The organism is Streptomyces sp. R-07 (genome assembly GCF_049913175.1).
Classification (GTDB): Bacteria; Actinomycetota; Actinomycetes; order Streptomycetales; family Streptomycetaceae; genus Streptomyces.
The window spans coordinates 8590856-8646465 of the sequence record NZ_CP183978.1 but is presented as its reverse complement, the minus strand read 5'-3'; the positions used below and the strand labels follow the sequence as shown (position 1 = coordinate 8646465).

Here is a 55610-nt window from a genome sequence, read left to right as displayed (position 1 = left end):
CCCTGGTAGGCGGGCTCGCCGGTGCCGTCGAGGAGCGTTGCCTCGGCCTCCACGCCGTACGTGCCGTTCGGCGCATCGACGCCCGCGATGACGCCGTCCCAGTCGAAGGAGAACAGCGTGCCGCTCGCGGGTGCGGCCAGGCGCTTCTTGAACTCCTTGCCGGTGGCGGTGTGCGTGAGCGTGACGTCCAGGTAGGCGTCGGCGCGCGACAGCGTCCAGCCCAGGGTCGCCTTGCCGCCGGTCTGGTCGAGGTTCACCGCGTCGGGGACGTGGACCTGCTCGATCTCCAGCGGGGGCATCACCTGGCCCGTCTCCGCCACCTTGGTGACCATCGGGGTGCCGTCCGCACCGGCCCCGACGCGGAACAGCCCGTCGCCGTCGGCGTCACGGCTGCCACGCAGCACCGCGCTGCCGTCGGCCGAGGGCGCCGACTCCGACGCCGTGACGTCGAGGACGCGAGTCTCGCCGCTGGTCAGGGAGACGGCCTTGGCCGGTGCCCAGTAGGCGCCGTACACCAACCAGTCGCCCACCAGCTCGTAGTACCACTCGTGGAAGCTGTCGCCCAGGACGGTCTTCTTCTCCTCGCCCGTCTTGCGGTCGACGGACGTGACGTACGCCTCGGTGTCGTCCTGGTCGAGCCAGGCCACGTGCGAAGCGGAGAACGTCAGGTGGCCGGAGTCGTTGTTGTATCCGGCCTTGGCGGAGGAGTAGGTCTCGGTCATCGTCCCGGCCGCCACGTCGACCAGGGCCCGGTGGCCGGTGCGCGCGTCCGGCGGGCCCGCCGCGTACCTCACGAGAACGGAGCTTCCGAGGACCGTCGAGCCGCTGATCTCGGTGGCGTCCGCCGGCAGGCCCGTGATCTTTCGGGTGGTCGTGGTGGCGCCGTCCTTGGTGACGACGCGCAGTTCGCTCGTGTCGTCCGCCTTCCGGATGTCCGCGAGGACGCTCGTCGGGCTCAGCACGGCCACGTAGGTGCCGTTCAGCGCGCCGAGGTCGATGTCCACGCCCGGGGCCGCCGGGTCGGCCATGTTCCACAAGGTGATCGACTGCATGGCATCGGGCCAGCTGTCGTCGCCGACGACGGCCACGTCGTTGCCCGCCAGGGCGTAGCCGCCGTCCTTGGGATGCCGGAGCCGCTTCGAGGCTCCTCCGTGGTAGGGCGTCCAGACCAGGTCCGTGATGCTGTCGGCGTCGACGTAGTCGTATGTGAAGAACCCGCTGGTGCCCGCGCCCGCGAGGGAGGAGCCCTCGGGGTAGACGGGAAGCGTGGTGTCGGCCTGCCCGGACGAGGCCGATGTCGTCGCGAGCGCGGCCGGGGCGGTCGCCAGCGTGCCGGCGCCGAGGGCGGTGACCGCGAGGACGGCCGTGACGGCGGTGGCGAGACGGCTGCCGGTGGAACGGAACTGCAAGGTGAAGCCCCCACAAGTCTGAGTCGGACACGGAAATGCCGTGTCCGACTCAGACTCGCGAACAGCTCGAATAGTTGCACGGAAAGCCCGGGGGTTTCGGGTCCCTACCCAGCCGGACAGTCCTCATCAGTCCTCAGCGTGTTATCGAGGCACCCCTCCTCGCGCGGCTGGGGCAGGGAGGGGCACCGTGCGCTAGTCGGGTCCCCGCGGAAAATGCTCGGACTGCCAGCGTGAGGGTCAAACACTCAGGCGGGCCACGGCGTCCTTCAGGACCGTGGCGTTGACGCTGGTGTCGTGGTTCATGACGAGGCCCTGCCGGGGCAGTTCCGCCAGGCGGGCGCGCAGGGCGGTGTGGTCGGCGGCCGGGGGCAGGAGCCCGAACGCGTCGGGGTAGCGGTCCTCGGTGGTCTCGTCGAAGAAGTCGCCGTCCTGCACGCCGCGCGAGATCTCGATCAGCCGCGGGGCGGCATCGTGGGTGATCTGCGGGAAGAGAATTCCGGCCGCGTGGCCCTGGGTGGCGAGCTGGATGGACAGCCAGCTCACGAGCTGGTCAGGCCAGAACTGCGGCTTCAGCTCCTTGCCGGACGACTTCCACAACGGCTCGCGGCCCCCGGCGAGGAGGGCGTCGGTCACCTTCTGGTGCTGGGTGGGGTGCATCTGCTCGCCGGAGGCGAGGCGTTCGCGGGTGGTCTCGACGAGGTCGAGCGCGTCGAGGAGTCCGAAGCCGATCGCGGCGGCGGACGGCCACGGCAGCACCCGCACCGTTCCGGAGTCGTCGACGCGGGCGAAGACGCGGTCGTTGGCGAGCATGGCCGATCCGGCGCGGGCGAGAGTGAAAGCGGTGGTGGTCTTGCCCGCGCCCTTGTCGCCAAGGGTGAGGATCGTGGCTCCGTCCTGGCCGGTGACGGCGGAGGCGTGCAGGACCGCCCAGCCGTCGGCGAGGAGCTGGGCCCGGACGACCTCGCGGGCCAGTCGGGCGGCGGCGGTGGCGACGGCGGTCTCGTCGGTGCCGACGATCCGCAGCAGCTTCCATTCCGCGTCCCACCGGTAGGCGAGACCCTCCGTCGGCTGGACGGCCGTGACCATGGTGTCCTCGCGGACATAGAGCATCTCGGCGCCGGCGTACTCGATCCGCTCGGGCAAGGAGCCGTCGACCACGGCCGTCAGGGCGCGCAGCTCCTCCTCGTCGACGTCGCCGGAGACCACGGGCCCGGCGATGTCCGTGACCGGCGTCGCGGTCCACCAGGCGCCGAAGTAGCGGGCGGCCCAGTCCGGGACGGCGTCACCGACGCTGGTCACGGTGACGGCGTGGCCGTCGGCGGTGGCGATACGTACAGCACTCACGGGTCAGATCTCCTTGTCGAGCTGGGTGTAGGCGGTGTGGAGCTTGTCCGCGGACGCCGCGAGCTGGGCGGCCTCGGAGGAGTCGAGTGGCGGCGGGCACGGGGTCGGCCGCCCGCGGGTGTACTGCACCGGCATGCCGAGCCAGACGCCGCCGTCCTGGCGGGTCGACACCTCGGTGACGCCGTCGTCGAGGCCGAGGGCGTGGGTGAGGGCGGTCAGGACGGCGCCGGCCGGGCCGGAGCGAGTGCGGCCGATCCCGGCGCTGATCCGGCGGGGCCGGGCGGCGAGCTCGTCGCGCACCCGCTGGACCGGAACGGGCGCGGGGCGGCCGTGGACGGTGGTGGTGGAGGCGCAGATGACGGCGGCGTCGCCGTGCTCGCCGATCACGTGCCCGCGTACGGCATCGGGGGGCACGTGCAACAGGCGGGCCAGGGTGAGGCGGTAGCGGGCGGTGTCCGTAGCGGCCCCGACGCCCAGCACCCGCGGGCAGCCGGACACCTCGGCGAACAGGCGCGTCAGGATGTCGACGGGGTTGGTGACCATCACTGCCACGCCCGGGTAGCCGGTGAGCTGCCGGGCGAGAGCCTTGATGAGCGGCGCGTTCGCCGTAAGTCCGGCCATGCGCACATCGGTGGTGGCGGTGTTGGTGAACGTGGCGCGCGGGGAGACCACGACCGCGTCGCAGTCGCAGTCGCAGTCGCAGTCGCAGTCGCCCATGGTGTCCGGGGAGGCGACGGCCACCCGGACCGGTGAGCGGGTGACCTGGGTCAGGTCCTCCAGATCGGTGACGAGTCCGCGGGCGCTGACCTCGGAGCCGGAGGCGACGAGGACCTCGTCGCACCATCCGGAGCGGACGATACGGCTGCGGAGTGGCGCCGAGAAGTTCAGCTCATCCTTCGCGCTTTCTATTAGCCGTGATCACTCACCGTGTCGGCACCACGGAACCTGAGCCAGACCGAAACCGGTGAGCAAGGCCAGCCGGGGCACTTCACCTCGACCGGCCCTGTGGGGTCCCGTCCTGGGACCCGACAAGGGTGGTTCGCGGCTGCTCAGTCCTGGCGGGTGTCCTGGGTGATCCGGCAGGCAATGGCTGCGGCCTGCTCTGGGTGTCTCTCCAGCCATGTGCCGAGGTATTCCCGTACGGCCTGGGAGACGCTGGCGCGCACTGCGGCGCCGCCCAGCATGCCGCGTGTTGAGCCCGAGAACTCCGGCCGGTCCAGCTTCACCGACACGACCGCCGTAAGGCCGTCGCCGATCCGGTCGACGCTGAGATCGGGGGCTGCTTCCGTCAGGAGCCGCCGCTCCCGCAGGTGCGCGTTGACCGCGGCCGCCACGCCGTCGCGGAATCCTGCCATGTGCGTGCCGCCGTTGGGTGTGGGCTCGCTGTTGGCGTAGCTGTGGAGTTGCTCCTCGTGGGAGCCACGCCACCGCAGGGCCACCTCGATCGTCCCGGCGATCCGGGGGTCCTCGCGCTCGAAGCCGATGACGTCTGGGTGAACGGACGCTCCCGCCTGCGCGCCGAGGAAGTCGACGAAGTCACGAGCACCGCCCGGGAAAGAGCACCGCACCGATCGGGACCTGCCCGGGGGGCGTTCGTCGGTCAGCGAGATGTCCAGGCCCCGGTTGAGGAAGGCCAGTTCCCTGAAACGCTCCGCCAGCACCGCGAACGAGCACTGCGCCGTCTCGAAGATGTCGGTGTCGGGCCAGAAGGCGATGGTGGTCCCACTTGCCGTCGTCGGTCCTGCGCTGGTGGGTGCGGTGAGCGCGACGCCGCGGGCGTACTCCTGAACCCAGTGGACGCCCTCGCGTCTCACCTCGGCTGTCAGGCGGCTCGACAAGGCGTTGATGACGCAGGGCCCGACGCCGAAGAGACTCATGGCCACAGCATGGCGGCCGCCTGGCTCCGCCCCCGGGTGCATGTGAGTCAGCAGGGCCTCGAGGCCGGGACGGCCATTGTCCCCGGCGGCCTCGACCGGGACACCTGGTCCGTCGTCGGCGACACGTACACCGCCGTCGGACGTGAGGGTGACATCGACGGCGCTGGCACGCCCGGCCAGGACTTCGTTCACCGCCCGGCAGGCGATTTCGAACACCATCCGGTGCACGCCGCGTTGGCTGGTCGAGCCAACGTACATCCCGGGCCGCATCCGCACGGCTTCCCACCCCTGCAGCACCTGAATGTGGCTGGCGTCGTACGGATTTTCGGCGTCACTCATTAGGCCCCCCAATGGTGTCTCCAGCGGAGCCTCCAGCCTAGGCGGATCTAGGGAAGATGCCAGGTCAGGCCTTATTCGTCGAGGGCGTAGGCGGGCGGGTGGGCGCCTGTTCGGAGGAGGTCTGCCCAGGGATCGCGCGCCGCTGTCGGAGGGCAGCCGGGGGCTTGTGGAGACCGCGCCAGACCCCAATTCCGGCGACCCCGAGGCCCCCGATTCCGATGCGTCACACACCTGCCCGGAACACAGTGGCCGGTCGCTTCATCGCTGGACTCCTCTCGGAGCACGTACATGGCCGGGCGGGCCAACTTGGGGATTGCAGCGGGGCAGTTCGTGGAGACTGGGATGGGTCGCTTGGGAGGCCGGTGTTCAAGCGGCCGATGTTCATGCGGGGGTCGCGGGCCAGGAACTCGCCGGCCCGCTCGGGCCCTCCGTAGGGGGAGAGGTCGGTGGTGACCATGCGCAGCAGGTCCTCGTCGTCTGCGGGCAGGCCGAGCCAGGCCAGGCCGCGGGCGGCGAGGACGGGGTCGGCGGTGCGGGCGAGGAAGCGGTGGGCGAGCAGGCCCTGGGTGGTGGAGGTGCCGAGTTCGAGGACGTCGTGGCAGCCGAGTCCGACGCCGGCGCCGTGCTTGCGGCCGTCGTAGACGATCTCGTCGATCAACGCCTGGCCCTCGGTGGAGGAGGTGAGCCAGTACGCCTCGTCCAGGGGCAGGAGCGTGAAGCGGGGGTCGGTGAACACGGTCTCGCGGGCGATCGCGGCGATCAGGTAGAGCACGGCGCGGCCGATCAGTGCCTCCAGCGGCTGGGAGCGCAGCCGTTCGGGGTTGGTCGCGGCCTCGCGGGGCGGGAGGGTCAGGCCGGTGGTGGTGATGACGACGAAGTCGGAGGCGAGGCCTGCGGCCAGGTCGAGCGGCGGCAGGGTGTGGTCGAAGACAGCTGCCGCGAGCGGCTCGTCGGCCGCGACCCGGAGCCATTCGACGAGCGCAGCCGCGCGCCGGCCGCGGGCGCTGTCTTCCAGGACATCTCCTGAAGGGCGTCCAGGACGAGGGACATCGACGGATAGGGGGCGGCGGCGGCCTGCTTGACCGCGGTTTTCAGCAGGGCGCCGTGCTCGGTCATCGCTCCGACGCCGAGCTGCACGGTCAGATAGGACAGGGCGTAGCGGGCGCCGACGGCCGGGTCGGTGAACACGCGCAGGGGATCGATGGACATGTCGGCGGTGGCGGCGTCGACGACCTGGCAGCGGCCCGGCGCGGCGGAGCGGGCGAAGCGGGCCCACTCGCGGGACTTGGTGCGGTCGATCGCGATCGCCCGGCCGCCGCGGTCGACGACCGATCCCGTGATCAGCTTGAGCAGGGTCGACTTGCCGCCGCCGAGGTCACCGGCGAGCGCGAAGCTGGCGCCGGCGTTGTGGACGGGGGCGTCGGCGATGTTCAGCAGGACCGGGGAGATCGTGCCGATGTCCTGCGAGTAGCCGACCATCGCGCCCGTCGGGTCACCGAAGGCCTGCCCGTGCAGGGCGCCGTGCATCGCCCAGTCCTCCCCCAGTTCGTGCTGGACATACTGGCGGACCGCCGCCGGTGTCACCGCGGCCGGCAGGCCGAGGGTGAAGAGTTCCTCCTGGCCGCCGACCGGGCGCACGAGCCGGTAGTTCGCGCCCTTGAGGCGGGCCTGCAGGGCGGCAGCCCGCTGGTCGCACTCGGCCGGCGTGGTGCCCCAGACGCTCAAGGCGGTCACGGACTGCACCTCGACCTCGACACTGGACCGCGACGCGCGGGCCCCCAGGTCGCCCAGGTCGTCGGCGGCATCGTGCAGAGCATCCGGCAGACCGGTCGCACGGCGGGCGGCGTACTGGTCGGCCTGGTCGACCAGGTCCCGCTTCTTCTTCGTGACCGCGGCGACGACCTTCTCGGAAGCGACGGTCGACAGATCGACGACCCAGTCGACCGCGAACGGCAGCCGGTCCAGCTCCGCGAAGAACTCCGCCCCGGCCGCAGTGAACCGCCGGGGCATCTCCGCCAGCGCCAGGTGCGCCTGGTAGGAGGTGCCGGCCTCGGACTCGACCTGCAGCCAGCGCCGGCCGGCCAGACTCCCGGCCGCCCCGCCACCTCCCCCCGGCCGCCCCGCCACTCCCCCGCCCTCCCACCCGCCCCCCGTCTCGGCTGCGGTGTGCCGGCGTGCTGGCCGCCTTCGAGGAGGCAGGCGTGGCCGAGGTCGGCGTGGGACGGGGAGCGCAGGATCCCGCCCGTCATACGGCTCCCCCACAACGTGGAGCGTTCAGCCTCGCCGAGGAGTTCGGCCTCCAGGCCGCGGCCGACGGCATGCTGGTGCATCCACACGATCTCCGCCGGCGTCGCCCGCCGCAGCTGGATCCCGCCGGTGAGCTGGGCCTCCACCTGCTCGGCCCGCTCCCGGTACTCATCGACCTCGCGGGCCCTCACCGGCGCCGGCGGCAGCCCCAGCAGCCCCGCGAGCTCCGACCACGCCGTCCCGGCCGTCGCCTGCCACTGCCCCCTGCCACCGAGCGCGGGAAGCGGGACGGCCAGCCACACAGTGCGCCGGTGCATGTCCACCGGCTCGTGAAGGTCCTCGCCCGCCAGCAGCCGCAGCTGCGCCTTCGGCGACCTCCGCCCACGCCTCGTGCCGCCGGTAGTCGACGCCGTCCAGAGTTCCGGCGACGACCTCGCCCGCGTCAATCCGGGCACACAGCCCGAGCATCCGGGCACTGCCGGGCAGGGACCGCACCAGAGCGGTGACCTGGGCGGTGATCTGCTCGCGGGTGCGGTCAGGCATGTAGCGGGAGCCGGCCGGAGTGAGGGACCACACGGCCCACACGGTGCCGCTGGTCGACCAGACGAGGTGATCGACGATGTGCCGCAAGGGAAGCTTCATCGGGCTGCTCCCTTCGCCTTCGATCGGTCATGAAGCATCTGCTGCAAGGGAGTGCGAACCGGACCCCCGCCTCCGCCCGCCCGGACCGGGACCGGGACCGGGACCGGGACCGGGACCGGGGCCAGGGCCAGGGCGGCCGGATCGGTGGCGGCCGGACGCCACCGGCGGGCGGGCCGGACAGCCAGGCGGGGACCGGGCCGGCCCTCCGCCCCCGCCGGCTCGACCGGCTCGGTGGGCTCGACCGGCTCGGTGGGCTCGAGCGGCCCGACCGGTTCGGTGGGATCGGTGGTGTGCTCGATCAGGACGGTGCCGGTCAGGTGGTGTGTCCTCGGCGGGCGGGCGGCCCGGCCGCCGATCCGGCCCGCCTTGGGCTGGAGCGCCCGCCGGGCCAGTCCGTAGAGCACCCACACCGGAGCGCGGCCGCCGATCCGCTGGGCACGGGACGCCCACACCAACACGCCGAGGGCGAGGACCGGAACGGGTCCGAGGCCGGACCACCACGAGAACGTCTTGATCAGGACCAGGACGCCGACGGCCGCGATGACGAGCTGGCCGGCGTTGTAGGGGCCGAACCACAGGACGAAGTCGCCCAGCTTGCCCAGGACCCAGGGGTGGGTGCGGGCCTTGGTGTAGTTGCGGCCGACCCGGGGCGCGGGCCCGCCGGGAGTCGCGCTCATGATTGCGCGCCGTCACTTGCCCGCCGGCGCCGTCGGCGTTGAGGCGCCGATGTTGGTGATCTCTTCCTTGAACGCCTGGGACAGCTCGTCGCGGGACTGGTAGAGACCGGCACAGATGACCAGGCCGATCAGGGCGCCGATCCCCGCCTTGACGCTCATCTTGCTGGCCACGGCAATGACGACGGAAATGAGGATGACGACCATCAGGGCCTTCTCACCCCACTCGCCGCCCAGGCTGAGCAGGTGGTCGCCGATCTCCTTGATCGGGGCGGCAAGGACAACAGAAGCGGTGCTCATGGCGGACTCCTTCACAAGAACAGGGGTGAACGGTGGTGAGGGGTCAGGAACGAGGAGCGGCCGAGGCCGCCAGGCCGGTGGCGAGGGAGGCGATCTCCCAGCGGCCGTCGCGTGCGGTGAGCGTGAGCACGTACGCCATCGGCCACGTGCGGCCGGCCACGTCGGTGGCGGTCACCGCCGCGTGGACGCGGGCGGTCGCACCGTCCTGTCCGGCGCCGGCAGGCCGGCCCTGGGAGAGAACCTGGAGGGTCTCCACCTGCGCGAACCGGGCCTCGGGGCGAGCCAGAACCGTCCCCGGCGCGAGGTAGCGCTCGACCGCGCCGCCGGCACCGAGGAACGCGGACAGGAACCCGACCACCGTGTCGGCGAGCGCGGAGTCCTCGATGCGGGCGGTGTAGGGCGAGGCGGGCTCCCGCCCGGCCTGCGGCCCGGCCGCTTCCATCGGCGCCCCAGCCGCGTACGCCCGGCCGTCACCGCTGCCGGTCTCGGTGACGGGAACGGTGAAGAACCGCAGCCCCCGCACCGACTCATCACCCGGTACACCCACGGCGGCGTCCGCGAGGCGGGCGGCTACCGTCACCGCCCACACGCCACTCCCCTGCCGCTCGGTCCGGAGGGCAGCGACCTGTAGGACTGCGACGGGTCGGCGTCCCCACTTCGGGGCCTGAACGCCCGGTGCCAGCAGCCGCAGCTGAGCCATCTCAACGGACGGCTCGGTGGCCGTACCCGACTCCAGCCACACCCCCACCACCATCTCCGCGAACCCGGCGGCCCCGCCACCCTCACCGGCGCCGTCGACAGTCGGCTGCAGGGCAGCGGGACGGGCGACAGCGGCCGGCTTCACCGGCACGGCGGCGGGACGGTCTACCGCGACCAAGAGGGCAGCGGGGCCCGCGGCGAGAGCCGCCCACACCCCGACCCGAATGAGGAACGCCCGCCGTCCGCGTAGAGAGGTGACGCGGGAGCGCGTTGTTGTCGGGCGGGCACCGCGACGGGGTCTCAGCAGAGCGGGCGGAGGCATCCAGGGCTCCTTGAAGAGGTCGGCAACGGCTGATGCCTCACCCTTCGACGGCCCCCTCACCACGGAGCTGACCACCACAAGCCCCAGCCGTCACAAGGCCATAACTCCCCATGGCGAGTCCGGCGGTCAGCAGCCTGTGACCTGCGTGGTATGCGGCCTGCGACCCGCGTGGTAAGCCCGGTGGTGAGTCAGCCCGCAGACCCCGCTCCCCCCTCACCACGGCACGTCACAACCACCCTGTGGCCAGGCGAACGCTCCCCTGCGGGACACACCACACCGCCCACGCAGGCCGACCACCCACACCCCAACCCGGCCCTCCACGGGCTGACCCGCCCAAGGGGGCGGACGCCTCGCACCGGTGCGGGCCGTGCCAAGCCACCGCCAGTGCCAGCGCCACCGCCACCGCCACCGCCAGAGAAGCCGCCTAGCATCGCCGCATGGCGACCTTCGTGCACCTGACACCCGCCGCGCACGCGGAACGGATCCGGCGGAGCGGGATCAAGGCGAACAGTGGGCGGACCGGGGTCTTCCTGTTCCCCGTACTGCCCTCATACACGCTGACCCATCAGTGGCTGCGGGAGCTGGCCCGGCGGCCCGGGCCGCGCGGGATGGCCGCCGTGCATGTGCGGCTGCCGGACGGCGAGCCGGTGACCGTCGGGCGGTACGGGCGGGTCCACGAGGCGGTGACGGCGGCCGATGCGGTGCGCCGGATACGGGAGTTGGGCGACGGGGCGCTGGGGTGGGAGGTGATCCTGCCCCGGGCGGTCGCGCGGAGCGAGGTCCGACAGGTAAGGGCTGTCCGGCAGGTCAGCGGGTGGCGGTACTTCCCCGGGGCCCACGGGACCACGCCCTGCGTCTGCTGTGTCGTACGCGGCGAGTACGGGTCCCGGCGGCTGCGGGAGCGGCGGCCGGACCCCCAGGACGGGCCCGCGCCCGCCTCCCGGGTGCTCCTGGACCGCCTGGAGCGGGCCGAGGCGCGGGCGGACACGGCCGCGCTGTGCGACACGCTCCGGTGGTACGGGCTCCGACGGCGCGGCCCGGTAGCGCGGCTCGCGCCGCTCGCGGGGCACCCGGACGCCGGCGTCAGACAGGCGCTCGCCCGGGCCGTGGCCGGCTGGTCGACGCCTGGTACGGACGGGCTGCTGCGGGAGCTTGCGGGCGACGCGCCGGCCGACGTACGGCAGACCGTGGCCGAGGTTGTCGCCTACCGGCGTACCGAAGCCACCGCCGCCCTCCTCACGGCCCTCGCCCACGACCCCGCCCCCGCCGTACGGGAAGCCTCCGTCGAAGGACTCGTCGCACGCGAGACACCCGAGGCCGATGCCGTCCTGGCGCTCCTCGCGCACGACCCGGACGGGTCCGTACGCGAGGCTGTGGACCTGCTCACGACGCAGTGAGCAGGACCGGATCAGCAGCTGCGGCCAGGGGCCAGCCGTTGACCGTGCCGGCGCGCTCCAGGGCGCCCACCGAGACGGTTCGGGCGGGTTCAGAGAAGAGGGCGACGACGGTCTCGGGGTGATGGGACGTCGCCGCGCCGCTTGCAGGTGGAGTAGGTCTAGGTGACGGACCAGAATCCGGTACACGGTCGAGGCGGAAAGGCCCAGGATCGGGCCGATCCATGCCGGGCCGAGCTTGCGTTCGCAACGCAGCCGGAAGACGCGGGTCTCGACCGCCGGAAGTATGCGGTGCGGAGTCGTCCGCAGTCGGCTGGAACGGTCGAGTCAGGGAAATACCCAGGGCATCACACAGTCGCCGCGTACGGGCGAGGGCACCGAGTGAGGCGGATGACGGAGCAGCGGTTGGCAACGGCAACTCGACATGCCTGAGCCGGTACGCGTACAGGAGCGCCTCCGCCTGCAACGTAGCCGCGGCTCGGGCAGAGACGTCGAGATCACACATCGGCACCAGACGCAGTACACCGTCGTCGAGGTCATGACTGATGAGCATGACAATCCCCGTTCGCGGCTCGGTAGGCGCCCCTGCTCCCCTGTCCCGGGGACGCTCAGGTGCCAGCGGGACAGAGGACGCCTCATCCCATATCGGTGCGTACCGCATGGTTCCACAGAGCCGCGATCACGCCTCAGGGACGTCACGAATGGTGAAAACCTTCCGGCTCTTGGTGAGAGATTCTGGACGCCACGTACGAGCTGGTCGCCGCAGGCGGATGGGACCGGCTCCGGATGACGCACATCGCCACCACGGCCGGAGTGAGCAGGCAGACCGTCTACACCGAGTACGGCACCAAGACCGCGATCGGCGAGGCCCTCGTCATGCGCGAGGTCGAGCGATTCCTGCTCGGCATCCAGGAACAACTGCTCGCCCACCCCGACGACCTGACAGCGGCCATCACGGCCGGCACCGAGTACACGCTGCGAACCGCCGCCGACAACCCACTCCTGAAGGCCATCTCACGAGTTCCCGAGGAGGCGACGAAGACCTGCTCGCCCTGCTGACCACCCGGTCCGAGCCGGTCATCGACACGGCCACCACCATGCTGGACAGCCACATCACGGAGGCTTGGCCGGAGATCGACCCCGAATCACGGGCGCTGGCCATCGAGACGCTGGTCCGGCTGACCGTCAGCCACCTGGTCCAGCCAATCGCGCCTCCCGACCGGACCGCCGAACGGATCGCTGAAGTCTTCGCGCGGGTGGTGCGCCCCTGAGCAGTCCTTCCGGACCGAACCCGTCCTCATTCACCGGCTGCTCGCGCCCAACGGCACCGCAGCGGGCGCAATTCGACGCGAGGAAGCCACTGGCCCCGGCGATAGCCTCCGCCGCGGGCAGCGGGCGCTCTCGGGTCACGCCGGGACTTGGCCACCAGCATCCGCGCTCGAGTTGGCCCTGATTCAGCTGTTGCACGTGGCGACGTCGGTGAAGACGGACGGTGAGTTGTTCACCGTGTCGCAGATGCCGTCCCGCGATGAAGCGACGCCCACGATTCGCCCGTTGACAACCAGCGGCCCGCCGCCGTCACCCTCGCAGATGGTCGCCGTGCCGGCGTCGGCGGCGCCGGCGCACAGCATGCCGTCGAGGTCGACCCCCGGATAGGCGCTCTGGCAGGCGGCGCGGCTCATGACGGGCAGCTGTGCGGTCTGCAACTGCTCCGGCAGCGACGGCTCCAGGCCCTTCGCGGAACCTCCAGCCAACACGCCGAGCAACCGGCCCACGACCTGCGCCGGCGCCTCGCTGCGACCAGGCTGCTCACGCCTCGGACCCGTGGCCTGACGGCGGGTCCAGGCAGCCGCCCGGCGTGTTCGGTCGACACGAGTTCAGGGGCGCGGGCCCAACCCATGCCCACGTGACATCGCGCAGCCTCTGATGCCGCCACTACTTCAGAAAGTCGGGGCGGTCACCATCGTGGGTCCGGGGCCAGACCAGGCAGGCGTTGGCCCTTCTGATGCCGAGTGCAGGTGCTCCACGGGATACGCCCCCAGTCAACGTACCGACTCGTTCGCCAAACGCACAGTCGGTAAAGGAAGTTGACGCACATGCTCCAATCGCGGGGGGCGCCGCGCACCAGGTCTCCGGTGGCCGGGCCGCGTATTGTCGGCGCACCACCTGAGCCGGGCCGGAGGGCGGGACGGCTGCTTATGCGGATCGTCGTTCAGAACATGCCGACATAGTCGGCGGAAGTCTCCGGAACGTCCTGGATGACGTCCCAGTGCTCGACGATCCTGCCGTTCTCCAGGCGGAAGATGTCGGCCAGGGCGCGGCCGGGCTTGCCGGGTTCGAGGATGAGGTGGGAGTGGGTGACGACCAGGTCCCCCTCGGCGATGACGCGCTTGATGTCCAGGCGGATCTCCGGGTAGGCGCTACGCATCTGCCTGTTGAACTCGATGAACCCCTCGTCGCCGAACTGCATGTCAGGGTTGTGCTGGACGTATCCCGGGCCGAGGTAGTCAGCGATCGCCTTCTCGATCCCCCCGGCGACCACCATCTGGAAGTAGTCGACGACGACCTTCTTGTTCTGCTCAAGATTGGACATGTTGATCCCTTTTCGCGGCGATGTTGATTGGACTGGCCCAGAGGGCCGGTGGGGCGATCGGCGGGGGCGACGCCCCACGACAGAAGTAAAGCGATCGCCTTACTTCGACGAAGCTAGCATGCCCCTGCCACGAAGTAAAGCGATCGGTGCACTTTTGGCATGGAGACGCAGAAGCCCAGCCCGTCCACCCCGCAGCACCGCGGCGGCCGCGGTGCGCGCGAGCGCATCCTGCGGGCCGCGGCCGAGCTGTTCTACGAGGATGGCATCCACGCCACCGGCGTTGCGGCCCTGGCCGAGCGGGCTCAGGTCTCGTCGCGGACCTTCTACCAGCACTTCCCGACGAAGAACGCCCTGGCGGCGGAGTACCTGCGGACCTTCGACGAGCAGGTGTCGCGCGGCTTCGACGAAGAACTGCAGCGCGAGGGGACGACGCCGAAGCAGCAGCTTCTGGCGGTGTTCACCAAGGTCGCCGAGGACCCCACGACACCGTCGGTGGCCTCCGTGATGCGTGGCTGTCCGTCCACAACGCCGCGGTGGAAGCCGCCGGGACCATGCCGGGGGTGACCGGCGTCGTCTGTCCAGCGGTACAAGCAGGGCTTCGCCGAACGATTGACCGCCATGGCGACAGCCGCGGGTGCGCGCGACCCGCAGCGGCTGGGGCGCCGGCTGACCGTGCTGGTCGAGGGCGCCACCGCCCTGTTGACCTCCCTCAACAGCGACCAGCCGGCCCACGACGCCGTCGGGGCCGCCCGGGTACTGATCGACAACGCCGTTCCCGACGAGACTGCGCCGCAGCGCGCGCTGACCGCGAGCAGTGCCAGGTGTCGGGCGTGAGCGCATCGGGCACACCGGCCTTCGAATACACCCTCACTCCGCTCGGTGAGGCGGTCGACGCGCGCGGCCTGGCCTTGATCGCTCTGGGCAACAGCCGGACGCCGGAGGCGCTCGGAGCGCTACGACGGGGTCGGCGACACACAGACGAGCCCCTGACGGCGATGTCAGCCGGCGGGATGCAGCTCCCGCCGCGCGATCACCGTGCGCGGTGGCGGAGCCAGCTACTTGCATCGCGCCACCTCTCCCGCTGTGGAGGGCAGGAGAGGGCACGACTCCTCATGTGGATCAGAACATGCCGACGTAGTCGGCGGAAGTCTCCGGAACGTCCTGGATGACGTCCCAGTGCTCGACGATCCTGCCGTTCTCCAGGCGGAAGAAGTCGGCCAGGGCTTGGCCGGGCTTGCCGGGTTCGAGGATGAGGTGGGAGTGGGTGACGACCATGTCGCCTTCGGCGATGACGCGCTTGATGTCCAGGCGGATCTCCGGGTAGGCGCTAAGCATCTGCCTGTTGAACTCGATGAACCCCTCGTCGCCGAACTGCATGCCAGGGTTGTGCTGGACGTACCCCGGGCCGAGGTAGTCAGCGATCGCCCTCTCAATCCCCCCACCGACCACCATCTGGTAGTAGTCGACGACAACCTTCTTGTTCTGCTCAAGATCCGACACAGCTGCTGCTCCGTTCCAGAACTCCGGCTCTGCCTCCGGCCGGACACACCGGTACCCTGTCGTCAGAGGGACCTCTTCAGGGTTGGTGACGGAAGGGCCCCGCGCCATTCGTGGGCGGCCTGGCGGGTGACAGGCACGCAGCACCGGTTCGCTGCCGTGGGTTAACTCGTCGATGACTCGCCCTCGGGCGGGACGAGTGATCGCTTCACACCTGCGCGGACTGTCCGAGCACTGGGTGGGGTTACGGCTGGGCGAGTGGCGGCACGCTGAAGTCGACGACCTGGGTGATGGCGTTGTACGAGATATCAGCGACGAGGACGGACTGCCCCGCCGGGATCGTGGTGGTCGTGGTGCCCACCGTGTCCGTGATCGGCTCGACGGTGAGGTTGGTGATGCGCTCGCTCACCACATTGGGGCAGATCGGGTCGGTGACCGAGTACGGGGCGAGCGGGTTCAGGTCCAAGAGGTCTTGAGTGCACACGGTGTTGCCCGCCGCGTCGTACTGCTGGATTAGGACGTTGCCGACGTTGGCCTGTGCGGTACCGGCCGAGAGGCCGGTCAGCAGGAGGGCCGCGGCAGCGCAGCCGACGGCGGTACGGGTGAAGGGCATGGAGATCTCTTCCGTGAGGGGGGATCGTGGTCTGCGACATCCCCTCCCGATCACGCGGGCTTCAATCGTGGCCGCCCTGATAGAAGTGCGACCGGTGACCATAGAACGATCCGCCCAGGTCGGCAGGGAGTTGATCGCCGGAAGCCCCCCCGTGACCCACGAGTCGGGGTGACGTGCGGCGCCCATTGCCCGGCAGCCACCTGACGGCTTCCGCAATCAGGCCCTCCGATCCCGTCAGGGGTGATCCTCTGCCCTGCACATCCCTCCCCGCGCGGGTCCCGGCTACCCCTCGCTGGACAGCACTCCACCCCAGCACGGGCTCTTAGAGGCCCGCGCCGGGGTGGCCGCTGGCGGGTCAGTCTCCGGTGGAGGCGAGATGGGTGCGAAAGAATTCGGTGGCCGCCTCGCTGGCGCGGGTGAACTGCCGGACGTAGGGGTCGAAGTGCCCGCCGGGGACCAGTACGAGCTGCTTCGGCTCCAGGGCCCGGTTGTAGGCGGCCAGTTCGGTGTCGGCGAGGGTGGTCGTGTCGTTCTGGGCGACGACCATGAGCAAGGGCGTGGGGGAGATCCGGTCGATGAAGGCGCCGGGCTCGTACATCCGCGACTTGCGGGTGGAGCGGACGGTGACGAAGTTGTCCCAGTCGGTGCCCTCGGCGAGGGCTTGGAGGTAGAAGTCGATTGCGTCCTGGGTGCGGTATGCGGCGGGGACGGACGGGTCGGCGCTGACCAGGGCCATGGTGCGAGGCGGCTCGCCGTGCAGCTGGGCCTGTTCGTCGTCGTCGAGCATGGCTTCCAGCGCGGAGGTGTTCTCCGGGGCGACGCGGCGCCTGGCCTGTTCGGGGCCGCTGACGATGGGCACCTGGGCGACCACGGCCTTCAGGCGGCGGTCGGTGGCACCGAGTACGAGGGCGTGGCCGCCGGCGTAGCTGGTGCCCCACAGGCCGATCCGGTCGGCGTCGATCTCGGGGCGCGAGCGCAGGAAGGTGACGGCGCGGCGCCAGTCCTCGATCTGCTGCCAGGGGTCGATGTCGTGGCGGGGTGTGCCGTCGCTGCTGCCGAATCCGCGGTGGTCGTGGATCAGGACGGCGAATCCGGCCCGGGTGAACGCTTCGGCGAACGGCACCAGGCCGTGCTCTCCCGCCGCGCCGTATCCGTGGGCCATCGTGATGGCCGGGTGGGGAGCCGCCCCCTCGGGCAGGTGGAGGCTTCCGCGCAGCGTGACGCCGTCCGGGGCGGGGAATGCCACGGGCAGGGGGGTGGTGGGTGAGGGGCGCATGTCCGCGTCCTTTCGTGAGGTGGTGCAAAACGCGGAGTGAGCGCCCCGGTCCCTGGGATGGGGCGTCGAAGTGGTCGGGGGCACGGTGCCGCCGAGCGCGTTGCCGACAGGGTGTGCAGGCCACCCAGAGGGCGGCGGTGAACGGCGATGTGGGCCATCAGGCCGTCGGCATTCGCGGTCCGCATGGTGACTCCCGCGAGCGTTTCCCGCGAAGCAGGTCCGGCTTCCCATTCACGGTGTGTCGCGTGGGTCCTGGACGGCCGGCTGGGTGAAGACCAGCGAGCGGTGGACGCCGCTGGCCATCCCCATCACCCACGTGACCTTCTCCCGGCCGCGACAGCGCGCTGGCTTCCAGGACCACGCCTTCGGCCAGGACTGTGACAGCGCCGCCGGCGCCCTTGGCGGTGGCGGCCTGGTCCACGGCCGGTTCTCGGCGGTGCCTGAAGTGTTGTCGGCGGGTCGGTGGTTCATGCCGCACCGACCCACCGGCCGAGCCTGCACGAAGCGCCGGGCCGCCAACGCTATTTCGTCAGAGACTCTTGGCCCTCTTCGCTCCGCCCCACAGTGAGCCCGGGTTGGCACGGTTCGGGTACAGCGCGAGCATCGCCTCAAACAGTTCGGCCGCGGTCTCAGTCTCGGCGTCGAGCCGGTTGAAGTCCGCCAGGTACTTCTTGGTCTCGGCCAGGATCTTCGGGTCGTCGGGCAGGTCGGGCTTCTTGTGTCCGGCGACGACGTAGGCGGGGTCGAGCGCGGCGAGCGTGTCGGTGGCGCGCATCCACTCCTCGCGGGACGCGGTGGTGGTCTCCCCCAGGTACTGGTCGATGCCGTTGTAGGCGACATCGCCGGCCACGACGAGCCGCAGGTCCGGCACCCACAGCGCGGTGCTGCCCTCGCAGTCGGTGAAACCGGTCTCGACCACCTGCAGCGTGTGCCCTTCGAGGGTGAACGTGTCGCCGTCCAGGACCTCGGGGAAGACCTGCGGCGCCGGGACCTCTCCCGGGAAGCGCGAGGTCCAGAAGGTGTCGAAGTACGGCGGGCTGCCTTCGGCGGTCGCCTTGGCCACGACCGGGGCGGTGGAGACCGCCTTGGCCTGGGGGAACGCCTCCAGGAGCTGCTTGACGCCGAAGGCGTGGTCGCCATGCCCGTGCGTGATGTAGATGTATGTCAGGTTGCGGTTGTGGGCTTTCACCCAGTCGACGAGTTGCTGGTTCTGTTCGATGGTGAGAAACGTGTCGACCACTACCGCGTCGCGCTCGCCGTAGATCAGCGTGGCGGTGTTGGAGACCCACTGGAGGTCCTCGCGGGTGCCGGGCGGCAAGTCGCGGGTAAGGCCCGGCCGACGAAGGCACAGGGTGTCGTACTGCAGTGTTGATGCGGGCGCCGTCATGATGTGTTCCCTTCCAGGGCTGTGACGACTGGCGAAGACGCTTTTGCGCTCTCCCATCCGGTGACGGCGGAGGCGCTCGTGGATGACCCGGCCGTACACGGCCGCTTGTCAATGTATGTTTCGAATTGTGATGGTGCATGCCGGGTCGCATCCTTGCGCTTCAGCTTCCGCGTGACGTGGTTCTGAGGCGTCGCCAGCAGATGATCACGCAGCCGAGGGTGAGGAAGGCCTGGTGGATGCAGGCGCGGGTCTCCCACCGGATGCGTAGCCGGCGAACCAGAGCAGGAGGGCAAGCCCAGTTCCGGGAGATCCTTGCTCAGGTGCTCGCCTATGGGAGGGCGGATGCCTTACCTACCCGGGTAGCGGTCTGATCCGAGGAGTGGGGCCAAACCGCGCTTGACAGTCGGCATTGGGAAGTTGCCTCATCTGTGTCGGGCTGAGATGCGAGCTCGTGGGGACCGGGGCCGGGAGAGGCTGGTCGCGCGGGCGACACAGCCGTCCCTCGCGGGCTTCCGGCCGGGTTCCGGGCGGTATCCGCCCGGGGCGTCGTGGGGGTAGGGCTCCGTTTGCGTCGGTCAGCTCTTGCCGAGGGCGCGGGAGATCTGCGCGGTGTCGGCGGTCTGCTGCAGGCGGGTGATCTTGCTGTCGCGCAGGGTGTAGATGTGGACGAAGCGCGTGGTGAATCGATTGCCGGTGGCCTTCGCCTTGCCCTGGTAGCGGCCCAGAGCGATCACCTTGTCGTCGACCTCCCAGTACTCGTCACCCTCGGCCCAGAACTCGTCGAACTCTCCGAAGAAGGGGAAGAAGTCGTTGATGATCGAGTCGAAGCCGTTGTAGACGCCCCCGTTGGGGAAGCCTTCGGCGACGTCCCACTGGGCGTCCTGCGAAATGACGGAGCTGATGACGTTCATGTCGCCCTTGGCGGCGTACATGCGCTTGATGATGTCGGCGTTGGACATGGTGTGTCTTTCTCCTTGTCGAGCTGATCACCGCACCGGGTGGCGGGCGATCGTTCGGGGGTATCCGGCCGGGGTGCGGGCCGAGGTGTGCCCATCCGTCGGGATGGAGGGGCGGGGGTTTCAGCGCCCCTGTCCGGCGAGCCGCTCGCGGGTGGTCTCGCGGGCCTGTTCGGCGTCGCCGGTGACGATGGTGAGGACGTCCTCCAGGCCGATCAGCCGGCCGCCCCAGCCCCAGCGGCGCTCGGGTATCTCCAGCGGGAAGACGAACACCCGCGAAGGATCCCGGGGGCGGTCGGGGCCCTCGGCGTCGAGCACGGCCTCGGTGATGTCCGCGACCAGGCGCTCCCTCACCTCCGGATCGCTGATCAGGCCCTGCGGCGCAAAGGCGTCGACCCGGTAGCGGGGCTCGGCGGCCGGTGCGCCGCCGGCGTAGACCTGCGCGTGGTGGACCAGGGCCCACGAGCCGGCGAGCACATCCTCATCGGCAGGCCAGGCGCCTTCGGCCTTGAGCATCAGCGTGGTGATCCTTTCGGCCAGGTCACGTTCCGCTTCCGGGCTCAGGGCTCCCTCGGGAACGTACAGGTCGATCATGGGCATGATGGCTACTCTCCGTAATGGGGCCTTCGGCCTGGTTGCACCCGGGCTTCGAGCGGGGCGACCGGCGACGCTGTGGCGGTGGAGCCGTTGGCCCGGCCGTCTTCACGGGCTTCGATGTAAAGCGATCGCCTTACATTTACGAAGCTAACACGACAGAGCCGTCAAAGTACAGCGATCGCCTTACTTTGTTTCCCGGAGGGAGCGTCCGGGGTTCCGGCTGTGAGCGGAGGGATGTCGTGGGTCTGCCGTCGGGCGGCTCGGGCTGATACGCCACACGGCACGAGAGGACAGCGGGCGACCCCGGACCCAAGGCGCCGGCGAGTGGCGTGGCCTATGGATCCGGGGCCGGGTGTCGGTGCTGTGCGCCGGCGACGACCGGGTGGAGGGTGTCAGCCCTGACGGGCCTTGAAGCGCGGATCGCGCTTGTTGATCACGAACGTCCTACCGCGGCGACGGACGATCTGCGCCCCCGGCTTGTTCTTCAGTGAGCGGAGCGAGTTGCGTACCTGCATCTCCTGCCGTCCTTCCCTCGGGTGACGCGTGTTCGGCGCCTGTCTGATCGGGTCATGCCAAACACGGTTACCGGGGTCCGTATTCCAGGGGCCGGTCGCGGTCCCGTGCGCCGGTCGCGGACTACAGTCCGGCGGTGAAGGCATGGATGTCCTTCAGGGCTGCGGCGTGCAGGTCCGGAAGGGCGGTGGCGAAGATGAGTTCGCCGTCGTGGCAGACGCCGTTGACCGTGCGGCTGATGACGTCGACGCCGGCGCGGGCGAGCCTGCGGGCGTAGGCCAGGCCCTCGTCGCGTACGGGGTCGATCTCGTTGGTCGAGATGACATGGGGCGGCAGTCCGGTGAGGTCCTCCTCGGTCGCGAAGTAGGGCCAGGCCAGAGGGTTTCGGGCGTTCAGCCCTTCGGGGTCGTACAGGCTCACGAGGACGCTGGTGACGGCGGAGCTGATGAAGTGGTCGTCGTTCTCGACGAGGGACGGGAGCTCGCGCGCCTTGTCCTGCACGCTCCAGCCGTAGGCGCCGGAGATGTACGGGGCGAGCGCGTACGTTCCGTCGACGAGGTCCAGCCGTCCCTCTCGCTTGGCCTTGATCGTGACGGCCAGGGCGAGGTTCGCGCCGCCGGAGTCGCCTGCGACGGCGACCTTGGTGACGCCGAGGTCCTCGCGGTGGGCGCCGACCCATTCCAGGGCGCTGAAGCAGTCGTCGAGGCCGGCGGGGAACGGGTGGGGGCCGAGCTTGCCGGCGGCGTTGCGGAACTCGACGCCGACGACGATCAAGCCTGTCGCGGCCAGCTCGTCGTACCAGCGCAGGTAGAGCGGACCGGCGGCGCTCAGCAGGGCCATGCCGCCGCCGTGCAGGAAGACGATAGCGGGCAGGGGCCCGCTCACGTCGCTGGGGCGGTGGATGTGCAGCGTGATGGGGTTGCCGTCGGCCCCGATGGCCGTCTCGGTGGTCCGGCGCACTCCGGCGATCTCGGGCAGGCCCTCGACGAGGGCCGCGAAGAGCCCTTCGAAGCCGGTCTCCGCCTCGACGGCGAATGCCAGGCGGTCTTCCAGTGCGTCGTCGGGCCCGGTCGGCGGTGCGGGGACGTGCCGGTCCAGGCCGAAGGGGGTGAGTCCTTGGAGCATGCGCGGATCGGTGCGCCGGTCGCTGCGGAAGTCCGACGCGGGGTCGCCCAGGCGTCCAGGCAGGGAAATCGGGACCTCCGGGAGGCCCTGAGGAGTCGTCATTGCTGATTGCCTCGTCTGTCTCGTGAAGGGGCGAGAGCGCCGGCCCGCGAAGAAGTCGGGGCTCGCGACGCGGGGGGATGGGCCCGAGTCGCCGCTCGGCCGGAGCCGGCCGGACCTGGGGCGTCTGCGCCCGCGGGGCCGCTCCACACCCCACAGTAAAATGATCGATGTACTTAATGAGGGAAGCTAACACGCCCGCGCCACCAAGTAAAGTAAACGCTATACTTCTGGTATGGAGAAGCAGACCACCGGCGCGGCCGGCACGCGGCGCCGCGGAGGCCGAGGGGCCCGTGAGCGCATCCTGAAAGCAGCTGCGGAACTCTTCTACGAAGAGGGCATCCACGCCACCGGCGTCGCCCGTCTCGCCGAGAAGGCCGAGGTTTCCTCGCGCACCTTCTACCAGCACTTCCCCAGCAAGAACGCCCTGGTGGAGGAGTATCTGAAGACCTTCGACGAGCAGATCTCGCGCAGTTTCGACGAGCAGCTGAACGGCAGCGGCCTCTCCCCCCAGGAGCAGCTGCTCAGCGTCTTCACCAAGGTGGCCGAGGACCCCATGACGCCATCGGTGGCCTCCGTGATGCGCGGCTGCCCCTTCCATAACGCGGCCGTCGAAGCCGCCGGCTCGATGCCGGACGTCACGGGCGTGGTACAGCGCTACAAGCAGCGGTTCGTCGAACGCCTGGCCGGCCTGGCGGCCGAGGCGGGCGCACGGGACCCACAGCATCTGGGCTGGCAGCTCGCCGTGCTCGTCGAGGGCGCCACGGCCCTGTCGACCTCCCTCGACAGCGACCGGCCCGGCCACGCCGCTGTCGAAGCCGCCCGGGTCCTGATCCACAACGCCCTGCCCGACACCCCGACACCCCGGTGACCACCAGTACGTTCGATGTCTTCGACCGAACGTGCCGCTCCCGAAGCACGCTGGAGAACATCACCGGCAGGTGGGGGGCCCTGACGTTGGGCGCGCTGGGCGACGGCCCTCTGCGCTTCAACCGACTACGGCGCCGGGTCGTGGGCATCAGCGAGAAGATGCTGACCCAGACGCTCCGGAACCTGCAGCGCGACGGGATGGTCTACCGCCGGGCTTCGCCCGCGAACCCACCGACCGTGACATACGGACTGACCCCACTCGGCGCCGAGATCACCACCCAGGTGACCGCCGTCTTCGACGTCATCGCGCGCCTGACCCCGGACGTGCTCGATGCCCGGCACCACTACGACACGAGGAATTGTGCCCGGCCCGGGCCGGCCTGACGGAGCCGGATCACGCAGGCAGGCCCCGGGCCGCGCCGGCGGGACGCTCTTCGAAGAGAAACGTCAGTGCCAACAGGCCGACCAGAGTTCCCAGCTGAGCAAGCGCCGAAGCGTGCGCTCCCAGCGGGATCGTCGCGAGCGCCAGCAGGGCCGCGGCCGCCCTGGGTAGAAGGGGGGCGAGCCCCAGCGTGCGGCGTATGACGGTGTTGGCCAGGAGGAAGAGGGCCGTCCCCGCCGCGAGCGCCGCGGCCTCACCGAGTCGGATCCGGTCCACAGGGTGAGCAACCGCGCTCTTGGCTCCCACCGCCACCAGAAGGACACCCAGCAACAGCGCGTAGTGGCCGACGTTGTAGATCCGGATCGCCAGGTGATTGCGGCGCGCCTCGGTCAGCGCGGCCATGTAACGGGCCGCGCGCTCGTCGTCGTCCTCGCCGAAGTAGGCCCACCACAGCCCCACACACACGGCGAGAGTGAGCACGGCGGCTGCCACCACCGCAGGCCCCAAGGGGGCATCCCCGGCACCGACCCCGATGGCGACCACCGACTCGCCGAACGCGACGATCACGATCAGCGCGTGGCGTTCGACGAAGTGGCCGGCCTGCAGCCGGAACCGGGGCATGTCCACCAGGTAGGGCGTGACGAACTGGATCGCGAAGGCCCCGCCCCACAGCGCCAGCTGAACGTTCCCCTCGAAGTACCCCCCGACCACGACCAGCGCCGCGTTCAGTGCCTGGATCAGCGCCATCCTCACGATGCTCGCGCGAGGCAGTCCCGAGGCGGCGAACATGCCCGCATGAACGGCCACCAGCATCACGTACGCCCACCCGAACGCGACCCCGCTGCCGGTGAAGGCGTCCGGAATGGCCATCGACATCACCAGGAACCCGCTCATCGCCAACAGCAGCAGTCCGCGACGTGAGTGCGTGGACGGCGGCATGGCGTTGGCCACCCAGATGAAGCCGTCGTACATCCACCAGATCACGGCGAGCATCACCAGCACCCGCACCAGACCCTCCACCGTCAGGTGATGGGACAGACTGCTCGTCAGCTGGGTGATGGTGAAGACGAAGACCAGGTCGAGAAACAGTTCCAGTCGGCTGACGCTCAGTTCAGGCACTTCGGCCGGTGCAGATGTCACGACGCGAGTATGCACGCGTATCGGCACTTTCCATGCTGTATCGGGCTTCTAGGGCGGCCGCTCAGTCTGGCGATGGTGGCATGAGGCAGCGGAGAGTTCATCCCTTCCTCGGACGGCCCGGGTAGGACCGATCGTCGTCGCTCGGAAGAGGGAGCCTGCTGAACTGCGGATCTCAGCACGACGCCATAGATGATGCTGAGATGCAGTCGGCGCGGAGGATATGGCGCAGTTTTTGAGAACCTGCAAGCGGGTGTAGGGTCTCACCGCTCGTGGCACGCCCAGGCGTGCTGGCCAGGCGGTTTCAGCAGTCTCACGGGGATAGCACAGCTACTGAGTCTCAAGTACGCGGCATTTCCTCTCGGGAGAGGGGCGAGTGCTGGGAGGTGGTGGCGGCCTGATCCGTCTGATGCCGGAAGATGGGTGTCCTGACCGCCCGGGTCTCGTTGCACCCGACATGAAGAAGATCATCACCATCGCCGCCCTCGCAGTCGCCGCAGTCGGCATGGCCGCGCCCGCCCATGCCGACAACGACTCCAACTTCCAGGGCGGCATTGACGCCGCCAACAACTGGAACTTCACCGCCGCCGCTGTCTGCCTCCAGGAGGTGGCCGTCGCGCCCGTCCTGGGCGAGTGGGCCGGCAACCACAAGAACAACTGCTCCGACGGCAACGTCATCGATCACACCGGCCGATAGCCCCACACCCGCGGTGTGGTCGCTCTTTGCACACCGGCCCCCGTACCACGAGAGCCCTCAGCCGTTCACGTCCTTTGCCAACCGGTCCCGGCCGGCCCTCGACCGCGCCACGTGTGCGGTCTGCTCGCCGAGACTGCCGCTCAGGCGGTGAGTGTGCCGGGCACGCAGTTCAGCGGCCTGGATAACAGCCTCCCACTCAGGCCGGAAGGCCCCCGGCGTGTACAATAGCCGGGGGCCTGCGTCATGTTGCCGACTTGGTCAGTCCTGGCGGTCGCCGGTGTAGCGGTAGATGTTGCCGGCGGCGTTGACGCCCCAGACGGTGCCGTCGGCGGCAGCGCCGATGTCGGTGAGGCTGCCCGTGATCTGGTTCCACGGGCTGGTGCTGCGGTCGTCGTAGCCGGAGAAGCTGTAGATGTTGCCTCCGGCGTTGACGCCCCACACGTTCGTCCGCGACCCGGCCGCGATGCGGGTCAGGTTGCCGGAGATCTCGAACCAGTGGTTCTTCTCGTTCTGGTCGCCGGCGTAGCGGTAGATCTTGCCGGCCGCGTTGACGCCCCAGACGGTGCCGTCGGCGCCGGCGCCGATGTCGGAGAGGCTGCCGGGGATCTTGATCCACGGGCTCGGGGTGAGGAAGTCGTAGCCGGAGAACTTGTAGATGTCCCCGGCGGCGTTGACGCCCCACACGTTCGTCCGCGACCCGACCGCGATGCGGGTCAGGTTGCCGGGGATCTGGACCCACTGGTCCGCGCTCTCCTCCTGGTCGCCGGCGTAGCGGTAGATGTTGCCGGCTGCGTTGACGCCCCAGACGGTGCCGTCGGCGGCGGCCCCGATGTCGGAGAGGCTGCCGGGGATCTGGATCCACGGGCTGGTGCCGAGGTCGTCGTAGCCGGAGAACTTGTAGATGTTGCCGGCGGCGTTGACGCCCCACACGTTCGTCCGGGACCCGGCCGAGATCGCAGTGAGGTTTCCGCGGATCTGCTTCCACTCAGGCATGGCTGGCTACCTTCCATCAGGAGATATGACACCCACAGTGTTGCTGCCATCACGACGGGTGACTCCCGAGCTGAGGCGGAAGGCGGACCGGAAACCGATGTTTGACCGCGGGCGGACCCGTGACCTCAGGCCGGCGGCACCATGGCCACGCGATTTATCGGCCTGAACGGGCGTCACTCATGTGAGTGGCGCACGCATCTTCCCCTTCGGTTCGGGACAGACCTGCTCACCTGATCTCCCCACCCAGCGGCTGCCCTGGGACGGAACGTCAGGGGCAGTTGAGGCGCCTGTCAGCTGGCCCCGGTCAACCCGGCAACCGGGCCGCCCCCGGTTTCGGTGACCCTGCCCGCGCGCCCCGGTCGAAGGGAGGGTGGGGCTACCTAGGTTCGTGGGCATGAGCATTCCCACCGAACCGATCGGCAGCATCCCCCGGCCCCGCTACGTGCTCGACGGTCTCCAGGACTTCGCGGCGGGCCGGATCGACCAGAGCGGGCTCGACCGTCTCCTGGATCAGGCCCTCAGCGAGACGATCACGCGACTGGCTCGGTAGCGAAGGCCAAATCGTCGGGGATGCCCGTGCTCCGGCAGCGGTCCGGGTCTTCCGTCCACGAGCGCGGCACGTACAGCGCTCGGTCGATGGCGGCGTGTCCGCGGGCGGCGGAGTACACGAGATAGACGGCGACCTGGGCGTTCTCGACGCGGCCGGCCGTACCGGTGTACTGGCGCTGGACGCCGACGGTCGCCGTGCCCTTCTTCAGATCGCCCGTCTCGTCGACCACGAGCACCGCCTCGGTGTCGTGCAGGTGCTCGACCACGTAGGCGCGTATGTCGTCACGGATCGCGTCGGCGTCCCACTTCGCCCGGTGGAGCAAGTGCTGCATGCCGTCGGGAGTGGCGTCGCCCGCGTGCTCGGCCGGGGTCCAGCAGTTCTTCCTCGGCAGGTCCGAAAGCAGCCCGGAGACCAACCGCCGCACCGGGCTACGGGGTTCAACCCGGGAGAACCGGCCGGCGATCCGGCTCATCAGACCTTCGAATGCCTCCTGCCAGTGGGCAGGCACTACGCTGACGCCCGAGGCTGCCGCGTGATTAATTGGTTGTCCACACAGCACCTAATGATCAACGGCGGCCTCACCTGCTCGGCCGCCACCGAAACCAGTAGTCGAGCCCCTCGACTCGGTAGCGGGCGCCGGCAACGAACCGCAGCTCGACCACAAGTTGGCTGACGTCGTCGGGCGCCAGGCGGTGTGGCGCCAACAGCAGCTCCAGCTCGTCATAGCGGGCGTCGACCCCGCCGTGGTCCGGATGGCTCTCCGGTCCGACCTCGCCGGCCTTACGGCGCTCGTTCCACCTGGCGAAGATCGCCCACTGCTCGCGCTCCAGCTCCGCCGCCGCCTCGGTCGCGGGCCAGACCTCGTACTCATCGACTTCGTCGCGGTGGTCGTAGTCGTGGTTCTGGAAGTAGTGAGGCTTCCCGTCGATGTCAGCAAGGCCGGCGCGCGGTCCGTCGTACCACTCCAACTCGGCGTACACACGCTCGAAGCCGTCAGCGATCAACTGCTCTTCGTCCCAGATCTCAGCCACGCAGGCAGGCTACCGGCGAGCAGCCTCCGTATCCGTGATCACGATCCACGGCTGGAGTAAAAGGCATGAGCGCATTCTGCCAGTCTGGGCAGCGTAGGTGACAGGCTTCGCGCTATTTCAAAGAAGCCCTGCAGGCCGTCGGCACCCCAGCCGAGACCACCCTCACCGACCTGGAAGACGCCCTGCGGGACGCAGGTGACGAAGCGGAGCCCGCCGCCACCTCCTGACCTACGGCTCCGACGCTGGCGCGGCCTTCAGCGGGCGCCCTGGGACCCGGCCCAGACCTCGCCGCCGATCTCGCCCGTCACCTGCCCGCCCTGTAGCCGGAGTCGTTGCGCCACGGCGGCTGGCTGCTGATGCGGATCCCGAAATTTCCCCAGGGCTACTCTTCGTTCCCCAGGTGGTTGCTCTCGTGCTGAGATCGATCTCGCTGGCTACTTGGTCTTCCTTAAAGTGTGGCGAGCGCATCCGCGAGACCGACCGAGGGGCATCACATGACGCAGCAGGGGACCATCGCGATAGAGCGCATGGACGGATCAGCCGCGGTGATGGCCGTGGACGCGTTCAGGAAGATCTATGCCGAAGCGTTCGCCGAGCCTCCCTACAACGAGACCGAGGACGACGTCGCCGCCGCCTTCCGCCGCTTCCCCTCCCAGGCCCGCAAGCGCACGTTCCGCGCTGCCTTGGCCCGTACCGGGGACGGCGAGCCGGTCGGCATGGCGTACGGCCACACGCTCGACCCCGACACGGTCTGGTGGGACGAACTGACCGAGCAGGTGCCCGACGACATGCGACGGGAGGACGGAAACCGCACCTTCGGGCTGATGGAACTCGCCGTGCGCGGACCGTGGCGCGGGCAAGGCATCGCGCGGCGTCTGCACGAGACGCTGCTCGACAGTATTGAGGCCGAGCGGGTGTTGTTGAACGTCAACCAGGGCAGCGAGGCAGCGTCGGCCGCCTACCGGGTTTGGGGATACCGCAAGGTCGGCGAGGCGCGGCCGTGGGGGACGGGCGCGGACCTTCGAGACGTGATGCTGCTCGACCTGCGCTGACTCAGCTATCAGAAATTCCACCGGCACCCGCCGGACGGTCGACGCCCCTTGCCGGCGGCCACGATCTTCTGGAGAAGTCCGACGCGGCATCCCTGACCTGCGCTGGACGCCAAGAATCAATCTCGGCGCCAACCCCGGTTCCAGCGATACCCGGGCCGGTCAAGGGGGCCCCTTCGGCGGCGCTTCGCGCTGGGCTTTGCCCACCCTGGACCACTCGACCCACCCCTGGACCTGGCCGGCTATCGGGCGGTCTCTCCGCTGTGGTGCCCGACTTCTGATCAGCGACTCGGGGATGGGGAACTTCGGCGAGCAGGTCCGTCCAACCCGTGAGCGTGGGGTGGGGAGATTCAGGAAGTCCCATCACTGCGGCGGGGAGCGGCTGGTGTGCCACGCTGGAGGTGCTCGGTGGGGTCGCGGCCGTGAAGCCGACGCCGACCCGACGGGCACCGGCACTCCGATCAGCGCAGGAAGGCCCCGTCGTGGACAGCACCGATCTCGAGTACGCGCTCGGTCGTGCTCCGCTTCCGTCCGGACGGGCCGGCCAACCTAGAAGGCGCCCCGCTCCGGACGGGCCTTCGTCGCCCACACCGACGAATCCACCAAGGCAGGTTGGAAACCCACAGCAGCGTGTGCCCTGGTCAGGCGGAGGGGCGCCGCCTGGTGCCGCCGCCGCTGCCGTTCAGCGGGATCAGGCTCTCCAGGTGAGCGCCCTTGACCCAGGCGCCCAGCAGGTCGCGGTGCAGGGCCACGATGTCCTGGCGCAGCGCCAGGCCCAGCGCGTCCCTCGTGAACGCACGGCCGGTGGTCACGAACAAGGCGACGTCCGCGCCGTGCTCGAGACGCGCGGTGCCGACGAACTTCTGCATGTCCTGCGAGGACACACTCCGATGCGCCGCGTACTTCTTGCACTGCACGACCAGCTTGCGGCCGTCGGCCAGGTAGCCGACCACGTCCGCGCCCAGGTCGCCGCTCTTGCCGCTGACGACGACCTTCGTGCAGCCGTCCCGCCGGCACAGCTCCGCAACGTACGTCTCGAACTCCTGCCACGACAAGGCGTCGACCTGAGCCATGGACAACTCGCGCGCCCGGGCTTCCTCCTGCGCCCGCCACGCCAGGTCCTGGCCGACCGCCAGGCGGTGCGCCCGCAACAGCGCCCAGCCAGCCCCGCCCACCACAGCCGCGGCGAACACCGTCATCAGGACGGGCCACACCCTCGACCAGTTCCCGGCGACCCACACCACGGCGATCACCGCCGCCACCGCACCCCACACCCGCAACTGCTTGCGGGTCTGCCTCTTCAAGCGTCGGCGCCGTCGACGTGCCGCCATCACTCCCCGCCCCCTGAACTCGTGATCCGCAGTGCGCGCCGGCGAGTGCCGTCCGGCCGGTGCGTGCGGGGGCTCATCGGCTGGCCTGGGTGAGGCCGTTCGCGAGATGTCCCAAAATGTTCACGATCCCCTCACCGGCCGGGGTGGGGGCGATCAGGACGCCCAGCGCCAGGACGATGACGACGGTCAGCTTCTCGTCGAAGCGGCTGCGGGCCTCCGTACGCCGCCGCAGCCGCCAGATGACGACGACTACGAGCAGGACCGCCACGTTAATGGTCACCAACCGCCCCGGCCTCCCCACCGACTTGCCTTGGCCCCAGGGACGGCTGAATGCCGCCGCCAACCCTCTTGTGTAGCGGCGTCTTGGTGATGTTGGAGGCGGGTTGCCGACGAATGGCACAAAGCCATCGGACCTGGCCGGATAGCGTGCGAGGGCGCGCAGACGGCCCCTACCTGCGGATGCGCCGGCTTCCGCGTCTTCACCGGCATCCGCGCGGCTGCGGCGTCTGCGCGGCGCGTCAGGAGGCCAAAGTGGTGCCGACGGCCAGGCCCCGGACGTTGCGCACGGCATCGGGCCGGCCCAGCGCCGCTCAGGCCCAGGGGCCTGGGGATGACACCGGCCTGCAGTCCTCTGGCGTCGCCTGTTCGCTCCCAAGGTCGGACGGGAGGCGTTCGAGGCGCTGATGGGCGCGGGCGTATGCGAGCTGCTTGGTCACCACTTCGGTGTACGCCGCGTCAGGTGCTTTCGGATTCGCGCCCTTCAAGAGGCTCGCAAGCTGCCCGGCGAGGACGGTGACGATCTCCGCGCTGCCTCAACCCGCACACCCCGCGCACCGCCGTCACCGACGTCCTGGACGGGCTGCACCCCGCGGAGCTGGCCTGGATCTCCGAGAGGGCCGGTGGCCCCGACTGGTTCCTGGACGCGGCAGCGGCCGTCCCGGTCGACGAGGACGAAGACAACGGTGTGCTGCGCCTGGTGAGCGATGACGAACTCGCCCAGCGCCCCGACCGCGCGGCCGTCCTACAGTGCTGGCTCGACTCCCCCGGCACCGGCGAGATCCTCTCCCGCTCCGAGATCTACCGGGCCGTCGTCAAGTCCCGCCGCCACACCCTGGAGCACCTGCTCCAGATCCCCGCCGACGAGATCCTCTCCCGAAGCGAACCCGAGATCGCGCTGCAGATCCTGCTGGACCGCTGCGGCCGAGGCCCAGACCGGTGGGCGGCGCTCGCCGCCGCGATGACCTTCGAGTACGAAGAGAAGATCACCTTCGGAGACCTCCTCGACTCTAGAAGGTCGTGATCAAGGAAGCTGGATTGTCGTGCACGCGGCTCCGCGCACCGCCCGGGCCTCGCATTCATCGGAACCACCAGCGTTGATCGCGACGATTTCGAGGCCCCAAGCGTCTCGCGCGGCCGAGACCGGCACACTGACGTTTTGGTTGATCCCGCCCTTGTCGTCAGGCCTCAGGCTGCTCGAGTAGAGGTCTGCCAGGCCGTTGAGGGAATTCCCGTCCGCGTCGACGGCGACGACGTACACGCCGACACTTGCCCACGTCTCGACCCCGTCCGCCCGTACGCCGAAACTCAGCCTGAGGCTGGACCTCGGCCCTTCGAGGTTGACGTTGCTGATCGTCGGCCGGCCGTTCCCGCCCGCCGCCTTGGCCGCGCCAACGACTGCCACGCTCAGGGCGACCATGTAGAGGATCACACCAACCACCAGGACGACGGTCTCCCACAAGTTGCCCCCTCTTGGTCGGGTGGATGAGCAACGCCACGATGCTGCAGACGATCGCAAGGATGGCGCAGAGAGAGGCAACGTAAATCGGCCAGGGCTCGTTGTTGAGCGCCACGAAGACGAGATCGCTCGTCAGCCCAAGAGCGGTCATGACTCCGGCCACCGTGACCAGGGCACCGGCGAGGATCTCGGCTACGTCGTCCAGCGCTTCCCCACGCAAGCCTGAACTGCGTCGAAAGCCGGAGCGACTTTGTGCCCGCCACCCGTCTGCTTCACCCAGCCATGCTGCTGGACGCGACCGGAGTTCCGTGAAGTCCCGGTTCGTCGACGTCCTGGCCACGGCTGATGCCCAGCCTGGCTCACTGGTGCACCCATTCAGGTCACCTCCGGACGTCCTCCGAGCGAGAGAGGCGTAGTGGGGGTATGTCGTTTCGTGCAAGGTGGCCTTGGGATCCATGAGGAGATCAGTTATGTACGCAGTGATTCGGCGTTACGAAGGGGTGACTGACTCTGCTGAGGCAGGCCGCCGAGTGGACGAGGGATTCGTGTCTCTCCTGCGCCGGGTCCCCGGTTTCGTGGCTTACTACTGGGTGGACGCCGGGGATGGAGTGATGGTCTCTACCAGCATCTTCGAAACCCGGTCCGGGGCCGAAGAGTCGATTAAGCGGGCGGCGGACTTCGTGAGGGACAACCTCGCACCGTTGCTTCCCAACACTCCTCAGGTCACAGCCGGCCCGGTTGTGGCTTCGGGGTAGCGGCCTGCGAAGTGGGTCGCGGGGTTCCCGCCACCTCCACTCCGGCAACGTGGCCCTTCACGGAACTCCGGCCAGAGCCGATTCCAAGGATCCTGGTACCGCCCTGAGACCCGCCGAAGCCATACCGGATTTTCTACTCTGCCTGTCCCCGCGGCCCGCTAGCGTCAAGTCCATGATCGTATGGCTCAACGGCACCCACGGCGCAGGCAAGACAACGACCAGTGCGCTCGTCCAGCAGCTGATCCCGAACTCACGGGTGTTCGACGCCGAGAAAGTCGGCGAGACACTCATGGACATCAAGCCAGGACTGCCCGCGACGGACAACTTCCAGCACTGGCCGCCATGGCGGCCCCTCGTGGTCGAAACCGCCCGACGCATCCTCGACTACACCCGCGGAACCCTGGTGATGCCCATGACCGTCCTGGTCGAGCAGTACTGGCACGAGATCAGCTCGGGCCTTGCCCAGCACGACATTCCGGTCCGACACTTCGTCCTCCATGCCGACCAGGACACCCTCCGCGCGCGCATCGCGGGCGACACCGTTCTCGGCCCCAACTCCCCGTTCCGTCTCCAATACCTCGAGCCCTACGCCGAGGCGGCCCGCACGTGGCTGCACGCCGAGGCCGAGGTCGTCGACACCACGCACCTCACCCCCGCCCAGGCCGCCCAGCAGATCGCAGAGGCCGTCAAGAGTTGAGACCTTCCGGCGCCGCATCTCGCAGGTGACAACAAGACTGCCTATGTGACAACTACCGTGCTTCTGCTCAGTAAACGAGATTTCAGTCCGGGAAGTTTCGCGTCGGTCAGAATTCCAGATCGAGATAGTCGATGTCGTTAATGGCGACGTCCGAGAGTCCCGGCGCGCGGCCTCCGCCGTCCTGGAAATACACTTCCTTGAATCCCTCGGCGATGATCCCGCGCATCTGTTGGTCGCTCGCACCCGCGTCGCGGGCGTCGAACAGGCGCTGTGCGTAGGTCGCGGGGAGGTGGACGGTGAGGCGGCGGAAGCGGCCGTCGTCGGTCGTGCCGACCGGCGCGGTGTACCCGAAGCGGGCTCGGGTCTCCACCGTGATGCCGGTGGCCGCGGCGGCCTGCTTGCGCCGGCGCTTGCGGACCTGGGGCTGCCAGCGGGCCCGGACGGCCGCGTCGATCTTCGCGGCGACATCGGCGCGCGGGTGCTTGCGGGCGCCGCGCCGGTACCTGTTCACGGAGTCGGCGGTGACGCCGATCTCCTCGCCGATCTCCTTCGTGCTCAGGTACTTGAGCAGGAAGGAGATCCGGCCCTGGAGCGTCTTGGGCGGTTCCTTCGTGAAGTGCTCCCGGTCGGCGCGCTCCAGGGCGTCCTCGATCTCTCCCACGGTGGTTCAGCTCCCTTCGGGGGTCGGGTCCTGCCCGTCGGGGTCGACGAGCCGGAACCAGGTCTCGCGCGTCTCGCGCATGTCATGTCGCCACAACCCGAAGCGGGGGTCGGAACGGCGGGCGCGCAGGGAGAACTGCAGGGCCTCCAGGCGCGCCTCGAGGCGGTCGAGCGTCCGCTCCTGCTCGGCGCCGACCACCAGCGACGGCGTCTGGGCGGTGGTGGTCGCGGCGGCCACGGCCACGGCTACTCGCCCTCGTCCAGGACGGCGTCGCCGCCCTTGATGTGCCTGGCGGGGTTGAGGCCTTTCTCCATCAGGTCGACCGCCCAGAGCATCGACTGGACGCCCTCCAGCTTCGCCAGACCTGGCGTGGGCCCGAGGCGGAAGGCGCCGGGCTGCGGCTTGCCGGACGCGGCGTACGGGAGGAAGTTCAGCGGTGAGTCGCCCGGCGAGGGGTAGACGACGCAGTCGGACAGTACGGCGAGTGGGAACAGCCCGGTCATCTTCGCCATGTTGTTGAGCTTGCGGTGCATGTTGACCCGGGCCTTGCTGATGACGGCGGCGCGGATGTCGGGGCGCCAGGTCGGCCGCTCCAGGGCCGGCCACCGCTCGCCCTCCTTGTAGTTCTTGCCCTGCGGGCGCTCGCGGAGCTTGCCGACGCCGCCCTTCACCGTGGCCTTGATCGCGGACAGGACGGCGGACAGGGCCGGATCGACTTGCTTGTGCTGTTCCATCGCGGCGAGGAACTGGCGGTCGTCCAGGTCCCTTGTGACGCCGAGGTCGGCGAGGGTGTCGACGTACGCGTTCTTGAGACGGTCGTGCCACGGGTCCAGGTACGCGCCGGTCTCTCGGCGCAGGTACGCCTCGATCGGGTGCACGTCGTAGCCGAGCTCCTGGGCGTAGGCAATGGTGTGCGTCTGGTACCAGGCCGGGCCCGTCGGGCGGGTGCCGTCCGGCGTGAACGGCGACGGCAGGCGCGAGTCCAGCTCGATGTGAGACAGATCGACCAGCCAGGAACCGGGGATCTTAGGGTTGAACTTCGGGGCGTGGAAGTGGTCCGGGGCGGACAGGCCGACGACCAGGCGGGCCGCGGCGGCGAGGAAAGCGGTGTTGAGGTCGAGGCCGATCGCGAGGGGCAGCGTGCACTCCTCATCGGTGAGGGTCTCCACCGACCGCACCCACTGGTACGCCTCTTCGTTCAGGAACCCGCCGGTCCAGCCCGAGTTCACCACGACGGGGTGCTCCGGGGTGGCCTCCGGCGGCGCCGGGTCCATCGGCGCCGTCCCCAGCGAGCCCGGGTTGTAGCTGGACACCCAGTTTCCGGTCTCCGCGTCGCGTTCCGGCTTCGTCGGCGGGCGCAGCGCCGTCATCAGCTCCAGGCCGGAGACGGCCGTCGATCCGCGTGGGGTGATGACCCGCTGGGCGTACACACCGAGGACGCGGGCGATGTCGGCCGGCTCCATGTCGGAGACGCCGGGCCAGGACCGCTCATCGAGGGCGTCCCACGACAGGATCGCCAGCTGAACGCACTCCCGCTCCCGTCCCTGCGCCTTGCGGTAGATCCGCGCCCACGGGCCGAACCCGCGCTGCGTCAGTTGCCACTTCGCCTTCGCGACCTGCTTCACGACCGGGTGGTCCTCCGGCAGACGCAGGGAGCGGCGCTGCTCGTGGCCCTCCAGGCGCTCCGGCAGTCCGAGCCTCACGGCGGCCGCGGCGGTGAGCACGATCAGCGGGTCGCTGTCCTTGCCGTAGCGGTTGAGCTTCGGGGCACCGAAGCCGGACTCGCGCAGCGTCCACTCCACCAGCTCCACCACCGTGGTGGCCGGGCATTCCAGCACGATGCCGCCCGTGCCGTACGCGGAGCCGTCACCGTCCAGTACGGCGAGCGGGCCGTGGGGGAATCGCGGGTCCAGCGCGGGCGCGGCGGGCTTCTTCTCGACCGGGCGGCGCGACGTCGACGAGGGGCGTGCGGCCGGACGCTCTGGCGTGGTCGAAGCCTGTACCGGCGCGGTGGGCACCGACTCGGGGGCTTCGGGCGCGGCCGGGCCGGTGAACATGGTCGGCACCTGCGGCCGGGTCACTGCGGTCGAAGCCGGCGCGGCCGCGGGGGCCGTGCCGGTGGCGGGATACTTCGTCGCCCAGCCGCGCAGCAGTCGCTGGTATGCCGCCAGGCGTGACCCCGTCGGTTCACTGCGGCCGTTCTCCCAGTTCTTGATGCTCTGCGTCGACTTCAGCGCCAAGGCCTGCGCGAGGCGGACCTGGGTGATGCCGGCGGCCTCCCGCAGTCGGGCGCGTTCCGCCGGGGGCGGGAGCTGGGGCTCCTCCTCCAGCAGGGCGTCGATGTTCGAGAACAGCTCTTCCTCGGATGCCATTTGCCTCTACCTCCAGCCTGCACAGTAGCAGAGTTTATCCCTGCGATTAACTCGAACATTTAACCCGTTCGGAGTCTGTGGATGTGAAGCCAGGAGATCACGAAACGCGGGAACGGCCGGGCAAGAAAGGGCAGTTGGACGAGACGCCAGCGGCGGCGGTGCTGAGCGAGGAGAGCACCAGGACGCCCGCTCTGGTCGATTCGGTCGGCGACACCTACCGTCAGCTGATGAATCGACAGCTCACGGTCCAGGAGTCCCGCCACCGCCTGGCCCGTGCGATCTGCCACGGCGGCCGGGGCCAGATCCGCCAGGCATGGCGCGAGGGTCAGGAGGACCAGCTCGCAGTTGTGGTGCTGTGGAACACCCCCTACCTGGCTGCCACCGCCCGCGCCGCGTCGAGGGTTACGGCACCAAGACGAGGATGTGGCCCGCCTGTCTCCACTCAAAGACCGGCACATCAACTTCCTGGGCCCCTACCTGTTCAACATCAAAGCCAGCGGCCCCGGCCAGGGACTGCGTCCATTCCGGGACCCGGACGCTGTTGAGGACGCCGCGGACGACAACTGAACCACCTTGCCGGGCCACTCGTTGCGTACTGTAGCCATCTGACTGCAAGGTGGATTCTCTTGGCCGAGAAGAAGGAAGCGTCTACAGATAAGGCATCCCTATGACCACCAGGCCGGGCGGTGAAGTGTCCGAAGGGCCTGAGAAGCCCGAGGAGACTCTGACCCCCGGAACGCTGACGATCCGGTACGTCAACGACACCCCGCAGATCATGGTCAGCAACGGCACGGCCATCCCCGGCGAGATCGTCGTTGTCGACCCGCAGGGCAACCCCGTCGCCCGCTATCCCGGCAGCGTGCTGCCCGCTGGCGCCACGACCCGCCGCACCTAAGCTTGCTCTTTAAGGTTTCTGTCGCCTCCCGGCGCGGAGTTACCTATGGTCCAACCGCCGTTTGTCAGACCGCCTCGGTACGGTCGGCGTATGAGAGCTACTGCAACTTTCACCGTCAAAGCGTTCGTCCCGACTGAGCTGAAGCCCGAGCCTGCCGTGTCCACGGGGCTGCCGGTGGGTGTCGCGACGATGGAGAAACACTTCGAGGGAGAGGTCGTGGGGCGCGCGGCAACCCTGTTCACTGCCGCGTTCGACCAGTCGACCGGCGTCGGCACCTATGTGGCCATGGAGTCATTCGAAGGCTCGCTGCAGGGACGGGACGGGTCTTTCAACTTCGTGCACTCGGCGACAACATCCGGCAGCGACCGCACAGCGGAGTTCTTCACCATCGTGCCTTCAAGCGGCACCGGCGAGCTGGCCGGGATCTCCGGAGCCGGAGGCATGGCTGTTGACGCTGACGGCACGCATCGAATCTGGTTCGACTACCAACTCGACTAAAGGGCGGGTCTTGTCGGCCTCGAACTATGCTCCGAACATGATCGCCCGAATGAGAATTCCGGGGACGTGAACACGGCCCTCGTCTGATCCTGTGCTCCTGCCAAAGATGCGCCTGACCAGCACGAAGGCCGTGGGGGAATGAGTCTGCTGCAACCTGACATCCAACAGGAGCCGTTCGCGGTGGCGTCTCGCTTCCGAGATGACTTCTTCGACTGTCTGACCGCGCGCGGGGACACCTTGTTCGAGCTGACCGATGCGTTGCTGTGCGCGGACGGCCCGGTGACCACGCCGGTGGATCTCACGCTGACGGCCGAGCACCGGCGCGGACACGGCGCGATGTATGAAGCCTTGAACAGCGGGAACGTCGATGTGCCACGGTTGCGGCAGGCGCTGGCAGGGCTGCCGCAGCCCGAGGCCGCCGACGGGCGCCTGGTCCTGGCGGTGGAGGTCACCCACTGGCTCCGCCCCGACGCACCGACCAGTGCAGACCGCTTGTTCTGTCACGTATACGGCCGCAGCGGCCGGTCCTCGGACCAGTTCGTGCCCGGCTGGCCCTACTCGTTCATCGCCGCCCTGGAGTCGGGTCGGACCTCGTGGTGCCAGATCCTGGACGCCGTGCGGCTGGGGCCGGCCGACGATGTCGCCGAGACCACTGCGGCTCAAGTCCGCCGGGTAGTTGAGGATCTCATCGACATGGGCCGCTGGGAGGCGGGCGACCGCGACATCCTGATCGTCTTGGACGCCGGCTACGACGCTCCACGCATGGCCTACCTGCTGGAAGGACTGCCGGTGGAGGTCCTCGGGCGGATGCGCACGGACCGCGTGATGCGCAAGCCGGTCCCGGTGCCGTGGACCTCACCGCCGCAAGGCGGACGCCCGCCCAAGCACGGCAAGGAATTCCGCTTCGCCAAGCCGGACACCTGGGGCGAACCCAATGTCGCGACCGCGCAGGTCTCCGACCGCTACGGCACCGTCCGCGCCATGGCCTGGGACCGCATCCATCCTCGTCTGACCACCCGCTCCGCGTGGATCGATCACACCGGCGAACTCCCCGTCATTGAAGGCGCGTTGATCCGCCTGGAGGTCGACCGACTACCGGGCGGCCACGATCCACTTCCCGTCTGGCTGTGGACGTCGGCCACCAGCCTGACCGGCGAGGACGTCGACCTGCGCTGGCAGGCGTTCTTGCGCAGGTTCGACCTGGAGCACACCTTCCGGATGATCAAGCAGACCCTCGGCTGGACTCGCCCGAAGCTTCGCACGCCCGAGGCGGCTGACCGGTGGACGTGGCTGGTCGTCGTGGCCCACACCCAGCTCCGCCTCACCCGGCCGCTGGTCGCAGATCTCCGCCGCCCTTGGGAGAAGCCAGCCGAGCCCGGCCGACTCACCCCCGCCCGGGTCCGCCGAGGGTTCAGGAACCTCCGCCCGAAGCTGCCTTGTCCGGCTCGTGTGCCGAAACCCAACCGGCCCGGCCCCGGCAGGCCCCTTGGCTCGAAGAACCGGTACCACGCCACCCGCTATGACGTGGGCAAAACCGTCAGACGACCCGAGACCATCGCCGAACGTGACCAGGTCAGACCTTAAAGATCAAGCTAAGTCGAACCCGGCGTGCTCTATCCCCCGCCCCCCGCCGGCCTTGCCGCCATCCCCATGGGTGGCCAAGGTGGGGGCGGCCTGCTTGGGCTTGGCTAGGATCGGGCGCCGAAGTGGGCCGTTGTGTCCGGGGGGGCGTGGGCCTGATGCTCGCCTGGCTGGGGCGGTTCGCTGCGGCTCGCCGAAGCGCGGGCCCGGCGGCCTCGGCCGGCCTGGCGAGCAGGGCGATGCCGGACGCGGTGCACCACGATGAGCCGGCCAACGGATTCCGTGTACTGGAAGCGGCTCTGACGCTGCCGGTAACTACCTTGCGCTAACACTGGGGTCCCGAACATGTCCGGCACCTGGGACCGATGGCGCAGGACTGGTGGGACGCCTTCGGTGTCGGCCCTGCACTCCCTAAACTGGCACCAGACGACAAGTAGCTGAGAGTTACGACTGAGGGCCCGGGGTATTCCCGGGCCCTCAGTCGTGTCGGGTGGCGCACTCAGGTCACACGGCCTGGCCGGCGGGCGGAAGTTCGGTGTCGAGCCAGGTGATGAAGGCGAGAGTGGAGCCGTTGAAGTGTTTGCGGATGCAGGCCGCCAGCTCCGTCCCCCGTCAGCTCGAAGCAGCCACGCGGTAGGCGGATCCGAGCAGCGACTGTCAGGGGTCGCCTTGACCTGAAGCGCGATTGAGCTTCTAGCGTGTCCTCCAGTTGATCACCTGACGACGGGAGAAGGTACTCATGATTCTCGTAACGGGGGCCACCGGGAACGTAGGAAGTGCACTGCTGAAGGAGCTGCACGCGTGCGGTGCCGGGCCGCTGAGAGGGCTCACCCGTGACGCCGCGAAGGCCGTGTTCCCCGAAGGGGTCGAGGCCGTTGAAGGTAACTTCGCGGACACAGCTTCAGGGCGCCGCCTACACCATCACCTTCGCCGCCATCGCCATCGCCATCGCCATCGCCATCGCCAGACCGAACTTCACCCTGAAGGAACACGACAGCCCTTACCGGTTCACCGAGGCCCCGGTCGGTCCCTACGCCGCGAAGCCCTGAGCGAGCGGCCGGGCCCGTGCACGTCAGGCCGCGCCCGCGACCCCCCTGGACGGCTCACCAAGCAGGTCAGCGAGTTCTCAAACACGCCCTAGTCTTGCCGTTTAACCTCGTCGCGAGATGAGTCGGGCGAGCGACTCTGTGGGCCAACAGAGCCATGCGAGAAGAGGGCTGGTGACCACGAACCAGTGGACACTGATTCGGCCCTGCTGCTTGTCCAGGATCGCTGGGACGTCATCCCGGTAGACGTAGCGGAGGTATCGGCGACGGACCGGAGCACCGGCAATCAGCAGCACTGGTGAGGCGACAAGGATGGCCACGGGGACCAGGGCTCTCGTGGCGGTGAGCGACGCCTTCTCCTCGTATCGCATGTGCTCAGTGTGCTGATGCTCGATGTCGCCAGTCAGCTTGTCCTGCGGGGTTTGGTGCCGACGTTGTGGTGTCCGGTGCGGGTGTGGGACTCGCCGGTAGCGAGGACTCGTCCGACGTCGCAGAGGGTGGCGGGCGGCCTGTTCTTCGATCCGAGTGGTCAGCCGGGTCCGGGCCGAGTGGGTTTCGGTGCATGGGCTGGCGTGCCCGTCTTCACGTGCAGTCTGTTCGGTTCCGCCGCCTGCTCCAAGGGCCGGCGGAGATCCCGTGCGAGCGGCGACGAGTCGGAGGTGGGTGTGCGGCCAGGACGATCCAGGTCCAGCGGTCGGCCGCTTCGGAGTTCCGGAGCTTGGGGCGGGTCCAGCGTCTGCTTGAGCAGGCGGAAGGTGTGCTCCGCGTCGAACCGTCGAAGGAACGCCTGTCAGCATCGGTCGACGTCCTCGTGTTCCGCATCGATGGCCGACCGCCAGAGCACTTGTTCACCCCGCCCCTCGGCAGCTTCGCCACCGTCAACCGGATCACGGCGCCCTCGGTGATCGGCAAGGAGCCTTCGTGATCGCCCCAAGTCGCCCGGCGGGTCAGCCGGGGGTGTAGCCGATCCCATGCCTGCGCGGTCGCCGTTCCCTACCGGTCGGTGTCGGTCACCGTCACCACCGCCTCGCCCCAGGTCTCGGGGCGGCCGAAGACGAACTCACCGTCGCGTTTCGGCGGGCGACCGCCCTGCGGCGGACAGATCCACGGCACCGGCACACGCTTGCGCATCACCCGGTCCGACCGGAGCCGGCCCAGACCTCGACCGGCAGGTCAGCCAGCAGGTGGGCAGGGCGAGGAGCGTCGTAGCCAGCGTCCAGCACGACCAGGACGTCCGGATCACCCGCCTTCCACAACGCGGCCAACGAGGTCCGGCCCGTCTCCAGCGCCGCGACGATCGAATACGGCCAGCCTGGCACCATCTGGTGCTTTCCCAGACCTCGGCCGAAGGTATGACAGAACGAGCAGTCCGAACAGGTGTCAGCATCCGGACGCAGCCACGGGGACACGTCCACTGCCAGCGACAGGCGCCCGTCGGCAGCCCGCGGCAATGGCGCAACGGCCAGGGCCCGCCACAGCCGGGCGACGTCGATCTGGCCCCGGTTGATCCCGGAGTACAAGGCCCCGTGCCCGCGTCGGTGTTCCTGCGCGAGCGACAGGTCCGCCAAGATCCGGACCGGTCCGTCGGTGCACGGCAGAGCGTCACTCACGTCGAACAGGGCATCCGCCCGCGACGTCAAGCATGCGTACAAATCAAACCGGAACTCCGACAACTTCGACAAGGCTTCTCGCGTGCTCGACCAGTCCCACCATCCCGGCCTCCGTGCTGAATCAACCCTGAGCACAGGATCGGGTCCCGGTCTCTCGCACGTCCGGTGCACTGGGGAAACCCCCGACCAGTTCGATACCAGTTCGACGCCGGTGGTTAAACGGCAAGCGAGCCGTGATGGTGATCGCTCCGGGGTGCTGAGTGGCTGTACCGGCCGGGGTGGATCTTGCGGGGTCCAACGTCGAGTTGGAGGACGTGGACCCCATGCGAGCGACAACGTCGTCCGCGGCTGGACTGCGTGGCGTCCCGTTTCGAGGACATGGCGCCGGTTCGGCCTTTTCGGTGGTCTCGCCGTGGCCGTCATTGCGTGGGCTGGAACCGGGCGCCGACTACCGGACGGCAGGTCGGCTTCGAGTCGTGGTGGGAGAAGGGCCGCCCCTGCTCGTGGAGGCTGAGCCGGCCCGAGCAGCTGAAGGCCCGGTCGGACCCGGACGAAGCGACGCACCTCACCACGCGGAAGGGACCGGCATGACTCTCAGCCGAGGGGGTGGGTATCCACGTCCTCCAGTCGGACCCCCCGGCATGGGGTGGGGATGCCCGCACGGAACTACTCGGCCCACTCGGTGTCGAGGCGGCGCAACAGTTCAATCTGCTTGGCAAGCCAGGCTATCCGCGTGTCCCGGCCGGTGGGGAAGCTACCCCGTTGCCCGAGCTCCCAGCGCAGAGCCATGGAGAAGGTGGCGTCGAGGGCGACCCAGTGCAGGAGCTCGTCGAGGTTTCCGGTGGTACGGCGCTGAAGTTCCTGGCCACGCTCCACCACGACCCAGTGGAGGATCCCGTCGCGAACGTCTATGAAGGGGCCGGCGGCGTCCTGGGGGCTGAGGGCGACGAGGTCGTTCCTGCTCACGCCGTCGAGCCTGGCCGCCATGTCGCCTATGGCGGTCTGCACATTCCCCAGCCTTATCGTCGCAGAGACGATTATTCACATGGGCTTGCCTCTTCGGGTCCGGCGCAATGACCCGTGAGTCAACTGGAGACCTGCAGAAAACCCCGCACGCGGGACGTCACCGACCCGCAGCCGTCTGGCTCAATCCATTCCAGCAGGCCAACGCCACCCAGCCGACGAACTTCGTTGCGACAGGTCAGCCGGCACGACGGCGGCCAGGACTGCGTGGTGCCGCAGGCATTCTTTGAGGAGAGGGTGTACCGCGCGGCTGCGCCGGCAGGCGTGCGCTACACGGTCAGCCGCTACAGACCGGCGGTGATCACGGGGCGCAGAGTAGAGCCGTCGCGGTGATTCCTCATATTCAGCCGACTGAGGATGCGGCCGCTGAGTTCGGGGACGTGGCTGGCGCTCCCTACGGTGCGGTTGCCTGCCCGGCCCCAGCCGAGGACGTCCTCACGTCTTGGAGGTCTTCTGTTCGTCGTGTCCGCGCACCTGTTCAAGTGCTCAGCCAGGTGCGGAAGAACACGGTCACTGGTACGCCGACAGCCGGCCGCAAGCAAGCATTCCCTCGATCCCCCACCCGCCGGACGGTCAGGCCGGCACGCAGGACCGCACCTCGGGGTGGTCCGCACCCAGGCGGTCGAACAGTGTTCGCGGAGCGTCGCACAGATGCTGGCCGAAGAAGGCCCTCAGGTACGTGCGGGTGATCGCCATGGTGCGCAACCCCGAGGTGGCCGCCCCCAGCGGCATGCCGAGTTGGTCGGCGAGCAGGCCGAGATCGGTGAAGGACTGGTGCTTGGCGCCCGCCACCACCAGCCAGCGCTTCCAGCCGGTCAGTAGCGGCCAGTCTCGGGCCCAGGTGTCCGCGGCAGGCCCGTCGCCGGGAGAGTACTGGCCGTCCCGGCCGAGGAACAGGAACGGGCGGTACAGGCCGGTGTCCGGAATCAGCGGGTCGGTACTGCCGTCCACGTCGCTGCCGGCGCGGATGCGCTCGTCCGCCAGCATCGCCGCGATGGTGGCCGCGCCGCCCGCGGAATGTCCCGCCATGCCGATCCGGTCCGGGGCCAGAGCTGCCGCGCCCGCCCAGGGCGGGTTGCTGCCGAGCAGCTGGTCCAGCACGAAGGAGACGTCGCGGGCGCGCCCGGTCTTCACCTTGTGCCAGAACTCCGGGGTGCGCGGAAACCCGCGACCGAGGGCGAAGGCGGCCACCCTGCCGTCCGGAAAGGTGGTGGCCGCAGTCTCATAGGTGTGGTCGACCGCGACCGCTACATAACCGTGGCTGGCCAGGTCCTCGCCGATCGAGGTGAGCGTGGCGCGGGGCCGGGTGAAGCCGGGCGACAGAACGATCAGCGGGAGCTCCCGCAGCCCGGAATCGAGTGGGGCGTCCAGCAGCGCGTGGGTGCGCACCGAACTCAGCACGTCGGACCCGACTGCCACCTGCTGGCCGGCCAGGACCTCCGCCGATTCGGCCTGCGTCAGGTAACGGGCGCGTGGACCGGACAACCATGCTGCCGGGTACCAGACCGAGATCATCAGCTCGCGCGTCGACGCGTCCGCGACCCACGGGTCCCGGCGGGAGACATCCTCGAGGTACACCGACGTGGTACCGACTGGATGCGCCCCGGTCGGCGCCGGCAGGACGGGTATGGTCATACGGTGCATCGTCGTCGGCCACGCCCGGCTGCACCATCAGGGACATCCCCGATTTGTGAATCCGGGACACCCACGCAGAGCCTGCTCCGAACGGAAGCCGTCCGCTCGTACACCCGGCGCGACGCCCCGCCGCCGTACTCCAGTCGCACGGATCGTCCCCCCGGGCGAAACACCAGCCGGGTGAGGGGCGCGGTCACCGCGATGCCCTGGCCCCGGCAGGCCGGATGGGCGCCAGCCCCGGCTCCGCGCACGCTTCGATGGCACACGCGCAAACTTCGGCAGCACAGGACAGCTGCCCGGTTTCCCGTGCAGTGGCCGGGGCAATCGTGGCAGCCCGGCTCCACAGCGCGGCTGCGCCGGCAGGCGTGCGGTACACGGTCATGTGCTCCACGTCGGCGGTGCTCAGGGGGCGGGGGCGCAGGGTGGCACCTATCACCTCAGGCATGGTGATCATCTCCCGCGGGCTTTGCCTGGCGATTGCCTGAACATCGATCAATAATGTTTCGATCACGAGCGGTTGAAGCAGCGAGGGTGCCGAATCCCGTCGCGATGACATGGACCGCCCGTCAAGGGAGCGTGTCCGGGGGAAAGATGGTGCGGCCGTCCCTGACGGCCTCACACCTCGACTGGCGGCGCATGGCCGCGGTCGCCTCTACTAGTCCGCGATCCCGCAGCCGGGTCGGCAACCTGAGCCGCGCGGGCGGTCCAGGTGAAGGCGGCCGTGGCGTGCGGGCGTTGGGCCAGGGCGGTGGGCGGACGCCGCGTCGTCGGCGCGTCGAGCAGTGTCTTCGTGAACAACAGGGCAATGCCCGTTAGCTGCTGGGGAGTTGCCTGGTGCGCTGCGCTACGTTGAAGGTGTGACCGACATCGAATCGCGCATCGACACGTCCCGGCCCCACACCGCCCGGATATGGAACTACTGGACCGGCGGCAAGGACAACTACCCGGTCGACCGGGAAGCCGGGGACCGGATCCGGGATTTGCACCCCGGGATCGGGGAGTACGCGAAGGCCGACCGGCTGTTCCTCGGCCGGGCGGTTCGGTATCTGGCAGAGCAGCAGGGCATCCGGCAGTTCCTGGACATCGGGACGGGGCTGCCGAGCGCCGACAACACCCATGAGGTCGCCCAGCGCGTCGCCCCCGACGCCCGGGTCGTGTACGTGGACAACGACCCGCTCGTCCTGGCGCACGCCCGCGCTCTGCTGGTGGGGACGCCAGAGGGCCGCACCGACTACCTGGACGCGGACCTGCGCGACGTCGACACGATCCTGGCCGCCGCCGCGAAGACGCTCGACCTCTCGCAGCCGGTCGCGCTGATGCTGCTCGGGGTCGTCATCTTCGTCGAGGACGACGAGGAGTCGTACGCGATCGTCCGCCGGCTCATGGACGCCCTTGCCCCCGGCAGCCACCTCGTCCTGTCCCACACGGTCACGCACCCCGACATGCCGGACGTCGACGCGGCAGTGGCCTTCTGGAACGAGCACGGCACCCCGAAGCTCACCCAGCGGACCCCGGCCGGCGTCGCGCGCTACTTCGACGGCCTGGACCTGCTGGAGCCCGGCGTGGTGTCCTGCTCGGCGTGGCGGCCGCAGGCGCCGACACCGGACGTGGCGATGTACGCGGGCGTGGGCCGCAAGTAGAGGGCGGGTACGTAGGTGAACGCAATCACCTACGTCACCTCTGCGTGTGAGGGAGCCGCGCTCGCCGACCGAAACGCAGCTTCCAGGGGGTGAGGGCGGATTCGAGTTGTACGCCCAGGGTCATCTTCGACGCGCCCCGCTCGCGTTCCTCGAAGCGAATCGGTACTTCCGGGTCGAGGTGAACCCCCGCCGGACGGTGCGGTGGTTCATCTCGACCCGGAAGGAATAGCCGTTGCTGTGCACGGAGGTCAGGTCGATCACCCGCAGGGCCTCGGCCCGCCGCGCCCTGAATCCGGCGGTCGCGTCCTTCGCGCGCAGCCTCAGGATCGCGTTGACGTAGGCGTTCAACGCGGCTCGGTTCTCCGGCAACGCCTTGTTTTACGGGACGCAGTTCTCCGACGACACCCGGCTCGGCAGGGCACGGTTCGCGTGACGTCGCTCAGCCCTGACGGCCGGGCTCTCGCCACCGGCTGCATCGACTCGTCCGCGATGCTGTGGGACGTGGCCGCCGGGAAGTCCCGCACCACCCTGTGGGGGCACTTCGACGCAGTGTCCGCCGTGGCCTTCAGCCCGGACGGCCGCACCCTCGCCACCGGCAGCGCGGACCGGACGGCCCGGCTGTGGGAGGTCCGCCTCACCCGGCCGACGAAGCCATCGAGAAGATCTGCCGCACGGTCGGCCGCGACCTCACCCCGCGGAGCGCACGGCGTACCTGCCGGGGCGGTCCACCGGGCCCGTGTGCGACTGAGTGCCGCACCACGGTCCCGGGGCGGCGGAACGGGACGTCACGGTCACGCCCCGGGCGGGGAGCTCGGCTGCGACGGTACGGCCGACGTCGTGGGCGTCATGCGGACCGGCGGCCGTCCGGCACACCTTCAGGACGACCCGCGGGCGATCCGCAGCTCCGTCAGGAGCGCCTCGCCCGGGCCGAGGTCCGCCCAGGTGCCATGCCAGGTCAGGACGGCGAGCGCGCAGGTCGGGAACTTGGTCCGTACACGGTCCAGGGCCGTCCCGACCGAACCGCCCGCGAGCAGCGTGATCAGGTCCTCCAAGCCCGGGTTGTGCCCGACGATCAGCAAGGTGCCGACCTCGTCGGGCACGTCGTGGAGGACGTCGAGGAGGTCCTGTTCGTCCGCCCCGTACAGCCGCGGATCATGACGGGTCGCGACAGGGCGCTCCAGTTCAGCGGCGGCCAGGTCCCACGTCTCTCGGGCACGCCGGGCCGGGGAGCACAGCACCAGATCGGGCAGCCCGCCGGGCTCCGCCAGAAAGCGCCCGGCCACCGGTGCGTCGCGCAGGCCGCGCGGGCCGAGAGGGCGGTCCCGGTCGGGTACGCCCTCGGGCCAGGCGCTCTTGGCGTGTCTCAGGACGAACAGCCGGCGCGGCCCGGTGGCGCCGGACCCGGTGGACGCAGGAGTCCCGGCGGGATCGGGAGCCCCGGCGGGATCGGGAGTCCCGGCGGGATCGGGGGTCTCGGTGGGATCGGGGGTCTCGGTGGACGGTGGCACGTTCCTGAGCGTAGGGGGTGGGGCCGCCGTCGGCCATCGACGCTACGGATACGTCCGTACGTCGTCGTTGTAGTCGCGGGCCCGGTCCCGTACGAGCTCGGGCAGTGCGTCCGCCGCCAGGTCGGCGAGGGTCGTGCCCTCCAGGACCTGACGCAGGCTCGTCCGCACGGCACGCCACACGTCCGGCATGGAAGCCGCCGCGCCCTGGTACTCCAGGCCCGTCAGTTTCAGGTCGCGCACACTGACGAGCGGTCCGTCCATCGCTCTGATGACGTCGGCGAGGGTGATCTCCGCGGGCGGCCGGGTGAGGCTGTACCCACCATCGGGGCCGCGTACGCTCCGTACCAGGCGTCCCTGTCGCAACTCGCTGAGTACGACGAAGAGGAAGCGTACGGGGATGTCCTGGCGCCCGGCGATGTCCTCGGCCTTGAGGGGCCGGTCCGGGGAGCAGGCCAACTCGGCCATGGCCCGGATGGCGTAGTCCGTTCGTGCTGAGATCCTCACGCACTCAATGTCTCACGAGGGACGGGAACCTGACCTGCGGCGGCGTGTTCCGTACTCGTCAACGGCGATCCGGCGCGGCGCTGTTGTCCTGAAGCTGCATTGTCAGTCCACTTTGTTCATCGACATAGTGAACATTGGCCCTGCAGTGCCCGCCCCTGGTTCGGAGGTCTCCGTGGTGTCCGTGGTGCCTGTCGTCTCCCCGTCGTCCGCCGCGTCCTCCCCTCCGCGTCCGACCGTGGCCGTCGTCGGCGCGGGCGCGGCGGGGGCCCTCGTCGCCGTCCAACTGTGCGAAGCGGCGGCCCGGCGCCGTACCCCGCTCGATCTGGTCCTCGTCGACCCCGCGCCGGAGGCCGGGCGGGGCATCGCGTACGCCACCGAAGTCCCCGAGCACCGGCTCAACGTGCCCGTGGGCGGCATGAGCTGTTACCCGGACGACCCGGGCCACTTCCGGCGCTGGCTCTGCCAACACGGCGAACCCACCGTCACCGCGGCGGATTTCGCCCCCCGGTACCGCTACGGCTCGTATCTCGCCGACACGCTCGGGCGCGCCATCATCACGGCGCACGGCACGGTCTCCGTGCGGCGGCTGCGCACCAGGGCGACGGGGTGCACCGACGCGGCCGGTGGGCGGCTGGAGCTCCGGCTCGCCGACGGCGGCACGGTGACGGCGGACAGCGTGGTCCTCGCCACCGGGCCCGCGGCGGGCCGGGCGGCTTGGGCCCCGGCCGAGCTCGTCGCCTCCGAGCGGTTCATCGCCCGCCCCTGGGCGCCGGGGGCGCTCGACGCCGTGGGCGAGTCGGACGACATCCTCCTCGTCGGTACGGGTCTCACAGCGGTCGATCTCGCGCTCGTCCTCGACCGGCCCGGCCGTACGGTGCACGCCGTGTCCCGGAGTGGACTGCTCCCCCAGCCTCACGCGGTCGCCCCGCTGCCCCCCGTGGAGCCGCCGCCGGGCCTCGTCGGTCTTCCGTTCCACCGTCTCCGCAGGGAGCTGACGCGGCACTTCGCCGCCACGCGCCGTGTCCACGGCGACTGGCGGCCCGCACTCGACGGGCTGCGGCCCGAGATCGTACGGCTCTGGGAGGGCCTCACCGACGAGGAGCGGGCGGAGTTCCTCGGCCGCGACGCCACCCCGTGGAACGTCCACCGGCACCGGATGGCGCCGTCCACCGCCGAGACGGTCGCCCGGGCGCGCGCCGCCCGCAGACTCCGCGTCCACTCGGGCCGGGTCGCCACGGTGGCGCCCGGAGGGGACGGTGGCCTCGTCGTCTCCCTCGCCGACGGCGGTGTCCTGCGCGTGGCCTGGGTGGTGGACTGTACGGGGCCCGGGCTGCGGGCCGACGCCGGCTGTGACCCCTTGTGGAGCGGGCTGCTGGCCGACGGCCTCGCCGTACCCGGGCCGCTGGGCATCGGTGTGTCCACCGATGGGGGCCGGCTGGTCGCCGCCACGGGCCATCACGGGCGGCCGCTGTTCACGCTGGGCGCGCCTCGCCGCGGCGAGTTGTGGGAGACGACCGCGATCCCCGAGATCCGGAGCCAGGCCAAGGAGGTCGCCGAGGCCGTTCTCGCTCCGCTCGCCGGCACCCCCCGATCGGTTCGCCGTCGGCCCACCGACCAGTTCGGACTGCCGCTGTCCACCCATGCGGCAGCCGCCGCGTCGTTCCGCTGTGGGCTCGGCCGTGTGATCACCGTACGGGCGAAGGCAGCCGAGGCGTTCGCGCGGGCCACCGAACTGGACCCCGGGTTCGCCCTCGGGCACGCCGCGCTCGCCCTGCTCGGTCACGAGTGCGGGGCGGACGTCGACGTCGCGCGGGAGCTCGCGGATGCCCAGCGCAGTGTGCGGGAACGCGGGGACGAGCGGGAGAGGTCGTTCGTCGACTTCGCCACGCGGCGCGTCATGGCGCACGAGGCCCAGAAAGGCGGTGCGGGCACTGGTCTCGGAACGGGCAACGGTGACGCAGCGCTCTTGGAGCACCTCGGCCGTTTCCCCGCCGACGCGTTCGCGCTCGGCATCGCGGTCCCCACGATCGCCTTCTCCGGCGTCACGGACCTCGACGGCACCCTCGCCGTGGACTTGGTGGAGCGGACCGCCTCGCCCTACGAAGGGCACTGGTTCCACACCTCTCTGCTCTCCTTCGTCCGGCAGGAGCAGGGGCGGATCGAGGAGGCCGGGGAGCTCGCCCGGGCGGCACTGGGCGCGGAGCCCGCCTCCGGCCACGCCGTGCACGCCCTCACCCACGTCCACTACGAGTCCGGTGAGCACCGCGTCGGCCGGGACTGGCTCGACGGCTGGATCGGCGGCCAGGGGCGGGGGGCCGTACACCGGGCGCACTTCTCCTGGCACGTGGCGCTCCACGAACTGGCCCTCGACGACACCGCGGCCGTGCGCCGCCGGTGGTTCGCCCAGCTCGCCCCGGGCCAGGTGAACGGGGTGCGGGCGCTCGTCGACTCCGGGTCGTTGCTGTGGCGGGCCCGCATGTCCCGGAACTGGACCGGCCGCGTCCCGGTCGCCGGCGTGCTCGACGCGGTCGCCCGCGATCTGGTCGAACGCCCCGCGACCGCGTTCACTGCCCTGCACAGCGCCGTCGCGCTCACCGCCGCGGGCGACCTCCCCGCACTCCGCCGCCTGCGCACCCACGCGGCCGGCGCGGACCCGGTGCAGCGGGAGGTCATCGTCCCGCTGTGCGGGGCGCTGGAGGCGGTTCTGGAGCAGGAGTGGGCCACGGCGGTACGGGACCTTTCGGGACTGCTGCCCTCGCTGCACCGCGTGGGAGGCAGCGCTGCACAGCGCGAGGTCGTCGAGGAGACCCTGCTGTACGCGCTGGTGGAGGCGGGTCACAGCGACACCGCCCGTCAGCTCCTCGAACAGCGCCTCGATCGCCGGGCGTCGCCGCTCGACAGCCGGAGGCTGGCCGGGCTGCGCGGCTGACGGGGGGCCGGGTTGCGGGGCTGACGGAGGCCGGCACGTGCTGCGCGACTGACAGGGGCTGCACGACGTGCCCTCGTCGTCGCGGCGACCGGTCCGGCCGCCGTCTCCAGCCAGTCCACATGCGCAGGTGCGGGGCGAGATGCCCCGCGCTTGGAGGACCTTCGGGTGCGCGGTGACCTCGACCGGTCCGGGCGAGGTGACCACGGTGCGGGGTCGGTGGTCCCGTTGCGGATCACGAGACGTCGGCCGGCAGCAGAACGCGCCTCCGCGTCGACCCGGCCCTGGGCGAGCGCAGCGTAGAGCCCTGTGTGCCTGCGGCGGTGTTCGCCCACCAGCGACAGTTCGGTCAGTGACTCACCGGCCCGTTCCCGCACAGGACAGCGTCAGCGAGCTCGAACAGGGCATCGGGCGGGCGGTGAGACGGGAGCAGAACTTGCCCCGGAAGCATGACAGTTCGGCCGACGGCTCTCGCCGGGCATCGTGATGCAGCAGACTCATCCTCACGGCCAAAGACCAAACTAACGGGTGTCGTGCGGGGTGCGCCAGGCGAACCAGGTGGGGAAGGCTGCCACCAGGTCGGGGTCGCCGTCCAGATGGAGATGGCCGGCGCGGCGGGCGGCGGCGAGGGTGGTGGTGCCGGCGACGAGGCGGTGGGTCTCGGCGAGATCGGCGCCGACCCAGACGTCGACCTCGTAGCCGGGGTGCACCCGGCACGCGCTGACGTCGTCCCCGGAGCCCCGGCCCGACAGGACCAGCCAGGCCCGTTCGTCCGGCTCTTCCGCGAGCCGGAGCGCGAACTCGACGACCACGCGCCGCTCCGGGAGCGCCTCGGGCCGCACATACTGCCGCAGACGCCACAGCACCCACCCGGCGTCGAGCTGTTCGCGTGTGGGATCGCCGAAGGACCAGCGGCGGGCCCAGTCGCCGAGCTGCCACACCAAAGGCTCCAGCGCGGCGCCCGCCGGAGTCAGGCGGTACGCGGGGCGGCCGTCGTGGTCGGTCATGCGGGCGACCAGGCCGTGCGCGCCCATCCGGCGCAGCCGGGCGGACAGGAGGGTGCGGCTGATCCCGGGAAGCCCCCGGTGCAGGTCGTTGAACCGCTCGGAGCCCAGGAGCAGTTCGCGCAGCACGAGCAGGGTCCAACGGTCACCGACCGCCTCCACCCCGGCCGTCACGGGGCAGTACTCGATCCCCCGCCGTGTCTCGTGTCGCGTCCCTCGCCCCGTCACGTACCGTACCCCCGACCCCGTGCCCACTCCGGTCCAGATCTTGTACCGGCCCCCACAGGGCCGAGCATAGGACGCTCGGAGCATGACCAGCCCGAGCAACGCCACCTCCACCTGGGCCGCCGGGGACTACCCGGCCATGGCCGTCCACCTGCGCCCCGCCGCCGACCGGATCGTCACCGCCGCCGCGCCCGGACCCGGGACGACCGTCCTGGACGTCGGTACGGGCACGGGCAACGCCGCCCTCGCCGCCGCCCGCGCCGGCGCCGCCGTGACCGCCGTCGACCCGACCCCGGAACTCCTCGCGATCGCACGGCGCCGGGCGGGCGAGGAAGGGCTCGCGGTCGCCTTCGAGGAAGGCGACACCGACTGCCTCCCCGGCACCTACGACCGCGTCCTCAGTGCCTTCGGCGCCATGTACGCGCCCGACCACGCGCGGGCCGCCGCCGCCCTCGTCCGTGCCTGCGCGCCCGGCGGGCGGATCGTGTCCGCCGCGTGGACACCGGACGGGCTCATGGCCGCCGCGAACCGGGCAGCCGGCCCCTACCTGCCGACCCCACCGCCCGGCGGCCAGCCGCCCGTACGGTGGGGCGACGCGGCGTACGTACGCGCCCTGTTCGCCGGTCACGAGGTGTCTGTGACGACCGAGCGGGTGCCGTTCGCCTTCGCTTCACCAGATGCCGCCGCCGCGTTCTGGGTCCGCACCGCCGGGCACCTCCAGGCCGAGCGGTGCCGGCTGCTGGCCGACGGCTCCTGGCCGGCCCTGCACCAGGACCTCGCCGCCGTCTTCGCCGAGCACACGGCGGCCGACGGCACGGTCCGCGCGGACTCCGCCTACCTGCTCACGGTGGTCCGGCCCTGACGACGAGACGCACCCTGTCGGCAACGCTCGTGATCGGTCCACCAGCACACTCTGCGTCGCCCTTCAGGTGTCCCCTCTGCGCAGTCCGGGCCGCCTGGCAGCGCGCCGTTGCCCTGACATCAGCGCGCTCACGTGTTCCAGCGCGGCACATCTCCCGCATGCCCCTGAGAGCAGGTACTGGGGTGTACGGCGGAGCGGACCTGATAGTCGGTCCGGTCCGGTCCGGTCCGGTCCGGTCCGGTCCGCGGCGAGGGATGACGGGAAGATGGAGGACCACTGACGGGAGGGGCTATTCCGACCGTGCGCTATTCCCTTGGGCTGCCCCCGACGCGACGGCCCCTCCCGTTCGTCGAGCAGCTACTCGGTCGAAGTCCGTCGCGAAGCGGTCGCGCCTCGACGTCACCAAGGCCAGCACGCCAATGGTGATCAGCGACCAGCCGCCCGAGACCGGAACGAGCAGTGACACCGGGATCCCGAGTGTCAGCAGGATCCATCCGGTCTCCGCGGGCATCGCGCCCGTGGCGATCACGTATCGCCTGGTGAGGAGCCCGAGACCCAAGAGAGCCACTCCGCTGATCATGAACCACATCGCCGTCATGCGGGCATCGTGGTCATTGCTGACGGTATTCCAGAGTCCGTCGGAAATGACGCCACTCCACTGCGAGTACGAGGCGGTGAAGCCCACCATCATGTGCACCGCGGCGGCGGAGAGCATCAGGCGGGGAACCCAGAGGCGGAGACCCGCGGCGTTGGACTTACGGGATTCCGGGCGCACGGAGGTGTTCACGATGCGGTGTTCCTTTCCGGAGCGCTGGCTGACGAGCGTGCGCCCGCGCGTGTCATACCGATGGCCATCAGGTGGTGGAAGGGACGGATGACGTTGAAGTAGAGCGGCCCGGTCCAACGCTTGTACTTCACGATGGTGGCCATCTCGAACCTGGCGCGACCGCCTGCCGAGGGCGCCGTGACGATCACGAGATAGCCGGTCAGATGGGTGTCGGCTGACGCCAGGACGATGTACCGGTCGACAACGGCGTCAGTGACGGTGAAGAAGGCGACTTTGTCGCCGGGGCTGAAAGAGATCTCCTCGGGTCGCAGCGGCCGGCCGACCGGGACGTAGGAATCGCGCAGCCGCAGGAACTTGGCCAGGACCGTCCTGGCGCGGAACAACGCCCTCATCCAGCCGGGCTGCCAGCCCATGGCTCCCGCGACGAACTCCCGCAGGGTCGCTGCGGATTCGGCCGTCTTCACGTCGATGTGGTCGGCGCCGGAGAGTACGGAGGCCAGTTCGGGAGTGGCGTCGATGATGTTCATGAGGTGTGTCCTCCTTGATACGGCGGGAGCGAGGGAGTCAGGAGGCCGACTGATCCAGAAGCGGAAGCAGCAGCTCGTACATTCCACGCAGCTCTGATTTCGGGAGCGGGGGCATCAGGTGCTCCGCGCCGACCAGCATCAGGTAGAGCATCTTGGCCGTCTGATCCGGCCTGTCGTAGCCGGCCTGTTCGCACAGACCCCGCAGATATCCGATACGTGTTGCGTCCACACGCTCCTGCACCCGCGCCGCTTCCGGATCCTGTTTCGCCCAGGCCCGCATCGCGACCCCCAGCGGCAGGCCGGCGTCCTTGGTCGCTTCTGTCAGGAGCCTGCTCAACCTCTCCCGGGCTGGGAGAGATTCGATCACTTCCACCCCATCGATGATCGCCGTGGTGAACCTGGCCTCGAAGTGGCCGAGCAACCGGGTCCGATACTTCGGCATCGATCCGAAGTGGTGGTAGAAGGCGCCCTTCGACATGCTCATGCGCTCACACAGCCGCTCCAGCGTCACCGCCGGCGCGCCCTGCTCCGCCAGCAGCGCCAAGCCTTGCTCCAGCCACGCCGAACTCCCTGCGCTCACCTTGACTCCTCACGCCATACCAAAAGGTTTGGTATGGCACTCTAGCAAGGCGCGTTCGAGGCAAGGAAGGGGGTGAGTGCCCCGCAGGCGCGTACGAAGAGGGTGCTGACTCACCTGAAGCGTCGAATGCCAGGACGCGCCGGCACACGACCGATGCCGGGGACATCGGAATGGATCCAACACCTCGCTCTGACGGGGCGATTCGTGGGTGGAAGGCGCTCACTTCACTGGCGGGAGGGGGTCATTTCGACCGTGCACTGTTCCCCTTCTTCTCCGCTTGCCCGCCTCGTCCTCAGCGCGTGCGGCAAGGCTCTCGGCCCAAGTCGCGTCCGGCGTGGGCGACCCGACGGAGCGCGGTGTGGCGATGCATCCCCGTCACGTCGGCGAGGATCGGGCTCGGGAGATCGGCACCGAGGGCGGCCGGCGCTCCGTTGCGCGCGGTGCGAACCGGAATGCCGCACCGGTTGAGCTTCTGGGTCATGCCGTGCGTCGAGATCGACCTGCCCGGGCCCATGCCCGGGAAGAGCCACCGAGGGCCGGGCTGGACTCGCGAAAGCTGCGGCCTCAGTTCGGGCCGTTCGGCAAGGCGTCGAAGG

Annotated in this window: 56 protein-coding genes and 6 pseudogenes (1 of these 62 cut by a window edge); 22 read left to right on the top strand and 40 right to left on the bottom strand. The window is 69.8% G+C overall.

Annotated features, from left to right (window positions below):
• The 9 genes from ACN9M0_RS39555 to ACN9M0_RS39515 all read right to left on the bottom strand — a co-directional run.
• Window positions 1-1409, bottom strand: the 5' portion of a protein-coding gene (locus ACN9M0_RS39555) for an FG-GAP repeat domain-containing protein (protein WP_426402792.1). 811 nt of this gene lie to the left of the window's left edge; the window shows 1409 of its 2220 coding nt (coding positions 1-1409); the start codon lies at window positions 1407-1409; its stop codon lies off the left edge, out of view.
• Window positions 1410-1646: 237 nt separating this feature from the next.
• On the bottom strand, window positions 1647-2753 hold the full coding sequence (locus ACN9M0_RS39550) for a hypothetical protein (RefSeq protein WP_426402793.1): 1107 nt from the start codon (window positions 2751-2753) through the stop codon (window positions 1647-1649).
• 3 nt (window positions 2754-2756) lie between these two features.
• Window positions 2757-3494, bottom strand: coding sequence for a lactate dehydrogenase (locus ACN9M0_RS39545; protein WP_366042549.1), 738 nt, complete (start codon window positions 3492-3494; stop codon window positions 2757-2759).
• Between the two features lie 308 nt (window positions 3495-3802).
• On the bottom strand, window positions 3803-4969 hold the full coding sequence (locus tag ACN9M0_RS39540; RefSeq protein ID WP_426402794.1) for a DNA gyrase subunit B: 1167 nt from the start codon (window positions 4967-4969) through the stop codon (window positions 3803-3805).
• Between the two features lie 223 nt (window positions 4970-5192).
• Window positions 5193-5885 carry an ATP-binding protein gene (locus ACN9M0_RS39535; protein ID WP_426405260.1) on the bottom strand — a complete coding sequence of 231 codons (693 nt, stop codon included), beginning with the start codon at window positions 5883-5885 and terminating at the stop codon, window positions 5193-5195.
• Window positions 5819-7096, bottom strand: a complete 1278-nt coding sequence (locus ACN9M0_RS39530; RefSeq protein WP_426405257.1) for an ATP-binding protein — start codon at window positions 7094-7096, stop codon at window positions 5819-5821. The genes ACN9M0_RS39535 and ACN9M0_RS39530 overlap by 67 nt, the downstream gene beginning before the upstream one ends.
• A gap of 758 nt (window positions 7097-7854) precedes the next feature.
• Entirely contained in the window at window positions 7855-8535 is a 681-nt protein-coding gene (locus ACN9M0_RS39525; protein WP_426402796.1) for a hypothetical protein, read from the bottom strand.
• A 12-nt stretch (window positions 8536-8547) separates the two neighbouring features.
• The gene (locus ACN9M0_RS39520; protein ID WP_426402797.1) at window positions 8548-8832 is read right to left on the bottom strand and encodes a hypothetical protein; all 285 of its coding nucleotides are present in this window, start codon (window positions 8830-8832) and stop codon (window positions 8548-8550) included.
• 43 nt (window positions 8833-8875) lie between these two features.
• Entirely contained in the window at window positions 8876-9412 is a 537-nt protein-coding gene (locus ACN9M0_RS39515) for a hypothetical protein (protein ID WP_426402798.1), read from the bottom strand.
• A gap of 878 nt (window positions 9413-10290) precedes the next feature.
• Here ACN9M0_RS39515 and ACN9M0_RS39510 point away from each other — a divergent pair.
• Entirely contained in the window at window positions 10291-11250 is a 960-nt protein-coding gene (locus ACN9M0_RS39510; protein WP_426402799.1) for a HEAT repeat domain-containing protein, read from the top strand.
• Between the two features lie 162 nt (window positions 11251-11412).
• On the opposite strand, the pseudogene ACN9M0_RS39505 reads toward ACN9M0_RS39510, so the two are convergent.
• A pseudogene (locus ACN9M0_RS39505) lies at window positions 11413-11571 on the bottom strand (IS481 family transposase); the annotation flags it as partial.
• A gap of 462 nt (window positions 11572-12033) precedes the next feature.
• On the opposite strand from ACN9M0_RS39505, the gene ACN9M0_RS39500 reads away from it, so the two are divergent.
• A complete protein-coding gene (locus ACN9M0_RS39500; RefSeq protein ID WP_366042543.1) occupies window positions 12034-12306 on the top strand; it encodes a TetR/AcrR family transcriptional regulator in 273 nt (90 codons plus the stop codon).
• Window positions 12291-12518, top strand: coding sequence for a hypothetical protein (locus tag ACN9M0_RS39495; protein ID WP_366042551.1), 228 nt, complete (start codon window positions 12291-12293; stop codon window positions 12516-12518). Before ACN9M0_RS39500 ends, ACN9M0_RS39495 begins: the two co-directional genes overlap by 16 nt.
• 183 nt (window positions 12519-12701) lie before the next feature.
• Here the strand turns inward: ACN9M0_RS39495 and ACN9M0_RS39490 are convergent, their stop codons facing one another.
• Both ACN9M0_RS39490 and ACN9M0_RS39485 read right to left on the bottom strand, forming a co-directional pair.
• A complete protein-coding gene (locus tag ACN9M0_RS39490) occupies window positions 12702-13022 on the bottom strand; it encodes a trypsin-like serine protease (protein WP_426405256.1) in 321 nt (106 codons plus the stop codon).
• Between the two features lie 437 nt (window positions 13023-13459).
• Window positions 13460-13840, bottom strand: a complete 381-nt coding sequence (locus ACN9M0_RS39485) for a nuclear transport factor 2 family protein (RefSeq protein WP_366042542.1) — start codon at window positions 13838-13840, stop codon at window positions 13460-13462.
• A 159-nt stretch (window positions 13841-13999) separates the two neighbouring features.
• Here ACN9M0_RS39485 and ACN9M0_RS39480 point away from each other — a divergent pair, with 159 nt between their 5' ends.
• Window positions 14000-14404, top strand: a complete 405-nt coding sequence (locus ACN9M0_RS39480; protein WP_426405255.1) for a TetR/AcrR family transcriptional regulator — start codon at window positions 14000-14002, stop codon at window positions 14402-14404.
• Between the two features lie 54 nt (window positions 14405-14458).
• Window positions 14459-14674: a hypothetical protein gene (locus ACN9M0_RS39475; protein WP_426405254.1), complete on the top strand. Its 216-nt coding sequence runs from the start codon at window positions 14459-14461 to the stop codon at window positions 14672-14674.
• A gap of 285 nt (window positions 14675-14959) precedes the next feature.
• Here ACN9M0_RS39475 and ACN9M0_RS39470 read toward each other — a convergent pair whose 3' ends face one another.
• From ACN9M0_RS39470 to ACN9M0_RS39435, 8 genes are all read right to left on the bottom strand, one after another.
• Window positions 14960-15340 (bottom strand): nuclear transport factor 2 family protein, encoded by a 381-nt coding sequence (locus tag ACN9M0_RS39470; RefSeq protein ID WP_366042539.1) that lies wholly within the window; start codon window positions 15338-15340, stop codon window positions 14960-14962.
• 241 nt (window positions 15341-15581) lie between these two features.
• Entirely contained in the window at window positions 15582-15950 is a 369-nt protein-coding gene (locus tag ACN9M0_RS39465) for a hypothetical protein (RefSeq protein ID WP_399701912.1), read from the bottom strand.
• A gap of 355 nt (window positions 15951-16305) precedes the next feature.
• Window positions 16306-17226, bottom strand: a complete 921-nt coding sequence (locus ACN9M0_RS39460) for an alpha/beta hydrolase (protein WP_366042537.1) — start codon at window positions 17224-17226, stop codon at window positions 16306-16308.
• Window positions 17227-17755: 529 nt separating this feature from the next.
• Complete coding sequence (locus tag ACN9M0_RS39455; protein ID WP_426405253.1) at window positions 17756-18613, bottom strand: MBL fold metallo-hydrolase; 858 nt, start codon at window positions 18611-18613, stop codon at window positions 17756-17758.
• Between the two features lie 575 nt (window positions 18614-19188).
• Complete coding sequence (locus tag ACN9M0_RS39450) at window positions 19189-19572, bottom strand: nuclear transport factor 2 family protein (protein ID WP_366042568.1); 384 nt, start codon at window positions 19570-19572, stop codon at window positions 19189-19191.
• Between the two features lie 120 nt (window positions 19573-19692).
• Window positions 19693-20169: a tautomerase family protein gene (locus ACN9M0_RS39445; protein ID WP_426405252.1), complete on the bottom strand. Its 477-nt coding sequence runs from the start codon at window positions 20167-20169 to the stop codon at window positions 19693-19695.
• Window positions 20170-20558: 389 nt separating this feature from the next.
• Window positions 20559-20681 (bottom strand): type B 50S ribosomal protein L36, encoded by a 123-nt coding sequence (gene ykgO, locus ACN9M0_RS39440; RefSeq protein ID WP_399701921.1) that lies wholly within the window; start codon window positions 20679-20681, stop codon window positions 20559-20561.
• Between the two features lie 121 nt (window positions 20682-20802).
• A complete protein-coding gene (locus tag ACN9M0_RS39435) occupies window positions 20803-21906 on the bottom strand; it encodes an alpha/beta hydrolase fold domain-containing protein (RefSeq protein ID WP_426405251.1) in 1104 nt (367 codons plus the stop codon).
• Between the two features lie 232 nt (window positions 21907-22138).
• Between ACN9M0_RS39435 and ACN9M0_RS39430 the strand changes: the two genes are divergently transcribed.
• Together ACN9M0_RS39430 and ACN9M0_RS39425 are read left to right on the top strand one after the other, a co-directional pair.
• Window positions 22139-22774, top strand: coding sequence for a TetR/AcrR family transcriptional regulator (locus ACN9M0_RS39430; RefSeq protein WP_426405250.1), 636 nt, complete (start codon window positions 22139-22141; stop codon window positions 22772-22774).
• Window positions 22771-23157 carry a winged helix-turn-helix transcriptional regulator gene (locus ACN9M0_RS39425; RefSeq protein ID WP_426405249.1) on the top strand — a complete coding sequence of 129 codons (387 nt, stop codon included), beginning with the start codon at window positions 22771-22773 and terminating at the stop codon, window positions 23155-23157. Before ACN9M0_RS39430 ends, ACN9M0_RS39425 begins: the two co-directional genes overlap by 4 nt.
• 10 nt (window positions 23158-23167) lie before the next feature.
• On the opposite strand, the gene ACN9M0_RS39420 is transcribed toward ACN9M0_RS39425, so the two are convergent.
• A complete protein-coding gene (locus ACN9M0_RS39420; RefSeq protein WP_426405248.1) occupies window positions 23168-24295 on the bottom strand; it encodes a low temperature requirement protein A in 1128 nt (375 codons plus the stop codon).
• A 454-nt stretch (window positions 24296-24749) separates the two neighbouring features.
• Between ACN9M0_RS39420 and ACN9M0_RS39415 the strand changes: the two genes are divergently transcribed.
• The gene (locus ACN9M0_RS39415) at window positions 24750-24989 is read left to right on the top strand and encodes a hypothetical protein (protein ID WP_366042562.1); all 240 of its coding nucleotides are present in this window, start codon (window positions 24750-24752) and stop codon (window positions 24987-24989) included.
• Window positions 24990-25247: 258 nt separating this feature from the next.
• Here ACN9M0_RS39415 and ACN9M0_RS39410 read toward each other — a convergent pair whose 3' ends face one another.
• The gene (locus tag ACN9M0_RS39410; protein WP_190104676.1) at window positions 25248-25982 is read right to left on the bottom strand and encodes a tectonin domain-containing protein; all 735 of its coding nucleotides are present in this window, start codon (window positions 25980-25982) and stop codon (window positions 25248-25250) included.
• Between the two features lie 394 nt (window positions 25983-26376).
• On the opposite strand from ACN9M0_RS39410, the gene ACN9M0_RS39405 reads away from it, so the two are divergent.
• On the top strand, window positions 26377-26532 hold the full coding sequence (locus tag ACN9M0_RS39405; RefSeq protein ID WP_399701932.1) for a hypothetical protein: 156 nt from the start codon (window positions 26377-26379) through the stop codon (window positions 26530-26532).
• On the opposite strand, the pseudogene ACN9M0_RS39400 reads toward ACN9M0_RS39405, so the two are convergent.
• Window positions 26522-27004: pseudogene (locus ACN9M0_RS39400) on the bottom strand (IS701 family transposase); the annotation flags it as partial. The gene ACN9M0_RS39405 and the pseudogene ACN9M0_RS39400 sit on opposite strands and share 11 nt — an antisense overlap.
• Window positions 27005-27110: 106 nt before the next feature.
• Window positions 27111-27563, bottom strand: coding sequence for a hypothetical protein (locus tag ACN9M0_RS39395; RefSeq protein WP_426405247.1), 453 nt, complete (start codon window positions 27561-27563; stop codon window positions 27111-27113).
• A gap of 494 nt (window positions 27564-28057) precedes the next feature.
• Between ACN9M0_RS39395 and ACN9M0_RS39390 the strand changes: the two genes are divergently transcribed.
• Entirely contained in the window at window positions 28058-28615 is a 558-nt protein-coding gene (locus ACN9M0_RS39390; protein WP_399701936.1) for a GNAT family N-acetyltransferase, read from the top strand.
• A 638-nt stretch (window positions 28616-29253) separates the two neighbouring features.
• On the opposite strand, the gene ACN9M0_RS39385 is transcribed toward ACN9M0_RS39390, so the two are convergent.
• Window positions 29254-29943 (bottom strand): restriction endonuclease, encoded by a 690-nt coding sequence (locus ACN9M0_RS39385; protein ID WP_426405246.1) that lies wholly within the window; start codon window positions 29941-29943, stop codon window positions 29254-29256.
• A gap of 73 nt (window positions 29944-30016) precedes the next feature.
• Complete coding sequence (locus tag ACN9M0_RS39380; RefSeq protein ID WP_399701939.1) at window positions 30017-30226, bottom strand: hypothetical protein; 210 nt, start codon at window positions 30224-30226, stop codon at window positions 30017-30019.
• 693 nt (window positions 30227-30919) lie between these two features.
• Here ACN9M0_RS39380 and ACN9M0_RS39375 point away from each other — a divergent pair.
• Window positions 30920-31243 carry a hypothetical protein gene (locus tag ACN9M0_RS39375; RefSeq protein ID WP_399701940.1) on the top strand — a complete coding sequence of 108 codons (324 nt, stop codon included), beginning with the start codon at window positions 30920-30922 and terminating at the stop codon, window positions 31241-31243.
• On the opposite strand, the gene ACN9M0_RS39370 is transcribed toward ACN9M0_RS39375, so the two are convergent.
• Window positions 31244-31681 (bottom strand): hypothetical protein, encoded by a 438-nt coding sequence (locus ACN9M0_RS39370; RefSeq protein WP_426405245.1) that lies wholly within the window; start codon window positions 31679-31681, stop codon window positions 31244-31246. It abuts the gene before it with no gap.
• Window positions 31682-32605: 924 nt separating this feature from the next.
• Between ACN9M0_RS39370 and ACN9M0_RS39365 the strand changes: the two genes are divergently transcribed.
• Window positions 32606-33130, top strand: a complete 525-nt coding sequence (locus ACN9M0_RS39365; protein ID WP_399701943.1) for an ATP-binding protein — start codon at window positions 32606-32608, stop codon at window positions 33128-33130.
• A 106-nt stretch (window positions 33131-33236) separates the two neighbouring features.
• On the opposite strand, the gene tpg is transcribed toward ACN9M0_RS39365, so the two are convergent.
• Genes tpg through tap form a run of 3 tightly spaced genes read right to left on the bottom strand, consistent with a single transcriptional unit; the run spans window position 33237 to window position 36163 of the window.
• Window positions 33237-33791 (bottom strand): telomere-protecting terminal protein Tpg, encoded by a 555-nt coding sequence (tpg, locus tag ACN9M0_RS39360; protein ID WP_366041002.1) that lies wholly within the window; start codon window positions 33789-33791, stop codon window positions 33237-33239.
• A 6-nt stretch (window positions 33792-33797) separates the two neighbouring features.
• A complete protein-coding gene (locus tag ACN9M0_RS39355) occupies window positions 33798-34034 on the bottom strand; it encodes a hypothetical protein (RefSeq protein WP_426405244.1) in 237 nt (78 codons plus the stop codon).
• A 2-nt stretch (window positions 34035-34036) separates the two neighbouring features.
• Entirely contained in the window at window positions 34037-36163 is a 2127-nt protein-coding gene (gene tap, locus ACN9M0_RS39350) for a telomere-associated protein Tap (protein ID WP_426405243.1), read from the bottom strand.
• 188 nt (window positions 36164-36351) lie between these two features.
• On the opposite strand from tap, the pseudogene ACN9M0_RS39345 reads away from it, so the two are divergent.
• The 6 genes and pseudogenes from ACN9M0_RS39345 to ACN9M0_RS39320 form a co-directional block, all read left to right on the top strand.
• Window positions 36352-36730 (top strand): annotated as a pseudogene (locus tag ACN9M0_RS39345) (Tn3 family transposase); the annotation flags it as partial.
• A 100-nt stretch (window positions 36731-36830) separates the two neighbouring features.
• Window positions 36831-37058 (top strand): hypothetical protein, encoded by a 228-nt coding sequence (locus ACN9M0_RS39340; RefSeq protein WP_426405242.1) that lies wholly within the window; start codon window positions 36831-36833, stop codon window positions 37056-37058.
• Between the two features lie 90 nt (window positions 37059-37148).
• Entirely contained in the window at window positions 37149-37556 is a 408-nt protein-coding gene (locus ACN9M0_RS39335) for a DUF3224 domain-containing protein (RefSeq protein ID WP_366041006.1), read from the top strand.
• Window positions 37557-37694: 138 nt separating this feature from the next.
• Window positions 37695-39140, top strand: coding sequence for an NF041680 family putative transposase (locus ACN9M0_RS39330; protein WP_399701954.1), 1446 nt, complete (start codon window positions 37695-37697; stop codon window positions 39138-39140).
• Window positions 39141-39876: 736 nt separating this feature from the next.
• Window positions 39877-40041 (top strand): annotated as a pseudogene (locus ACN9M0_RS39325) (NAD(P)H-binding protein); the annotation flags it as partial.
• Window positions 40013-40186 carry a hypothetical protein gene (locus tag ACN9M0_RS39320; RefSeq protein WP_426405410.1) on the top strand — a complete coding sequence of 58 codons (174 nt, stop codon included), beginning with the start codon at window positions 40013-40015 and terminating at the stop codon, window positions 40184-40186. The pseudogene ACN9M0_RS39325 and the gene ACN9M0_RS39320, both read left to right, overlap by 29 nt.
• Before the next feature lie 400 nt (window positions 40187-40586).
• Here ACN9M0_RS39320 and ACN9M0_RS39315 read toward each other — a convergent pair.
• From ACN9M0_RS39315 to ACN9M0_RS39305, 3 genes and pseudogenes are all read right to left on the bottom strand, one after another.
• A pseudogene (locus ACN9M0_RS39315) lies at window positions 40587-41865 on the bottom strand (transposase).
• 594 nt (window positions 41866-42459) lie between these two features.
• Window positions 42460-42801 (bottom strand): Imm63 family immunity protein, encoded by a 342-nt coding sequence (locus ACN9M0_RS39310; RefSeq protein ID WP_426405241.1) that lies wholly within the window; start codon window positions 42799-42801, stop codon window positions 42460-42462.
• A gap of 588 nt (window positions 42802-43389) precedes the next feature.
• The gene (locus ACN9M0_RS39305) at window positions 43390-44451 is read right to left on the bottom strand and encodes an alpha/beta hydrolase family protein (RefSeq protein ID WP_426405240.1); all 1062 of its coding nucleotides are present in this window, start codon (window positions 44449-44451) and stop codon (window positions 43390-43392) included.
• 857 nt (window positions 44452-45308) lie between these two features.
• Between ACN9M0_RS39305 and ACN9M0_RS39300 the strand changes: the two genes are divergently transcribed.
• Window positions 45309-46091: an SAM-dependent methyltransferase gene (locus ACN9M0_RS39300; RefSeq protein WP_426405239.1), complete on the top strand. Its 783-nt coding sequence runs from the start codon at window positions 45309-45311 to the stop codon at window positions 46089-46091.
• A gap of 120 nt (window positions 46092-46211) precedes the next feature.
• Here ACN9M0_RS39300 and ACN9M0_RS39295 read toward each other — a convergent pair whose 3' ends face one another.
• Entirely contained in the window at window positions 46212-46460 is a 249-nt protein-coding gene (locus ACN9M0_RS39295) for a hypothetical protein (RefSeq protein ID WP_399701962.1), read from the bottom strand.
• A 60-nt stretch (window positions 46461-46520) separates the two neighbouring features.
• Here ACN9M0_RS39295 and ACN9M0_RS39290 point away from each other — a divergent pair.
• Window positions 46521-46703, top strand: a pseudogene (locus ACN9M0_RS39290) (WD40 repeat domain-containing protein); the annotation flags it as partial.
• Between the two features lie 263 nt (window positions 46704-46966).
• Here ACN9M0_RS39290 and ACN9M0_RS39285 read toward each other — a convergent pair.
• Together ACN9M0_RS39285 and ACN9M0_RS39280 are read right to left on the bottom strand one after the other, a co-directional pair.
• On the bottom strand, window positions 46967-47467 hold the full coding sequence (locus ACN9M0_RS39285) for a SixA phosphatase family protein (RefSeq protein ID WP_426405401.1): 501 nt from the start codon (window positions 47465-47467) through the stop codon (window positions 46967-46969).
• Between the two features lie 174 nt (window positions 47468-47641).
• Complete coding sequence (locus ACN9M0_RS39280; RefSeq protein ID WP_366041012.1) at window positions 47642-48103, bottom strand: RrF2 family transcriptional regulator; 462 nt, start codon at window positions 48101-48103, stop codon at window positions 47642-47644.
• A gap of 235 nt (window positions 48104-48338) precedes the next feature.
• On the opposite strand from ACN9M0_RS39280, the gene ACN9M0_RS39275 reads away from it, so the two are divergent.
• Entirely contained in the window at window positions 48339-51032 is a 2694-nt protein-coding gene (locus ACN9M0_RS39275) for an FAD/NAD(P)-binding protein (protein ID WP_426405400.1), read from the top strand.
• A 518-nt stretch (window positions 51033-51550) separates the two neighbouring features.
• Here ACN9M0_RS39275 and ACN9M0_RS39270 read toward each other — a convergent pair.
• Complete coding sequence (locus tag ACN9M0_RS39270; protein ID WP_366041013.1) at window positions 51551-52207, bottom strand: winged helix-turn-helix transcriptional regulator; 657 nt, start codon at window positions 52205-52207, stop codon at window positions 51551-51553.
• Window positions 52208-52343: 136 nt separating this feature from the next.
• On the opposite strand from ACN9M0_RS39270, the gene ACN9M0_RS39265 reads away from it, so the two are divergent.
• Window positions 52344-53120, top strand: a complete 777-nt coding sequence (locus tag ACN9M0_RS39265; protein ID WP_366041014.1) for a class I SAM-dependent methyltransferase — start codon at window positions 52344-52346, stop codon at window positions 53118-53120.
• 289 nt (window positions 53121-53409) lie between these two features.
• Here ACN9M0_RS39265 and ACN9M0_RS39260 read toward each other — a convergent pair whose 3' ends face one another.
• From ACN9M0_RS39260 to ACN9M0_RS39250, 3 genes are read right to left on the bottom strand one after another with little or no spacing between them, the layout of a single operon-like run.
• Complete coding sequence (locus ACN9M0_RS39260; RefSeq protein ID WP_366041015.1) at window positions 53410-53907, bottom strand: DUF6463 family protein; 498 nt, start codon at window positions 53905-53907, stop codon at window positions 53410-53412.
• Window positions 53904-54434, bottom strand: coding sequence for a DUF2867 domain-containing protein (locus tag ACN9M0_RS39255; RefSeq protein ID WP_366041016.1), 531 nt, complete (start codon window positions 54432-54434; stop codon window positions 53904-53906). The genes ACN9M0_RS39260 and ACN9M0_RS39255 overlap by 4 nt, the downstream gene beginning before the upstream one ends.
• 37 nt (window positions 54435-54471) lie before the next feature.
• On the bottom strand, window positions 54472-55014 hold the full coding sequence (locus tag ACN9M0_RS39250; RefSeq protein ID WP_366041017.1) for a TetR/AcrR family transcriptional regulator: 543 nt from the start codon (window positions 55012-55014) through the stop codon (window positions 54472-54474).
• Window positions 55015-55610 lie beyond the last annotated feature (596 nt).

Excerpts from the sequence above, each read along its gene's own strand:
- ACN9M0_RS39540 (WP_426402794.1), bottom strand. The coding sequence starts at position 4,969 with ATGAGTGACGCCGAAAATCCGTACGACGCCAGCCACATTCAGGTGCTG.
- ACN9M0_RS39525 (WP_426402796.1), bottom strand. The coding sequence starts at position 8,535 with ATGAGCGCGACTCCCGGCGGGCCCGCGCCCCGGGTCGGCCGCAACTAC.
- ACN9M0_RS39520 (WP_426402797.1), bottom strand. The coding sequence starts at position 8,832 with ATGAGCACCGCTTCTGTTGTCCTTGCCGCCCCGATCAAGGAGATCGGC.
- ACN9M0_RS39510 (WP_426402799.1), top strand. The coding sequence starts at position 10,291 with ATGGCGACCTTCGTGCACCTGACACCCGCCGCGCACGCGGAACGGATC.
- ACN9M0_RS39500 (WP_366042543.1), top strand. The coding sequence starts at position 12,034 with ATGACGCACATCGCCACCACGGCCGGAGTGAGCAGGCAGACCGTCTAC.
- ACN9M0_RS39485 (WP_366042542.1), bottom strand. The coding sequence starts at position 13,840 with ATGTCCAATCTTGAGCAGAACAAGAAGGTCGTCGTCGACTACTTCCAG.
- ACN9M0_RS39480 (WP_426405255.1), top strand. The coding sequence starts at position 14,000 with ATGGAGACGCAGAAGCCCAGCCCGTCCACCCCGCAGCACCGCGGCGGC.
- ACN9M0_RS39475 (WP_426405254.1), top strand. The coding sequence starts at position 14,459 with ATGGCGACAGCCGCGGGTGCGCGCGACCCGCAGCGGCTGGGGCGCCGG.
- ACN9M0_RS39465 (WP_399701912.1), bottom strand. The coding sequence starts at position 15,950 with ATGCCCTTCACCCGTACCGCCGTCGGCTGCGCTGCCGCGGCCCTCCTG.
- ACN9M0_RS39460 (WP_366042537.1), bottom strand. The coding sequence starts at position 17,226 with ATGCGCCCCTCACCCACCACCCCCCTGCCCGTGGCATTCCCCGCCCCG.
- ACN9M0_RS39455 (WP_426405253.1), bottom strand. The coding sequence starts at position 18,613 with ATGACGGCGCCCGCATCAACACTGCAGTACGACACCCTGTGCCTTCGT.
- ACN9M0_RS39450 (WP_366042568.1), bottom strand. The coding sequence starts at position 19,572 with ATGTCCAACGCCGACATCATCAAGCGCATGTACGCCGCCAAGGGCGAC.
- ACN9M0_RS39445 (WP_426405252.1), bottom strand. The coding sequence starts at position 20,169 with ATGCCCATGATCGACCTGTACGTTCCCGAGGGAGCCCTGAGCCCGGAA.
- ykgO (WP_399701921.1), bottom strand. The coding sequence starts at position 20,681 with ATGCAGGTACGCAACTCGCTCCGCTCACTGAAGAACAAGCCGGGGGCG.
- ACN9M0_RS39435 (WP_426405251.1), bottom strand. The coding sequence starts at position 21,906 with ATGACGACTCCTCAGGGCCTCCCGGAGGTCCCGATTTCCCTGCCTGGA.
- ACN9M0_RS39430 (WP_426405250.1), top strand. The coding sequence starts at position 22,139 with ATGGAGAAGCAGACCACCGGCGCGGCCGGCACGCGGCGCCGCGGAGGC.
- ACN9M0_RS39415 (WP_366042562.1), top strand. The coding sequence starts at position 24,750 with ATGAAGAAGATCATCACCATCGCCGCCCTCGCAGTCGCCGCAGTCGGC.
- ACN9M0_RS39410 (WP_190104676.1), bottom strand. The coding sequence starts at position 25,982 with ATGCCTGAGTGGAAGCAGATCCGCGGAAACCTCACTGCGATCTCGGCC.
- ACN9M0_RS39405 (WP_399701932.1), top strand. The coding sequence starts at position 26,377 with ATGAGCATTCCCACCGAACCGATCGGCAGCATCCCCCGGCCCCGCTAC.
- ACN9M0_RS39390 (WP_399701936.1), top strand. The coding sequence starts at position 28,058 with ATGACGCAGCAGGGGACCATCGCGATAGAGCGCATGGACGGATCAGCC.
- ACN9M0_RS39385 (WP_426405246.1), bottom strand. The coding sequence starts at position 29,943 with ATGGCGGCACGTCGACGGCGCCGACGCTTGAAGAGGCAGACCCGCAAG.
- ACN9M0_RS39365 (WP_399701943.1), top strand. The coding sequence starts at position 32,606 with ATGATCGTATGGCTCAACGGCACCCACGGCGCAGGCAAGACAACGACC.
- tap (WP_426405243.1), bottom strand. The coding sequence starts at position 36,163 with ATGGCATCCGAGGAAGAGCTGTTCTCGAACATCGACGCCCTGCTGGAG.
- ACN9M0_RS39340 (WP_426405242.1), top strand. The coding sequence starts at position 36,831 with ATGACCACCAGGCCGGGCGGTGAAGTGTCCGAAGGGCCTGAGAAGCCC.
- ACN9M0_RS39335 (WP_366041006.1), top strand. The coding sequence starts at position 37,149 with ATGAGAGCTACTGCAACTTTCACCGTCAAAGCGTTCGTCCCGACTGAG.
- ACN9M0_RS39330 (WP_399701954.1), top strand. The coding sequence starts at position 37,695 with ATGAGTCTGCTGCAACCTGACATCCAACAGGAGCCGTTCGCGGTGGCG.
- ACN9M0_RS39305 (WP_426405240.1), bottom strand. The coding sequence starts at position 44,451 with ATGACCATACCCGTCCTGCCGGCGCCGACCGGGGCGCATCCAGTCGGT.
- ACN9M0_RS39265 (WP_366041014.1), top strand. The coding sequence starts at position 52,344 with ATGACCAGCCCGAGCAACGCCACCTCCACCTGGGCCGCCGGGGACTAC.
- ACN9M0_RS39255 (WP_366041016.1), bottom strand. The coding sequence starts at position 54,434 with ATGAACATCATCGACGCCACTCCCGAACTGGCCTCCGTACTCTCCGGC.